The sequence below is a fragment of the Streptomyces sp. NPDC091387 genome (assembly GCF_044756945.1).
In the GTDB taxonomy this organism is placed as follows: Bacteria; Actinomycetota; Actinomycetes; order Streptomycetales; family Streptomycetaceae; genus Streptomyces.
Map to the genome: position 1 here is coordinate 1 of NZ_JBIVTZ010000030.1, position 57,435 is coordinate 57,435.

43 protein-coding genes and 6 pseudogenes (1 of these 49 only partly in view) are annotated in these 57,435 nt (G+C 69.7%); 12 read left to right on the forward strand and 37 right to left on the reverse strand.

Going from position 1 to position 57,435, the window contains the following annotated elements; genetic code table 11:
- Positions 1 to 130: 130 nt before the first annotated feature.
- Complete coding sequence (locus ACIQM0_RS36940; protein ID WP_401295175.1) at positions 131 to 1,642, reverse strand: alpha/beta hydrolase; 1,512 nt, start codon at positions 1,640 to 1,642, stop codon at positions 131 to 133.
- A gap of 166 nt (positions 1,643 to 1,808) precedes the next feature.
- On the opposite strand from ACIQM0_RS36940, the gene ACIQM0_RS36945 reads away from it, so the two are divergent.
- Positions 1,809 to 2,561, forward strand: a complete 753-nt coding sequence (locus ACIQM0_RS36945) for a MerR family transcriptional regulator (RefSeq protein ID WP_401295177.1) — start codon at positions 1,809 to 1,811, stop codon at positions 2,559 to 2,561.
- Positions 2,562 to 2,737: 176 nt separating this feature from the next.
- Here ACIQM0_RS36945 and ACIQM0_RS36950 read toward each other — a convergent pair whose 3' ends face one another.
- The gene (locus ACIQM0_RS36950; RefSeq protein ID WP_401295179.1) at positions 2,738 to 3,502 is read right to left on the reverse strand and encodes a MerR family transcriptional regulator; all 765 of its coding nucleotides are present in this window, start codon (positions 3,500 to 3,502) and stop codon (positions 2,738 to 2,740) included.
- Positions 3,503 to 4,331: 829 nt separating this feature from the next.
- Positions 4,332 to 5,090, reverse strand: coding sequence for an SDR family NAD(P)-dependent oxidoreductase (locus ACIQM0_RS36955; protein ID WP_401295181.1), 759 nt, complete (start codon positions 5,088 to 5,090; stop codon positions 4,332 to 4,334).
- A gap of 151 nt (positions 5,091 to 5,241) precedes the next feature.
- Between ACIQM0_RS36955 and ACIQM0_RS36960 the strand changes: the two genes are divergently transcribed.
- Positions 5,242 to 5,886 (forward strand): TetR/AcrR family transcriptional regulator, encoded by a 645-nt coding sequence (locus ACIQM0_RS36960; protein WP_401295183.1) that lies wholly within the window; start codon positions 5,242 to 5,244, stop codon positions 5,884 to 5,886.
- A 179-nt stretch (positions 5,887 to 6,065) separates the two neighbouring features.
- Here ACIQM0_RS36960 and ACIQM0_RS36965 read toward each other — a convergent pair whose 3' ends face one another.
- Positions 6,066 to 6,545, reverse strand: a complete 480-nt coding sequence (locus tag ACIQM0_RS36965; protein ID WP_401295185.1) for a CGNR zinc finger domain-containing protein — start codon at positions 6,543 to 6,545, stop codon at positions 6,066 to 6,068.
- A 107-nt stretch (positions 6,546 to 6,652) separates the two neighbouring features.
- Between ACIQM0_RS36965 and ACIQM0_RS36970 the strand changes: the two genes are divergently transcribed.
- Together ACIQM0_RS36970 and ACIQM0_RS36975 are read left to right on the forward strand one after the other, a co-directional pair.
- A complete protein-coding gene (locus ACIQM0_RS36970; RefSeq protein WP_401295187.1) occupies positions 6,653 to 7,519 on the forward strand; it encodes an alpha/beta fold hydrolase in 867 nt (288 codons plus the stop codon).
- A gap of 97 nt (positions 7,520 to 7,616) precedes the next feature.
- A pseudogene (locus ACIQM0_RS36975) lies at positions 7,617 to 8,186 on the forward strand (HD domain-containing protein).
- Here the strand turns inward: ACIQM0_RS36975 and ACIQM0_RS36980 are convergent.
- From ACIQM0_RS36980 to ACIQM0_RS36990, 3 genes and pseudogenes are all read right to left on the reverse strand, one after another.
- Positions 8,174 to 8,350 (reverse strand): annotated as a pseudogene (locus tag ACIQM0_RS36980) (NUDIX hydrolase); the annotation flags it as partial. The pseudogenes ACIQM0_RS36975 and ACIQM0_RS36980 sit on opposite strands and share 13 nt — an antisense overlap.
- A 254-nt stretch (positions 8,351 to 8,604) precedes the next feature.
- Positions 8,605 to 8,793, reverse strand: coding sequence for a tyrosine-type recombinase/integrase (locus ACIQM0_RS36985; protein WP_401295270.1), 189 nt, complete (start codon positions 8,791 to 8,793; stop codon positions 8,605 to 8,607).
- Entirely contained in the window at positions 8,793 to 9,050 is a 258-nt protein-coding gene (locus tag ACIQM0_RS36990; RefSeq protein ID WP_401295189.1) for a hypothetical protein, read from the reverse strand. The genes ACIQM0_RS36985 and ACIQM0_RS36990 overlap by 1 nt, the downstream gene beginning before the upstream one ends.
- A gap of 102 nt (positions 9,051 to 9,152) precedes the next feature.
- Here ACIQM0_RS36990 and ACIQM0_RS36995 point away from each other — a divergent pair, with 102 nt between their 5' ends.
- On the forward strand, positions 9,153 to 9,323 hold the full coding sequence (locus tag ACIQM0_RS36995; protein WP_401295191.1) for a helix-turn-helix transcriptional regulator: 171 nt from the start codon (positions 9,153 to 9,155) through the stop codon (positions 9,321 to 9,323).
- A gap of 142 nt (positions 9,324 to 9,465) precedes the next feature.
- On the opposite strand, the gene ACIQM0_RS37000 is transcribed toward ACIQM0_RS36995, so the two are convergent.
- From ACIQM0_RS37000 to ACIQM0_RS37075, 16 genes are all read right to left on the reverse strand, one after another.
- Complete coding sequence (locus ACIQM0_RS37000) at positions 9,466 to 11,046, reverse strand: hypothetical protein (RefSeq protein WP_401295193.1); 1,581 nt, start codon at positions 11,044 to 11,046, stop codon at positions 9,466 to 9,468.
- Between the two features lie 6 nt (positions 11,047 to 11,052).
- A complete protein-coding gene (locus ACIQM0_RS37005; RefSeq protein ID WP_401295195.1) occupies positions 11,053 to 13,587 on the reverse strand; it encodes a GTPase-associated protein 1-related protein in 2,535 nt (844 codons plus the stop codon).
- Complete coding sequence (locus ACIQM0_RS37010; RefSeq protein WP_401295197.1) at positions 13,584 to 14,774, reverse strand: hypothetical protein; 1,191 nt, start codon at positions 14,772 to 14,774, stop codon at positions 13,584 to 13,586. Before ACIQM0_RS37010 ends, ACIQM0_RS37005 begins: the two co-directional genes overlap by 4 nt.
- Positions 14,774 to 16,822, reverse strand: a complete 2,049-nt coding sequence (locus ACIQM0_RS37015; RefSeq protein WP_401295199.1) for an Hsp70 family protein — start codon at positions 16,820 to 16,822, stop codon at positions 14,774 to 14,776. Before ACIQM0_RS37015 ends, ACIQM0_RS37010 begins: the two co-directional genes overlap by 1 nt.
- Positions 16,819 to 18,921 (reverse strand): AAA family ATPase, encoded by a 2,103-nt coding sequence (locus tag ACIQM0_RS37020; RefSeq protein ID WP_401295272.1) that lies wholly within the window; start codon positions 18,919 to 18,921, stop codon positions 16,819 to 16,821. Before ACIQM0_RS37020 ends, ACIQM0_RS37015 begins: the two co-directional genes overlap by 4 nt.
- Positions 18,922 to 18,926: 5 nt before the next feature.
- The gene (locus tag ACIQM0_RS37025; protein ID WP_401295201.1) at positions 18,927 to 20,363 is read right to left on the reverse strand and encodes a hypothetical protein; all 1,437 of its coding nucleotides are present in this window, start codon (positions 20,361 to 20,363) and stop codon (positions 18,927 to 18,929) included.
- Positions 20,360 to 21,010, reverse strand: a complete 651-nt coding sequence (locus ACIQM0_RS37030) for a 4Fe-4S single cluster domain-containing protein (protein ID WP_401295203.1) — start codon at positions 21,008 to 21,010, stop codon at positions 20,360 to 20,362. The genes ACIQM0_RS37025 and ACIQM0_RS37030 overlap by 4 nt, the downstream gene beginning before the upstream one ends.
- Positions 21,007 to 22,131, reverse strand: a complete 1,125-nt coding sequence (locus ACIQM0_RS37035; protein WP_401295205.1) for a hypothetical protein — start codon at positions 22,129 to 22,131, stop codon at positions 21,007 to 21,009. The genes ACIQM0_RS37030 and ACIQM0_RS37035 overlap by 4 nt, the downstream gene beginning before the upstream one ends.
- Positions 22,128 to 22,946, reverse strand: a complete 819-nt coding sequence (locus ACIQM0_RS37040) for a protein phosphatase 2C domain-containing protein (RefSeq protein ID WP_401295207.1) — start codon at positions 22,944 to 22,946, stop codon at positions 22,128 to 22,130. Before ACIQM0_RS37040 ends, ACIQM0_RS37035 begins: the two co-directional genes overlap by 4 nt.
- A complete protein-coding gene (locus ACIQM0_RS37045) occupies positions 22,943 to 23,713 on the reverse strand; it encodes a hypothetical protein (RefSeq protein ID WP_401295208.1) in 771 nt (256 codons plus the stop codon). The genes ACIQM0_RS37040 and ACIQM0_RS37045 overlap by 4 nt, the downstream gene beginning before the upstream one ends.
- Positions 23,706 to 23,942 (reverse strand): hypothetical protein, encoded by a 237-nt coding sequence (locus ACIQM0_RS37050; RefSeq protein WP_401295210.1) that lies wholly within the window; start codon positions 23,940 to 23,942, stop codon positions 23,706 to 23,708. The genes ACIQM0_RS37045 and ACIQM0_RS37050 overlap by 8 nt, the downstream gene beginning before the upstream one ends.
- Positions 23,943 to 24,167: 225 nt before the next feature.
- The gene (locus ACIQM0_RS37055) at positions 24,168 to 25,280 is read right to left on the reverse strand and encodes a macro domain-containing protein (protein WP_401295212.1); all 1,113 of its coding nucleotides are present in this window, start codon (positions 25,278 to 25,280) and stop codon (positions 24,168 to 24,170) included.
- Between the two features lie 73 nt (positions 25,281 to 25,353).
- A complete protein-coding gene (locus ACIQM0_RS37060) occupies positions 25,354 to 26,037 on the reverse strand; it encodes an RES family NAD+ phosphorylase (RefSeq protein ID WP_401295214.1) in 684 nt (227 codons plus the stop codon).
- A gap of 2 nt (positions 26,038 to 26,039) precedes the next feature.
- Positions 26,040 to 26,786, reverse strand: a complete 747-nt coding sequence (locus tag ACIQM0_RS37065; RefSeq protein ID WP_401295216.1) for a hypothetical protein — start codon at positions 26,784 to 26,786, stop codon at positions 26,040 to 26,042.
- The gene (locus ACIQM0_RS37070) at positions 26,783 to 30,061 is read right to left on the reverse strand and encodes a CHAT domain-containing protein (protein WP_401295218.1); all 3,279 of its coding nucleotides are present in this window, start codon (positions 30,059 to 30,061) and stop codon (positions 26,783 to 26,785) included. The genes ACIQM0_RS37065 and ACIQM0_RS37070 overlap by 4 nt, the downstream gene beginning before the upstream one ends.
- A 183-nt stretch (positions 30,062 to 30,244) precedes the next feature.
- Positions 30,245 to 30,847, reverse strand: a complete 603-nt coding sequence (locus ACIQM0_RS37075; protein WP_401295220.1) for a hypothetical protein — start codon at positions 30,845 to 30,847, stop codon at positions 30,245 to 30,247.
- Positions 30,848 to 31,122: 275 nt separating this feature from the next.
- Here ACIQM0_RS37075 and ACIQM0_RS37080 point away from each other — a divergent pair, with 275 nt between their 5' ends.
- From ACIQM0_RS37080 to ACIQM0_RS37090, 3 genes and pseudogenes are all read left to right on the forward strand, one after another.
- Positions 31,123 to 34,425, forward strand: coding sequence for a CHAT domain-containing protein (locus ACIQM0_RS37080; RefSeq protein ID WP_401295222.1), 3,303 nt, complete (start codon positions 31,123 to 31,125; stop codon positions 34,423 to 34,425).
- Between the two features lie 66 nt (positions 34,426 to 34,491).
- Positions 34,492 to 34,850, forward strand: a pseudogene (locus ACIQM0_RS37085) (transposase); the annotation flags it as partial.
- Positions 34,851 to 35,147: 297 nt separating this feature from the next.
- Complete coding sequence (locus ACIQM0_RS37090; RefSeq protein ID WP_401295224.1) at positions 35,148 to 35,321, forward strand: hypothetical protein; 174 nt, start codon at positions 35,148 to 35,150, stop codon at positions 35,319 to 35,321.
- A gap of 8 nt (positions 35,322 to 35,329) precedes the next feature.
- Here the strand turns inward: ACIQM0_RS37090 and ACIQM0_RS37095 are convergent, their stop codons facing one another.
- From ACIQM0_RS37095 to ACIQM0_RS37125, 7 genes and pseudogenes are all read right to left on the reverse strand, one after another.
- Positions 35,330 to 35,728 (reverse strand): hypothetical protein, encoded by a 399-nt coding sequence (locus ACIQM0_RS37095; RefSeq protein ID WP_401295226.1) that lies wholly within the window; start codon positions 35,726 to 35,728, stop codon positions 35,330 to 35,332.
- Positions 35,725 to 36,572, reverse strand: a pseudogene (locus ACIQM0_RS37100) (IS5 family transposase). The gene ACIQM0_RS37095 and the pseudogene ACIQM0_RS37100 overlap by 4 nt, the downstream one beginning before the upstream one ends.
- 275 nt (positions 36,573 to 36,847) lie before the next feature.
- A complete protein-coding gene (locus ACIQM0_RS37105) occupies positions 36,848 to 38,293 on the reverse strand; it encodes a PIN-like domain-containing protein (RefSeq protein ID WP_401295228.1) in 1,446 nt (481 codons plus the stop codon).
- 140 nt (positions 38,294 to 38,433) lie between these two features.
- A complete protein-coding gene (locus tag ACIQM0_RS37110; protein WP_401295230.1) occupies positions 38,434 to 44,022 on the reverse strand; it encodes a DEAD/DEAH box helicase in 5,589 nt (1,862 codons plus the stop codon).
- A complete protein-coding gene (locus ACIQM0_RS37115) occupies positions 44,015 to 44,962 on the reverse strand; it encodes a hypothetical protein (RefSeq protein WP_401295232.1) in 948 nt (315 codons plus the stop codon). The genes ACIQM0_RS37110 and ACIQM0_RS37115 overlap by 8 nt, the downstream gene beginning before the upstream one ends.
- Positions 44,962 to 47,061, reverse strand: coding sequence for a hypothetical protein (locus tag ACIQM0_RS37120; RefSeq protein ID WP_401295234.1), 2,100 nt, complete (start codon positions 47,059 to 47,061; stop codon positions 44,962 to 44,964). Before ACIQM0_RS37120 ends, ACIQM0_RS37115 begins: the two co-directional genes overlap by 1 nt.
- A gap of 901 nt (positions 47,062 to 47,962) precedes the next feature.
- Positions 47,963 to 49,492: a UDP-N-acetylglucosamine 1-carboxyvinyltransferase gene (locus ACIQM0_RS37125; RefSeq protein ID WP_362962800.1), complete on the reverse strand. Its 1,530-nt coding sequence runs from the start codon at positions 49,490 to 49,492 to the stop codon at positions 47,963 to 47,965.
- Positions 49,493 to 49,754: 262 nt separating this feature from the next.
- Between ACIQM0_RS37125 and ACIQM0_RS37130 the strand changes: the two genes are divergently transcribed.
- Complete coding sequence (locus ACIQM0_RS37130) at positions 49,755 to 50,405, forward strand: MOSC domain-containing protein (protein WP_401295236.1); 651 nt, start codon at positions 49,755 to 49,757, stop codon at positions 50,403 to 50,405.
- Positions 50,406 to 50,506: 101 nt separating this feature from the next.
- On the opposite strand, the gene ACIQM0_RS37135 is transcribed toward ACIQM0_RS37130, so the two are convergent.
- From ACIQM0_RS37135 to ACIQM0_RS37160, 6 genes and pseudogenes are all read right to left on the reverse strand, one after another.
- Positions 50,507 to 50,734: a hypothetical protein gene (locus tag ACIQM0_RS37135; protein WP_401295238.1), complete on the reverse strand. Its 228-nt coding sequence runs from the start codon at positions 50,732 to 50,734 to the stop codon at positions 50,507 to 50,509.
- Positions 50,722 to 51,285: pseudogene (locus tag ACIQM0_RS37140) on the reverse strand (RNA polymerase sigma factor); the annotation flags it as partial. The pseudogene ACIQM0_RS37140 and the gene ACIQM0_RS37135, both read right to left, overlap by 13 nt.
- A 216-nt stretch (positions 51,286 to 51,501) precedes the next feature.
- A complete protein-coding gene (locus tag ACIQM0_RS37145; protein ID WP_401295240.1) occupies positions 51,502 to 51,966 on the reverse strand; it encodes a helix-turn-helix transcriptional regulator in 465 nt (154 codons plus the stop codon).
- A gap of 69 nt (positions 51,967 to 52,035) precedes the next feature.
- Entirely contained in the window at positions 52,036 to 52,446 is a 411-nt protein-coding gene (locus ACIQM0_RS37150) for a VOC family protein (protein ID WP_401295242.1), read from the reverse strand.
- Between the two features lie 85 nt (positions 52,447 to 52,531).
- Positions 52,532 to 53,335, reverse strand: coding sequence for a class I SAM-dependent methyltransferase (locus ACIQM0_RS37155; protein WP_401295244.1), 804 nt, complete (start codon positions 53,333 to 53,335; stop codon positions 52,532 to 52,534).
- Between the two features lie 214 nt (positions 53,336 to 53,549).
- Positions 53,550 to 54,761: pseudogene (locus ACIQM0_RS37160) on the reverse strand (MMPL family transporter); the annotation flags it as partial.
- 34 nt (positions 54,762 to 54,795) lie between these two features.
- Between ACIQM0_RS37160 and ACIQM0_RS37165 the strand changes: the two are divergent.
- Positions 54,796 to 55,230, forward strand: coding sequence for a VOC family protein (locus ACIQM0_RS37165; RefSeq protein WP_401295246.1), 435 nt, complete (start codon positions 54,796 to 54,798; stop codon positions 55,228 to 55,230).
- A 146-nt stretch (positions 55,231 to 55,376) separates the two neighbouring features.
- The gene (locus tag ACIQM0_RS37170; protein WP_401295248.1) at positions 55,377 to 56,189 is read left to right on the forward strand and encodes a phytanoyl-CoA dioxygenase family protein; all 813 of its coding nucleotides are present in this window, start codon (positions 55,377 to 55,379) and stop codon (positions 56,187 to 56,189) included.
- Here ACIQM0_RS37170 and ACIQM0_RS37175 read toward each other — a convergent pair.
- Positions 56,103 to 57,083 carry an alpha/beta fold hydrolase gene (locus ACIQM0_RS37175; RefSeq protein ID WP_401295250.1) on the reverse strand — a complete coding sequence of 327 codons (981 nt, stop codon included), beginning with the start codon at positions 57,081 to 57,083 and terminating at the stop codon, positions 56,103 to 56,105. The two genes, ACIQM0_RS37170 and ACIQM0_RS37175, sit on opposite strands and share 87 nt — an antisense overlap.
- A gap of 98 nt (positions 57,084 to 57,181) precedes the next feature.
- Between ACIQM0_RS37175 and ACIQM0_RS37180 the strand changes: the two genes are divergently transcribed.
- Positions 57,182 to 57,435, forward strand: partial view of a winged helix-turn-helix transcriptional regulator gene (locus ACIQM0_RS37180; protein WP_401295252.1) — the 5' portion only. The gene runs 154 nt beyond the window's last position; the window shows 254 of its 408 coding nt (coding positions 1-254); its start codon is at positions 57,182 to 57,184; its stop codon lies off the right edge, out of view.

The window sequence follows — 57,435 nt, forward strand, 5'->3', positions numbered from 1 at the left end:
ACGGCCGCCTTACCGCCGGACGAGTGTAGGCCGACCAGCCCACCGAAAAACCTGTAGGCCAAACAGACGAACCACACCTGATTCCTGATAGACCCGCGGCGGACGGGGGCGGGCGGCGCGGGTCAGGTTGTCAATCCGCGGGGCAGGACGTGTCCTTCGTGGGCATCTTGCCCTCGACGAGGTAGCGGGTGGTGGTGTTCAGCGCGCAGGAGTTCTTACCCAGTACGTAGACGCCGTGCCCGCTGTCGTCGACGCTGACCAGCCGGGCGCGGTCGCCGAACTTCTCGCGCAGCATCTTCCCGCCCAGGTGCGGGGTCGAGGCGTCCCTGCGGTTTTGCAGGAGCAGCAGGTTGCGCGGGCCTTCGGTGTCGATCTCCACGGGCGGTTCTGCGGGGGCGTACGGCCAGAAGGCGCAGGGGGTGATGTTGGCGGTGGCGGCGCCGTACAGCGGGTAGCGTTCGCGGTCCTCGGCGACGCCTTGCCGGTAGGTGTTGACGTCCTCGGGCCACTCGGCGTCGTTACAGGTGACGGCGAGGAACACGGTGAGGGCGTTGTCGGTCGGCGACAGCGAGCCGTCCGCCGTTTCCTCGGTGGCGGCCGTCAGACCGCGGGCCGCGGCCTCGTCGCCTTCCCGCAGCATCTGCCAGGTCTGCGCCAGCTTGGGGTACTGCGTCTGCTTGAACAGGTGGCCGAATGTCAGGAGCCGGAAGAGGCTGCCGTCGATCCCCGCGACGGGGGCCTTGTCGAGTCTGCCGGCGATGGTGAGGTAGGACGCCCGGACCTGGCTGGGTGTGCGGCCCAGGCCGTAGCTGTCGTGGCGGCTGGCGGCCCACTTCGCGAAGCCCGGCAGGGTCTGCTCCATGCCGAGCGCGTAGCGGCGCATGCCGTCGCGGTCGAGGTGGGTGTCTCCGATGTTGCTGTCGAGCACGATGCGGTCGGAACGCTCGGGGAACATCGACGCGTAGGCGGCGCCGAGGGCCGTGCCGTAGGAGTAGCCCAGGTAGCTGGTTTTCTCCTCGCCGAGCGCGGCCCGGGTCCGGTCCAGGTCGCGGGCGGTGTTCGCGGTGGTGAGGTGACGCAGTAGGCCGTCGTCGTCGTTGTCCGCGCACTGCTCGGCTGCCTTCTCGGCGACCTTGGCCTGTGCGGTGACCGCGGCGTCGTTGACCGCGTAGGGCGGGATGTTGGAGTAGTAGGGGCTGTCTGTGGTGAAGCCGCAGCTGACCGGTGTGGAATGACCGATCCCGCGGGTGTCCATGCCGATCAGGTCGTAGCGGTCGGTGACGCTGCTGGGCAGGCCCTGGGCCACCAGCAGCGCGGACAGCGCGAGCCCGGATCCGCCGGGGCCGCCCGGGTTGAGCATGAGAATGCCGCGCCGCTTGTCCGGGTCGGTGGCGGCCAGCCGGGAGACGGTGAGGTCGATCTGCTCGCCGTCCGGGTGGGCGTAGTCCAGCGGTACGGGCACGGTGGCGCACTGCAGTACGGTCGGAGCGGCTTCCGCCCCGACGTCGTCGGGGCACTGGCCCCACTTCATCTGAGGCGTTTTCGTCTCCTCGGCAATGGCGGGCGCAGTGATCAGTGACGCGCCGAGGCCGATGACCGCCAGGAGGGCCAGGTTTCGGCCGACGCTGCTTTGTCGTTTCATGTCCAGTCTCCGCATATCGGTGCGTGGGGCGTGGTCGCGGCCATCCCACTCCCTGCCCCTGGGGCACGGTCAACTGATGACGGGCCGGAACCGACCGGAGTTGACCGTGCCCCAGGGGCAGGGTTTTCAATGGCCGCCGGGCACGATGCTGGAGAGGGGGCTCCTGGTGGCGTGGAGTACCCGTCGGCTGGCGGAACTCGCGGGGACGACGGCCAAGGCCGTCCGGCACTACCACGAGATCGGCCTGCTGGACGAGCCGGAACGGGCGTCCAACGGCTACAAGCGCTATGGCGTCGGCCATCTGGTGCGCCTGCTGCGTATCCGTAGACTGACCGACCTCGGCGTGGCCCTCGCAGATGTCCCCTCGGTCGAGAGCGGTGATGAGAGGGCACGGCAGATCCTCCGGGACCTGGACGCCGAACTCGCGGCGGACATCGAACGCCGGCAGCGGATGCGGCGAGAACTGGCTGCCATCATGGACAACCGGGCCGCGCTCGACATGCCCCCGGACTTCAAGACGCTCGCCGACGACCTGCCCGAAACCCAGCGGTCCCTGCTGGTGGCCTACTCCAGCATCCTCACACCCGAAGCGATGGCCGCCCTCCAAGAACAGCTTTCGGGACCTCGCGGCGACCTCGAAGCGGAGTTCGCGGCGCTCGACGAGGACGCTCCCGACGACACACGGCAGCGGCTGGCCGAGCGAATGGCACCCGAAGTCCGTCGGCAGCACCGGGCCCACCCTGCTCTGGCCGACCTCGGGCTGGCCTCGCACCGAGAAAGGGCCGTTGCGGACTCGGTCGCCGTGCACGCACTGGTCGAGTTCTACAACCGCGCCCACCTCGACGTGCTGCGACGCGTCCACAGCATCCTTGTCGAGAACGACACCGCGGGGAGCGAGAGCGACGACGCCCAGCAGTGAGGGCAGCGCCAGGCAAGCGCACACCGCATCTGTCCCGTCCGCGCAGCGTCGAGGCGCGTGCGGCAGTGGACCACACCGACTACGGTTCGCTGATGTCCAGGGGGTAGTGGCAGTGACGACGACTCTCCCGTTCACTCGTCACACCATCAGGCGCGCACTGGGCCGCACTCACCGAGTCACGAAGCGGCGCTTTGAGAGCGGTCACCGTGGGCATCCACCCCGGACAGGAGCCCGTCGAGCCGCTTCATGACGTCCACCTGGGCTGGGTTGTAGAGATCGCTGATGGCTTTGCCGATGGTGCGGGCGGTGTGCTGTCGGCCGCGCGGGGCGTCTGAAGCGAGATCGCTGAGCCCGGGATGGCGGACCCGGAGGCCTCGAACGTATGGCACGAGACGCTCGGCGAGATTCTGGCGGGTCACCTCGTCGGCATCGGCCGGAAGCTCGTTGAGTTCCAGTGCCACCGGCTGCGGCTCCTGCTGGAGCAAGTCGGCATAGGCGTCCATCCCACTGGGCCCGAGGACCGTACCGAGGACGGTGACGAAAGAGCGGTCCGGGGCAGGAAGCTCGGCGGTCTTGTCCACGGAGACGAAGCGGAGGGGCAGATCGCTCGCGGCTCGTCCGCGCAGGAGGGCGCCCACCTCCGCGCGGGCGTGTTGCAGGCGTTCGATGGTGGCGGCCAGCTCCGTGTCGAGAGCCCGCAGATCACGCGGATCGGGACCCGAATCCGGATCGTCGTCCATGCCCGCGATCTGGGGCAGGGAGAAGCCCAGAGCGGTGAGGCGCTTGATCCGGAGGAGCCGGACAAGATGACTGACGCCGTACTGCTTGTAGCCGTTGGAGCGACGCTCCGGCTCCTCGATCAGGCCGATGTGGTGGTAATGCCGTACGGCCCTGAGGCTGACGCCGGCCAGCTCCGCCATCTCCCGAGTGCTCCACGCCATGATCGAAATCTCCCCCACCGTCCGGTGCTTCGACGCGGTCACGTCGCGAGCCCCGTTGAAAACCATGACGCAACGGCAGGCTGGGGCAGCTCAGAGCGTACGAGGGTGCTGTCCGCACCCTCTTGGCGATGTGCGGAGACCACCGAGGTTCAGAGGAAGACCGGTGGCTGCGGGTACCTGAAGGGAACACGACGCCCGCTGGAGCCCACCCCCGGATCGACGGTCAGCCGCACGAACCGGTACGGCGGAAGTAGTGGTCTTCGCCCCCGGTCGGCAGGAACTTCATGGTCCGCCAGCCCAGCATTCATCGCCGAGGTCCTCGTCGTGCTGATAGCCGCGCTGGTCATTGCGTCGTCGAGGGCTCGGCGGCTGTCGACACTCATCGGTCCGGTCCGATCCGCACAAGGGCATACCCCACTCTGCTCTCGTACCCCCACTCATCGGGGGAGCCGGTGCAGAGGAGTGGTTGGTTCGGTTCACGGCCGAGTCCGGCCCCGGGCCTGGTAAGCCCGCATGTTGAAGTGTCGTGTATTCCTCGACGAGGCGGGACGAACGTCACCGTGTGTGGTCGCCCGGAGGGAACCGGCCGGGCGGGGATCCGACCCCGGCCCACCAGGAACGCCTCGCTCATAGATCTGGCCGCCGAGCTTCCCGCGCTCGTTTTCAGTGGTCTGCTCGGCCTCTGCGAACAGACCACCGCGTACTGGATGGCGAGAGCGGCGACGACGAAGCCCGCTATGCCGCCCGCCGGGCCCGCGGGGCGGACCACGTCTGATACATCTCCCGGTTCCGCCAGGTAAGGGACGGGGCACACGCGTGGGCGGGGGCCCTACAACAGGGCGCCGCCGGACACCTCGAGTCGCTGGGCGGTGACCCAGCGCAGGTCATCGGAGGCGAGCGCGGCAATGGCGTCGCCGATCTCCTGCGGTTCGCCGACGCGGCCGAGCGCGGTCTGCGCGCCCAGGCCCTCTCGCATCTGCGCGTCGTCCCGCATGGCGCCGCCGTTGAAGTCGGTGGCTGTCGGCCCCGGCGCGATGGCGTTGACGCGGATCTTGCGCGCCCCCAGCTCCACGGCCAAGGTTCGGCTGAGGACCTCGACCGCAGCCTTGGAGGCCGAGTAGACCGAGGTGCCGGCACTGGTGTGGCGGCTGAGGGAGGAGGAGACGTTGATGATCCGCCCCCCGTCGGCCAGCACGGGCGCAAGCGCCTGGGTGAGGAAGAACGTGCCGCGCACGTTGGTGTCCATCACCGCGTCGAAGTCGTCGACCGTGACCGCTTCCAACGGTCCGAACAGCCCGATCCCGGCATTGTTGACCAGGACATCCAGCCGGGTCGCGTCCCAGCGCTCCAGTTGCGTAGCCAGGTGGGAGACGAAAACAGGAAGGGAGGCCACATCGCTGATGTCCAGCCGCAGCGCGGCAGCCACGGCGCCGGTTTCCTGGATGTTCCTGACCGTCTCCTCGGCCTCCTGTGCGTCGCCGCGGTAGGTGACCATGACGCGCAGCCCGTGCCGGGCCAGCGCCTGGGCCGTGGCCCGGCCCAGCCCGCGATTGCCGCCGGTCACCAATGCGATCTTGCCTGATTCCATGAGTGCTTCTCCCTGCGGGAACGGAACGACGCCGACGGGGGAGTGCTCCCGCCGGCCGAATGCGAGTCGTGCGACTCGCCTCCCTGGGCACGTAACCATCCGCACGGTGGCGAGTCAAGTGACTCGCCTCGTGATGAGGCATACTGGCCACATGACCGCAGGACTCTCCGCGCACCATCAACGACTCGCTCGGCGCAAGCGCGAGGCGATCACCGCCGCGGCCACGAAGCTGTTCCTGGAGCGGGGCTATGACGGGACCTCGCTGGCGAAGATCGCGCAGGAAGCGGTCGTCTCGAAGTCCACGCTGTTCAAGCAGTTCCCCACCAAGGCGGCGCTCTTCGAGGCCATCGTCACCGAGTACTGGAAGGACGGGCCGGACCCGGCGGCGCCCGCGACGCAGCCCGGTGACCTGCGCGTCGGCCTGAGCGCGATCGGCCGCCAGTACGCCGACCTGATCGGCCGGCCCGCGATGGCGGCCCTCTTCCGCATCGTCATCGCCGAACTGCCGCGCTTCCCGGAACTGGGACGGGCCCAGTTCGAGCTGGGCAAGCTGCCCTACTTCATCTCCGTCCAGGACTACCTGGAGGCCCAGCACGCCGCGGGCACTGCGGTGGTACCGGACGCGGAGAGCGCCACCAACCAGTTCCTCGGGATGATCGCCAACTACGTCCTGTGGCCGCGGATGCTGCTCGCCGACTGGAGTCCCGCACCTGCCGACGTCGGCCACGCCGTCGACGAGGCGGTCACGACGATGCTCGCCCGCTACGGCCCTGGACCCCAACTCGACTCCGTGTAACCCGCCGCCGCGCCGCCAGGGGCCTCGCGCGACCCCACAAGCCGGCCTGGTGTCGCCTTCAGCTGCCGGGCTCCGGCCGCTACCGGGGCCGCCCGCCGAGAAGGACATCGCTCCTCGCCACCCGCCCTGCTGCTCGGCGGGTTCCCGTCAGGCTCCCGCCGGGCCCCTCGGGTGCGGATTCACCGGGTGCGTTCGTAGTGGCGACGCACTTTCTCGCGGTTGCCGCAGACGGCCATCGAGCACCAGCGGGCGCGGTTGGCGCGGCTGCGGTCGAGCAGGAACAACCGGCACTCGGTATTGGCGCAGGGGCGCAGCCGGCCGGGCATCCGTTCCTCCGCGCCGGCCCAGGCGAGGACCGCCTCGACGGCGAGCCGGGCGTGCGGGGGAAACCTGACCGCCCACTGGAGGCCGTCCGAAGTAACCTCCGGGATCCGGTGGACCCCTTCCAGTAGCGGGCCCAACGCGGCGGGCGAACAGTTTCCGCGCACCACATCCTGCAGGACGTCCCGTGCCTCGCGCAGCAGCGTCAGTTCCGCGAGGCTGCCGTCGCCGCCGTGTTCCCGTGCCCAGCGCCTGCCTGCGGCCGGGTCACCGAGCGCGTCCTGCTCCTCGCCGTTGATCAGCGGCCTGCTGTTGAGCAGGTCCAGTAGCGCGTCCATCGGGGGATCACCGTCTTTCTAACCGGATCGAATCGTTTGACAGGTTAGTCCATCCCGTGCTTGCGTAGCGAACAGCTAACCAGATCGAATGTGCAAAGGGGTTAGATGTGAGCTCGGTGCGCCACCGGACCGCCACCGTCGACGGTCATGAGATCTACTACCGCGAGGCCGGCCCCGCCGATGCCCCCGCGATCGTGCTGCTGCACGGCTACCCGACCAGTTCGTTCATGTTCCGGGAACTCATCCCGCTGCTGGCCGACGACTACCACGTCATCGCGCCGGACCACCTCGGCTTCGGCCACTCCGACGCCCCGCCCACAACGGAGTTCGACTACTCCTTCGACGCCCTCGCCGAACTCGCCTCCGGGTTGCTCGACCAGCTGGGCCTGGACCGCTACGCCCTCTACGTCCAGGACTACGGCGCCCCCATCGGATGGCGCCTCGCGCTGAAGGACCCCGAGCGGATCTCCGCCCTCGTCACCCAGAACGGCAACGGATACGAGGACGGTTTCGTCGAGTCGTTCTGGGCCGACGTCTGGGCCTACGGGGCGAATCCCGGCCCGGACACCGAACCCGCCGTCCGCGCCGCGCTGAGTCTCGAGGCCATCCGCTGGCAGTACGTGCACGGCGTGCCCGATCCGGGCGTGGTCAGTCCGGACACCTGGGAGCACGACGTCGCGCTCGTCTCCCGCGAGGGTAACGACGAGGTCCAGCTGGCACTGTTCCGGGACTACCAGAACAACCGCCCGCTCTACCCGCTGCTGCACGAATACCTGCGTACCAGCGAGGTCCCTGTGCTCGCCGTCTGGGGCCGCAATGACGAGATCTTCGGCCCGGCGGGCGCACGTGCCTTCGCCCGTGACGCGACGGACGCGGAGGTGCACCTGATCAACGGCGGCCACTTCCTGCTGGAGAGCCACCTGAACGTGGTCGCGGGCTACCTTCGCGGCTTCCTCGGGCGGGTGCTGGGGTAGACAGGGCCGGGGGCTGGGAAAGGGGCCTTCGCAGGCGACCGCGCCAGTCCCCAACCCGTCCCGGCTCGGTCGTACGGCGCTCCGGTCCCGGGCGCGGCTGGGGAGAGTGACGGCGCCCGCCCGGCGCTGGCGGGCGGGCCGCGCTCCCTGCCGGGCCCCGCACGCCCCGCTGAAGTACGGGGTCGTCAAGCGGGCACGTTCCTTCAGCCCGATCCTCGGTCGTGACGCCGAGTTGCTGGAAGCTGCCGCCGTTCTGCACGACGTCGGCTACTCCCCGTCTGTCGCCGCCACCGGCTTCACCCGCTCGACGGGGCCCGGTTCCTCCGCGACCAGGAGGGCGCCGACGAGCGGGTCGTCCGGCTCGTCGGCGCATCACTCCTGTTCACTCCTGGAGGCTGAGGAGCGGGGACTGCGGCAGGAGCTGGAGACCGAGTTTGAGTGGGAACGGCCTGAGCTGGTCGATGCACTCATCGTGTCGGAGAGGACCACCACCCCGGACGGCGGGCACACGACGCCGGCGGCCCGACTGGAAGAGATCGTGCAACGGTACGGGCCAGACACGATCGTTGGTCGCTTCATCCAGCGAGCGGCACCGGAGATCTACGCCGCCACGGAGAGAGTAAAAGGCCGAATGGCCCTTGTCTCGGCCGGCACTCAGCCGATGTAGGGCTCATTGCGTGACTCGTCCAGGGCGTGCTGGATCCGCAGGCGCACGGATGGGTGGATGATGAGTTCAGCGAGGTCCGCCGGGTCCACCCAGCGGACCTCTTTGGATTCACTGCTCGTGCGGAGGTCTCCGCCTACCGGGTGCGCTCGGAAGCAGATAGAGATCTTCGCGTAGCCGCGGCCGGTCGGCAGAGCCTGTGGAGCGCGGTTCGTAGCCCAGTGCGGGCCCAAAGTCCCAGAGGAGTCCCAGAGATGCCGCCGCACCCCACCCTGACCCGATAAATGGCAGGTCAGACGGGGTGCAGCGGCATCCGTATATCAAATGTCCCGGAACTCCTCTACGGCGTCTCTGACCTGCGCAAACGAACCCCCGAAAGATCATCTTGCACGGTCGTTGCACAAGCCGAACAGTGCAGGAGTCACGCGGCCCTGGTGTAGGCGCTCCGGACCGCGATGCGGACCTTGGAACCGGCTCCCACGACCCGGTGCACGTATTTACGCAGGGTGAACGCGGGATCGGCGTGTCCGAGGCGGTCCGCGAGCGTGTACACGTCTACCCCGCCGTTGATCATCATCGGCGCGTACAGGTGTCGGAGCGCGTGCATCATCACGTCGCGGGACTTCTCCCAGCGTCGCCCCTTCGCATCGGGCTCAAGGGCTTGATGAGGCCGGCCGCTGCCAGAGTAGGTTTCCAGCGATAGGAGTTGAACCAGTTCGACTGAATGGCGGTCTTCTCCCGGGTGTAGAAGATCAGCCGCACCGTGACCGGGTCGCCGCCTTTGCTGCCCCATGGTCGGGTCACCTCGACCGGCGGGTACTTCTGCATGTGCTCGCGCAGGCACCGCCGCAGCAGACTGCCGCTCACGTGGTTCTTCCTGCCTGTTCCGAGCCGTTCCGGAGTACCCATGCGTCGAACCACTGCCCATGCTGCAGAAGCCGCCAGTGGCGCGGGGGCCGTCGTCCGTTGATGAGTGCTGAGGAACTGGCCGACTTCCTGGGCGTACCGGTGAACACGGTCTACATATGGAATCACCGACACCACGGTCCGCGAGCCCACAAGGTCGGCCGCTATTTGCGCTACCGCTGGCCGGAGGTGGAGGTATGGCTGGAAGCTCAGGCGGTGGATCGCACGATTTGAGTGGCCGAGTGCGACTGGTGCATTTGTGCCAGCAGGGCGACAGCCGTCCCCGGCGTACAGCCCGATTCGTCTGCCGCCACCAGCGGTTTTGCCCGGCGGTGCGGACGCCGCGGAGCCCGGCCGGTCTGCGGCTTGCGCCCCCTCACCGTTGCCGTACAGCGCGTGACCTGCCGCCAGCCCCTCGCAGGCACCAGTCGGACAACCGCGCGACGCTGCCGTCCACATGTGCGTTCTCGTCTGTCACGGCGGCTGTGCGGAAGAAGCGGACTTCACGGAAGTTCAGTTCCATGGCCCGCACGAGGCTGTGCAGGCCGAGCCCTTCGACCAGCCACGTCCGGGCGTCGTCGCTGTCGGGCCCGGCCGGTACCAGGCCGTGCTCGGCGAGTAGGTCCATCTTGCTGATGGACACCGCCAGTCGGGAGCGCCGCAGTGGGGCGCCCATCGCGGCCACGGCCTGGACCGACCGGGCGAAGACCTCCTCGGGATCGACCGTGGAGCCCAGGGTGCGGTCCAGAAGGGGGCCGGGCGAAGGGTCCAGCCGGGTCCAGAACGACTTGACCGCCATCGGGTCGAGGACGAAGACAAAGGTGCGCGCGGCCTGCGCGTAGCGCAGCGCGTCGGTTTCGTCGCGGTCGACGAACCGCTCGCCGGCCGTGTCGAAGAGGTGGACCAGCCGCTGGGAACGGCCGCCGCCGAGGACGAACGAGTGCGCCCTCGGCAGCGTCTTCTGGGTGGCGCGAGTGTGTCCGCGTATCCACAACACTTCCCGCAGCACCGCGTAGTTGGCGTCCGACTCGTCGTCCGCGAGGGTGATCGCCGGTCCGCCGTTCGCCGCCGCGCGCTCCAGGGACAGCAGCATGGCCGCCATCAGCCGTGTCTTGCCCGCCGCCTGTCCGCCGATCAGCGGTATCACTACCTCGGGCATGTGGCCGCCGGCCACGTTCATCGGCTTCCCGCAGTGCGGGTGGCCGCAGTACCCCTGAAGCCGCGCTTTCCGGTCCATCAGCATCAGCAGGGTCGGCATGCGCCGGCCGCACTCGCAGCGGCGCCGGAAGAGGCCGTACGTCCCGGGGCGGATGTCCGCGTGTCGTCGACGGCAGGTGGGGCTCGGGCAGTCGTACGCCGGGTACCGCACGCGTTCGAAACAATGCGGGCAGATCATTCCCGAGCCGAGCCGCTTCGTCCACAACGCCACCCGGTCGGTGGCCCGCAGAGCGGCCGCGAGGAGCCGGGTCCCGCCCGTCAGTAGAGCCAGGAGGAGGGCGTGCAGCACAAGCGCCAGGCCGAGCAGCGGAAGGGCCGCCACCAGGCCCGCGCAGAGTCCCAGGTACAACGTCAGACCGTACGGCACGGTGAAGGCCCGGTGCCGCGCCGGCGCGACGAACTGGCGCGAGGTCACGGCACCGAAGGAGTCCCCGACCGTTCTGGCGTACGACCGTCCCTCCAGGGTGATGAGCTGGCGCAGGTCGCGGAGGGCCGGACCGTAGAAGTAGTTGCGGTACGCCTTGACCGCCTCGTCCTGGGGCCGGTACGGCGGAAGGGTCCGGAACTCGGGGGTGCGCCGGTGCACGACGCCGACCAGTGTGCGCCCGTATCCGGAGAGTACCTGCATCATCAGTGCGAGGCCCCGCAGAGCGGCGATGAACGGAACGAAGGGCAGAAACAGCCCGATCCCGAAAAGGAAGAGCACTGGGACGAGAACGAAGGCAACGATCTCAGTCACGGCGTATTACCGGTCCTTCTTCTTAGGGAAGTTGTCGGGTGCGGTCGTGCCTGTTTTCAGCGTCTCGGGTCTCTGCCGACGGGGAAGATCCTCCGCTGCGGCTGCGGCTGCGGCTGCGGCTGCGGCCCGACGGCCGAAGAGCGGAAACCTGCGCGGCGCGTCACGCGCCGCGCGCTGCCGCCGGACCCCGGCCCTCTCGGCGTATCGGTCGGCGAGGTCGGCGCAGTGGGGACGCACTGCCTCCTCCAGCCTGCTCAAATCGGCCGCGCTCCAGTGCCGGTACGGGTGGGAGCGGATCGTGATCACCATCTCCTCCTGGGCCTGGGAGACCGGGACTCCGCCGTGCAGAGTGGCGACGGCGGCGACATGCCCGAGCAGAACGTCGTCGATCCGCTCGCCGCTCCCCACCCTGCGGTCCACGTCCGCGAGGTACAGGCTGAGGTCGCGGTGGCCCAGCTTCCCCAGCAGTCCGCGCAGTCGCCCGGTGTCGGCGGGCAGGCCCGGCAGGGCGGGGACCATGCGGAGGCGCTTGAGCGCCCTCGGTGCCGCCCAGGTGCCGGCCTCCGGAATCGCGAACGCGTCGACGAGATCGCCGGCCTCCCGGGCATCGCGGAGGGAGTCCAGGAGGCCGAGCGTGATCCGTACTCGGTCCCGGGCGCTCGGGGAGAGCCAGCCGGAGCGGCCCGGGGCGGCGAGCAGCCCGCATAGGTGGAGGCAGTTCTCCAGCGCCTCCTCGTCCTCGACCTCCTGGTTCAGCGCGCGGTCGAACCACTCGCCCACCGCCGCGTCCACCGGCGTCGAGACCCGCAGCTCACGGGCGATCCAGGCCGCTTCCCGGTGGGTCCAGGTCCGTGAGGGCTGTCGCCACAGACCGCGGAGCAGTTCCTCGTCCGGCGACGCGCGCTGCCGGATCCTCAAGATCTTGATCATGATGGGCACCGTGTTCGCAGGGTCGCGCTCGGCCCTTGCCCGCAGATGGTGTTCCAGAAGCAGGGGGCGGCCCGTCAGGTCGCTTTCGCGCAGGAGGTCGGCGGGGAACTGCGAGAGCAGTTGTTCCTGGCCGACGCGATCCCGGAGTGCCTCCTCGACCACCGAGGCCAGGGAATCCCTCATACGCGGCAGCTCGCGCAGGAGTTCGGCCACCTCGTGCCGGAACCCGGGGGCGGGCGCGGCGGAGCCGAGCAGCGTGCGGGCCAGGACGAGTGTCTCGCGCACCATGACCTCCGGTGGCACCGGGAGCCGGGCGCCGAGGGCCCACAGCAGCAGACGTGTCCGCTCGCGGGCGGTCCGTACCTCCGTCAGAAGCCGTTCCCACAGGACGGTGGCCCGCTCGCGTGCCGGCGGGTCGGTGATCGGCTCGGGTTCGAGGGCGTCGGCGTTGGCGTCGATGTAGGCCCGCATACGCGACCCCTGCAGTTTCCCCTCGATCTCCTGGTGGACCGCCTCATCACCGCCGGCCTTCGCGGCCGCGCTGAGCACGATCAGCCGGCGGTCGTCCAGGTCTCGATGCTCGCGGTGGATGTCCGCCGCCACGGCTGCCCGGCGTGCCCCCAGGTGGTCGGCCCCGGCCAGCCAGTCGATCACCGCATCGGCGTCGGCCGTTGTGAGCGCCATGCCGCCCGAGGCGGCCGCCGCGGCGACCGGCGCGTGCCACTCCTCCGGCGCCTTCTCCCCGCCCCGGGCGTAGTCCGCCGTCCAGGACCAGACGGGGCGGATGGAACCCGCGCCGATACGGGTGAGGAGATGGACCGCGGCGCTGACGGGCACCTCGGGGAAGACACCGCGCGCGAAGTCGAAGACGGTGTAGGCCGCCTCGTCATCCGGCCCGAAGGCGAGTTGCGCCTCCGGTACGGTGCCGATCAGGTGCAACCGGCTGCGGGCGGGGCGCAGCACGTAGGTGGCGAAGGAGAGCCCACGGGCGAGCGGGGGCGGCAGCAGGTACGAGACCGCCGCGAACCAGTGCGCGATCCGCTCGGTCGTACGCTCGATCACCACCACCGAGCCGTGTTCGCCGAGCGCGGCGAACACTGCGGACAGCAGGTCCGGCAGCCGGGCCGCGTGGGGGTGGCCACGCAGGAACTCGCTCACCGCGCGGGCGTCGAGCGGGCCGGGCGCGGGCGCCGTCAGCTCCAGGATGTCCGTGCTCGGTGACACCGTGCTGGTCCACACCGGAGAGTTCCATAGTTCGATCCCGAGCATCCCGCCCCCGGCCGCGGGGAAGTCCTCGCTGTGCAGTGCGTGGGCGAAGTAGTTGCCGAAGCGACGAGCCGAGTCCCGGCCCACGTACCGTACGCACAGTGCGGTGGCGCTGCGCCCCTGCGGGTCGTAGGGCCGGTAGCAGAGGTTGACCGGGCACCGCTCCAGCAGCTCCGGTGTGTCCGACTCCATCAGGGACCGCGGCGGCTCGTACCCGGCCAGGGCCTCGACGGCCTGTCGGGTCTCGACGGTGACGCCCGCACTGACGGCGTTGAACTGGAACCCCGAGAAGCGACTGAGCCCGTGCTCGCAGGAGGTGTAGTAGAGCTGCTGAAAGCCGGTCACCCGCGGCCCTCCTTGGGCACCGAACCGAATTCGCTCAGCAGCCACAGCAACGGGTCGGCCACCCGGTAGGGTTGGATACCGGTGGCGGCGACCCTGGCTTCGGGCGTGGGGTTGCGGCCGAGGGCCGACACGCCGAAGTACCGGTAGCGGGTGTAGTGGATGTCCAGGAGCTGGTCGATCGGCACGCCGTCCCAGTCCTTGAGGAGCCGGCGAACCTCCTCGTGGACGCTGAGGCTGTCGTTCACGTCGAAGCGACCCGTCAGGGGCGCGTGGTCGCGCAGGGGACTTCCGGGATCGAGATGGTGCCAGAAGGCGTCGATCTTCGAGAAGACGACGGCGATCGGGGTGTCGATCCGCCTCGCGGGCCGACTGGCACGGGCGGCCAGCAGCATCGTGGTCACCCGGGAAAGGACGTTGCCGGGCGGGTCCAGTGCTTCCGAGCCCGGCAACAGCGTGCCGGGCAGGGCGTTGCCGCGGGCGCCCGGCATCTGGAGGGGATCCAGCAGCAGCACTATGCCGTCGGCTCCGGCCAGGTAGCGGGTGTTCAGCTCGATGTTCTCCTGGGAGCTGAAGTCCTCGCCGGCGGTGTCGAAGAAGGACAGGACGGTGTGCTGCGGGCGTTCACCGAGCAGGGTGCGCCGACGCATGCCGAACCGGAAGACCAGCGGGTCCACCCGGTTGAGAGTGGTGGAGGCGGGCGAGGTGGGCGGGAACATCTGGTTGTCCTGGTAGAGACGTTCCTCGTAGTCGGAACTGAAGCGCTGCATCGTCGCGTCGTCCGAGCCCATCAGGGACGCCCCGAACGCCTCACCGACCCGGTGGCGGACCTCGTGGAGCAGCACCGTCATATAGACGGTCTTGCCGGACGCCTTCGGCCCGACCATGGCGATCAGGCGGTTGTCCACCATGCCGAACTGGACGGGCAACGCCGAGTGGCACAGCGGGCAGATCCGGTAGTTGGTTCCCCCATCGCAGTCCGCGCAGATCGCCGAGGACTTCCGGCCGTCTGCGGCGAAGACCGGGCCGAGGTCGTGGCTGCGGCGCGGTCCCTTCCGCTGGTCGAGCACCTGGTCGCGGCTGCGCGGGCACTGCTTGCCCGCTTTGCTGAGACGGGCGTTGCAGCGGAAGAGAATCTCTCTCGCGGTGAAGCTCTCGTAGCAGTAGGGGCAGATGAGCTGTTTGGCCATCAGGTGACTCGCAATCTGTGCAGCGCCGACGGGCGGATCTCGATGCCGGAGTCGGTGGCCGCGTCCGCGTCCGCTGGGAAGCAGACCAGCCAGGACGCACCGCGGGTGACGGGTAGAGGGAACTCCACGGTCACGGGGGTGCCGGCGGACAGCCGCTGCGCGGGCACTTCGTGCAGGACGGTGCCCTCGGCCGTGCTGGTGGGGCGGAAGCGTCCGAGACTGTGGACGATACGGAGCCCGGGCAGCCGACAGCCGGACTCGGAGGTGAACGTGACCGAAGCCACCCGGCCCTTGAGGCGGCGGCGCACGCTCGGCTCGTACACGACGACCATCGGGGCGGCCGGGACGAGCAGCGGGGACGTGTTCTCGGCGAACTCGCCGAGCTCGGGGACCAATGCCTCCACAGTGAGCAGGACAGCCCCGGGGCCGACGGCCAGTTCGAACCCTCCGTCGTGCTCGTACACCCGGCGGCGGCACACCACGTCCCCGTCACCGGTCGCGTCGGTGCTTCCCTCTCGGGACCAGCGCACCCGCGCGCTCAGGGCTCCGTCGGGCCACGCCCACAGCACGAGGAGGTGACTCCCGCGCCGGATGGCCTGGAGCTGGTCCACGGGAACCGCGAACCGGGGCCGCGGATCGACGAACGACGCCGCCGGAGCCTCCCCTGCGGCGTCGTGCGGATAGCTGACCGGAGTGGCCCGCGGCGTGAACGTGTCCTCGGCGCAGGGCATGGAGCATGTGCGGGCGGCGCTCGGCCGGGGTGTCTCCGGCGGCTGCGCGCGTCCTGGGACGGTGGCGTCAGCGTGTCCGGTGGGTGGGGGCTGGGTGGAATCGGGCTCCGCAGGGGCATCGGGCTCCGGGGGGAATCCGGGCCCGGGCGGCCCTGCCGATTCGGGGGGCGGCTCATGGGCCTCCTGTTGCCCGGCACGCCCGGCTCCCGGCGCATCCGGGACGGCCGTCGCGCCGCGTTGCCACGAGCGCGGGACGGGGTCCTCCGGCAGGGGGCGTCCGGCCCGGGGCTCCGGATCCTGCACGGCGTCGGCGGACACGGGGTCCTGGCGGGCGTCGAAGGCATCCGGGCCTACGGGGCGCGGGGCCGGCGTGCTGAGGTGCGGGGTCCGAGCGCGCGGGTACCCGGAGCCCGCGCCGGGGTACCATGCCTCCGCCCGCTCCGGCTCGGCGGTGGGCTGAGAGACCACGCGCAGCACACCGAAGTCGTCCAGCGCCAGCAGACCGAGCACGACAGCGAGTTCGGGGCGGTCGCGGCGCACCGTCAGGCCCCGCGCGGCCGGGAGGGCCTCGATCTCGCCCCGCAGTCCGGGCACGGCGCACATGCCGCCCGCCAGCAGCACGGTGTCCACGGCCAGTCGTGCGGAGGCGAGTTGCTCTGCGACGGCGGCGAGCGTGCGCTTCCGCAGCGGCGCGACTGCCCGCTCGAAGCCGGACCGGTCGAGGGTCAGAGAGTGCCGGCCGCCCGACGTGTCCACGACTTCAGTCACGTTGTCCCCGTCGCCGTACGCCCGCCTGAGGCCCTCCGCCGCCCGGAGCGGGTCCGCACCGTCCGGCAGGCGTCCGGCGAGACCGACGGCGACCGCAGCGTCCCAGTCACTGCCGCCGATGGGAAGGCTGCGTCCGCGGACCATGCGCACGGTGAGGTCGGGGGCGATGGACAGAACGCTCAGGTCCAGCGTCGTCGCCCCCTGGTCGCAGACCAGGACCGTATGGTCCACCCCCTCCGCGACGGCCCCGTAGTGCAGGGCCACGGCCACGGGGTCGGGCACCGCGCGCCCCACCCTGAGGCCGGCGCGCTCCACCGCGTACCTCAGCTCGTCCTTCTGCCCACCCGATGCCGGAAGTCCGATGAAGGCCGTGCCGTCCGGCTCCACCCCGTGGGCGTCCGTCGCCGCCCCGATCACCTGGGGCAGCGCCCGGCCTGGGTCAAGCACCCCGTCCACGCCGACGAGCCCGGTCGTGGTCACCTCCTGCACACCGTCGGGGCCGACCCTCGCGATGCGCCCGAAACGGTGACCCAGGTCGATGGCGATCATGCCTCCGCTCTCCTTTCGTCCTCGAACGGTGCCGAGCCGTCGACGGTTACCCACGCGGCGCCGTCGGCACCGACGCCGACCCGGATCCGGCTGCCGGGCTCAGGGCGGTGCGCTAGCAGATGACCGACGACGGCCGATCGCACCAGTTCCAGTTCATTGCGGATCTGCCGCCCGCCGTATGCCTGGTGCTCGGGGTCCGACATCCGCTTCGTGATCCACGGGTGCAGGGTGTCTGTGTCGGGCACCAACTCCACGCGGTGGCGTTCGTGGACGGACTCCGCCAACTGCCGCAGCAGCCGCTCGGCGATCCTGACGACGTGCTCGTCGCGCAGCATGTCGAAGACCACTACTCCGGGCTTGAGTCGGCCGTAGATCTCCGGTCTGCCGATCTCGCGGAACTTCTCCTCCACCGCCCGCGTGAAATGCGTCTCCAGCCGGGGATACAAAAGTTCTTCGTCGCTCTCCTCCAGAAGGTTCTGGACCTGCTCCGCGCCCGTGTTGGAGGTGAAAATGATCAAGCACTGGGAGAAGTAGGCCGTCTGGCCGCGCCCATCGGTGAGGCGGCCGTCCTCCAGGATCTGCAGGAACTTGTCCAGCACCTTGGGGTGGGCCTTCTCGATCTCGTCGAAGAGCAGCACGCTGAACGGCCGTTCCTGGACCCGGCGCGTCAGTTCGCCGCCCTGCTCGTGGCCGATGAAGCCCGGTGGCGCGCCGGCCAAGCGCTCGGCGGCGTGCTCCTGCTGGTACTCGCTCATGTCGAAGCGGGCGTAGGCGCTCTGGTCTCCGAACATCAACTCGGCCACTGCCTTAGCGAGTTCGGTCTTTCCTACGCCGGTGGGTCCGACGAAGAAGAAGGCGCCGCGCGGTCGGGCGGTACCCGAACTGCCGAAGTCGACGCCCACGAAGGCGGACTGGAGCGCCGAGGCGACGGCGTTTACCGCCGTGGACTGGCCGACCACCCGGGCGCCGAGAGCCCTGGCGGCACCCGCGACGGTGGCCCGGTCGAGCTGGGTCCACGGGTCGACGCTCACGTTGAGCCGGTGGACTTCCATCAGCTTTTCCGGTTTCTGCAGGGGAGCGTCGCGCAGCCAGGAGGTCCGGGCCAAGGCCTCGATGTCCCAGGCCGCCATGCCGTCGGTGGATCCCACGAGCGCCTCCAGATCGGCGTGTGTGGCGTCCTGCGCCCCCCTGAAGTGTCGCAGCAGCCAAGTGAGCCAGAGACGCCGCTCGTTGGGGTCGGGCGGGCTGATGTGCAGTGCGGCGATCCTCGGGTCCTCCAGGTGGAACCAACTGGGCAGCCGTCCGACGTCACCCACCGCGCACAGCACCGCGTTGCGCGCATGTGGGGCCGGGCCGACGGCGCTCCTCGGGGTCACGGCGTCCGTCATCGCGGCGCGTAGCCTCAGATAGCCCAGATGCGATTCGGGCTGTCCCGGCGGCAGGTGGTGGTCGACGTCCTCGAAGACGAAGGCGGTGGCCGCGTCGGGCGAGGACACCAGGCGGTGCACGGTGGCGACGACGTCCTCGAAGGCGCGGGGTGTGCCCGCCCGCCTCGGCGCCAGCAGGCGCTCCCGGCTCCTCTCCTGCTCCCGGATCCTTTCCCGCCCACCGCCGCGTGCCGTGCCGGCGTCCACGTCCGGCGAACCGTCGGGCTGCGCTGGTAAGCGCCCGTCGTCCTGCGGCGCGTGCGGCCCCGCACCGTCCGTCTCGGTACCGGCTGCCGCGGACGTTCCGGCCGGCCCGGACGGGCGCGCCTCGCGCAGCTCTTCGAAGCGCCGTCCGTCACCCGGCAGCGGAAAGGTGAGCCCGCCCACCGGGTCCCACCAGCCGACGACCTCCGCTCCGCGCATCCGCAGCAGTCCGGCGATCACCTCGCGGAAGGTGGCGGGCCGGTCGGCCAGCCACCACCGGTCCCTGATCTGCCCGTTCAGGATCACCTGGCGACCCCGTCCGAGCTCCCAGCCGAGGGACACCGCCCACAGCGGCATCATGGCGTCCGCGGTGGCCGGACTCCCGCCGCCGTCGGGTGCGCCTCCGCGGTCCCGGTACGGGGGGCGGCCCGGTCCGGCGCCGCCGTTCTCCCGCTTCGCCCAGTCCATCGTGGTCACCGGGTCCACCTCCAGTCCTGAGCGGCCTGGGGCCGTCCGTCCGGCCGACGCGGCTTGCCCTGCCAGGTGATCTGTCCGGGTACGAACCCGTGCCCTTCGACGATCGCCTCGTGCACCCGCTCCAAGAGGTCCTCCGTGCGGTCGCACCGAGCGCCCTCGGGATCCGGCCGGAAGGTGATATCGGGTTCGCCGTCGATCTGGTAGACGAGGACGGGGGCGCCCCCGTCCTCCGTGGTGATCGTGGTCCGGTAGGTCGATCCGCTCGGACGCTCGAAGCTGAGCAGCAGATCTCCGGCCCGCTGCTCTCCGCCTGTGAAGGCGAAGCCCTCGCCGATCATGGCGTCCTGCAGGGCCTGCGCCAGGTCCATGCGGCGCTTGTCCGCCACATGCATCTCGTCCAGCAGCACTTCGGTGCCGGCGAGCAGGTCCTCCAGCGCCGCGACCGCCGTCAGCGCCTCTGCCGCCGCCCCCGCCGCGAGCGGGGTGGTGACGGCGCTGAGCGCTGCCTCCATCCGCTCGGCGAGTTCGGGGCCGTCGAGCGCTCTCGCCTCGGCCGCTGCTTCCCTCACCGCTCCCGCCACCACGCCGAGCCGGTCCCTCGCCTCGGTGAGCTCTGCGGCCAGGAGCTCCTGTCCGACTTCCAGTGCCGCCTGTCGCGCAGCCTCCTGCTCCGCGGCGCGTTCCTCCTCCAGCCGCCGGACCTCCCGTACCCGCTCCGCCTCGCGCCGCCTCTCGGCGGCCCGGTCCTCGGCGGTCGCGGCGAACCGTACGAGTGCGTGCTCCGCGGTTCCGAGCAGCGCCTGGAACCTGGTCTCCGCACCCGGTCCGGCCGAGGCACGCAGCTCGTCGAGGAGGTCGCGGCAGCGCCGGTGCCCCTGCGGATCCTGTTCCCCGGCTTCCTGTCCGAGCCGGGCAAGCCGTTCCTCCAGGCCGGCCAGAACCGCTCCGTGGCCGGCGCTGCGGACGGTGGAGTCCCACTCATGGCCGAGCAGGACCACCCGGCCGCGCAGCTCCTCGATCGCCCCGCCGAGATCCTCGGTCATGCCGGCGCGGCTCAGCAGAAGGTCCAGCCGATGCCGCAGTTCCCGGACCTCGGAGTCCTCCGCGCGGACCCGGTCGAGCAGTTCGCGTACCCCGGTCAACCCACGCACGTCGGCGTCGGCCTGATCCTGACGCAACTTGGCAGCGTGGGAACGCTGTTGCTCCTCCCGCTGATGGTCCAGCCGCGCTCTCCTGCGCTCGGCGCCCGCCCTGGCCAGCTCCCGGCGCGCTGCCACTTCCCGGGCCTGCTCGGCAGCTCGCCGGGCCCGTTCCTCGGCGCGCTCCGCCTCCCGCCGCCGACGCGCCGCCTCGCGGGCTCGGCGCCGCTCCGCTTCGATCCGCGCGTAGGCCGGGGCGACGGTGACAGCGCTGTACTTCGGTGATCCGCTCATGCTTTCCTCCGTACCTCGGCGCGCAGGACGAAGCCCCGTGCCGCCAGTCGTTCCTCGAATGCCTCCCGGAAGCCGGGGGTCGGCGGCACCCCCGCCCAGGACAGTGATCCGTCAGCCGCCACGGACAGTTCGACGCCCGCGCTGGTGTCCGGCACGGTATCCAGGTGGTCGTGGCGTCCGGTGAGCGCGATGACGCGCTGGTTGGACGAGCCGCGCCAGCGTAGTCCGTGCCGCGCGGACGCCACGTACGGACCGTCGACGAGCAGGTCGAGGCGGCGCAGTAGCGCGCGTCGGTCCGGGTCGCCACGCAGCAGGGCCTCGTACCGGAATCCGGAGTATGCCATCGCGCTGAAATCCGGACGCCGTTCCCGGACGGCGTCGATCAGCGAGGCCAGTGGCCCCGCCTGGGCGAAGGGCTCGCCGCCGGAGAGGGTCACTCCCTTGACGTCGGTCAACCCACAGAGCCAGTCTGCGAGTTGTTCCACGGTGTGTTCGTTGCCCCCTTCGAAGGGCAGTGTCTCCGCCGCCACGCAGCCCCGGCAGCGCAGCGGGCAGCCCTGCACCCAGATCACGGCTCTGACCCCCGGCCCCAGGACGGTGCAGCGGTCGAGCGTCCGCGCCAGCGAGAGCCGTCTCATCTCCGTCATGCGGTGTCGTCCTCCGTGTCCTTCCCGTCGCTCGCGTCCGTGAGGTTCGGCGTCGCGCCGTCGGTACGCCGCGGCGGGTCCGGAGCGGCGAGCGGCGTACAGTTGTCCGCCCCGCGCTCGGCGAGGTCGCACCAGGGGCACCAGGGGCGCTCCGCCGTATGTACGTGTAAGACGTCCTTTCGGCAGGTCCGCAGCCGGGCCGGGTCCGACTCCGTGGCCAGTGCCTCGGCCCAGACCGACGCGGCGGGCCGGACCCCGCCGAACGCGGCCCGGAAGAGGGCGGTGAGGCGCCTCGGGAGCAAGTCGACGGGTGGCGCGGAACGAGGCAGGACCACCGAGGTGCGGTCGAGCAGGCGGCACCTGCTGTGCAGGACGTTGTCGTCGTACGAGAGGTAGTCGCCGCCCGTCCCGGGGTGCCCGGCGAACGGGTGGAGCCCGCACATCAGCAACTGGTGGACCAGGACCGCGAGGACGAAGTCGTCGGACGCCCGGTCGGGCGCGGTGCCGGCGGGGGCCTCGATCCGCTCCGGTGCCGTGTGGCCCGGGCTGCTCATCCGTCCGGGGAAGAGCTCGCCCCCGTCGGTGAACTGCCAAGAGTCCACGTCGGCGATGCCCACCCTGCCGCGCGCGTCGACCCAGAGATTGTCCGGTTTCAGGTCACCCACCACGTAGCCCTCGGCGTGCAGATCCGCGAGGAGACGTGCGAGCGAAAGGGAGGCCGCGAGCGCGGTGGCCCACGTCGATCCCGGGAAGAAGGTGCGGCGGGCCTGCGGGGTCAGCAGACGTGTGAACGGCTGGTGGGTGTGGCGCATGTCGGTCATCAAATAGCCGTCCATTCCGTCGCGGCCAGGGCCGCCGGCCCGGACTGGGGCCATCGGCCAGGCGACCCGGGTGGGTGTCGCGGAAAGGACCCGGACGGCGCGCGGTAGGCGGCGGCGGCGCACCAGCCGGACGACGCGGCGCCGGTAGGCGGCGGGGTCGGGCGGGTCGAGGGCGAGCTTGACCACCAGCGGCCGGGCGTCGTCCACCAGGTAGACGACCCCCTCCGAGCCGCTGCCGACCTGCTGTGTGAGGTGCCATGTGCGTCCGCTGTCGGAAACCGCCGTGAGGGCCACCGTCACCCGCCGTCCGTCAGGGCGCACAGCACGGTCAGGTCGTCGCCGGACCGTGCCGCCTCCGGCCTGGATAGCAGGGCGTGCAGGGGTGCGGCGTCACCGCCGTTGGCGCGCAGCGTCGCCGCCAGCCCGCAGAAGAACCGTTCGGAGGGCAAGGGCCCTGCCTCGGACGGGAGTTGGCGTACGGAGGGATGGTCGAGGGTCAGGGGGGCGCAGCCGTCGGTGGCGAGCACGACACCGCTCAGCTGCGGTTCCCAGACCACGAACGACCGGATCCGTAGAGCAGCCCCGGGCGAAGAGAGGAAGACCGTCTCCGCCGCGCCGGGAGGGGGCGGAGGCAGGACCAGGTGGCACCGTTCACGTGCCTCGCGAGCCGGAGCGGAGCCGACGGGCTCGTGGGTCAGTAACGTCCCGAAGCAGTCGCCCACCGCAAGGAAGGCCACCCAGGGTGGCCGTACGACCGCCGCGGCCAGCGTGGCGGCGAGGGCGCGGGCCTCCTCCGGCACGCATGGTTCGTCCGTCGACAACATGCCTTCAACGGCTCGCTGGTAGTCCCTCACCACCCTTGCGCCGGCCTGGGCCGTCCACTCCATCCAGGCCTCCGGACCGTCCCCCGCGTCCGGTATGTCCTCTGCCAGGGCGCGGCAGGCCGCGTCCACGGCGATGTGCGCGCCGAGCGCGCTGCGCTTCTGGCCGCCGGCGCCGTCCGCGACCGCCAGCACCGCCGACGTGCCCAGGTCGACCGCCCTGAAGGCGTCCTGGCAGCCCTGGCCGCGGGCCAGGTGCGCGGTCCCCTGGACGACGGCCCCGGCCACGATCACCGGTGCCTGTCCTCAAGCTGCCGCAGGCGTCGTTGCCACTGCACGAGCTGGTCCGTCTGGCTCTGGATCTCGTCGACGGCCTGGAGCGGGCCGGACACGTCGGAGCTCCTGAAGAGTATGTCGAGGATCTGCTCGAAACTCATGTCCTCGAGCATGTACGTCCCCCTGGGGGCCAGGACCTCCAGCAGCTCCAGATCAGCACCGTGTACCCCGATCGCCTGGAGCACGCACTCGCCCCGCTCCCCGCCCCGGCGCACCCTCTCCGCCGTACCGGCCAGGGCGGCCGGCGCCATCGGCTCCCCGGCGCCGTCGCTCGGCGCCCCGTCCGTCAGTACCCACAGGAACGGCCTGCGCACCTGGACGTGCCGTGCCTGGAGCGTCCTGTAGCGCTCCTGGGCCAGGTCGAGCCCGGTCTCGACGGCCTCCGTCATCCGGGTGAGCCCGAACGCCTCCAGCCGGGGTGGGCGCACCTCGTCCACCGGCACGAACAGCCGGTCCGGCGGGGCTTCGCCGACCGGGACCAGTCGCTTCCGGTCCGGGTCGTAGACCCGCACCCGTGAGTCGAAGGTGATCAGGCACACTTCCACCCGCGCTCTCAGCCTCGGCTCCGTCCGTACTCCTTCGAACCAGCCGGCCAGTGCCTCGCTGAGCTCGCGTATCCGGGGGTTGTCGGCCGGGCTTCCCATGGAGGCCGAGGTATCGAGGAGCAGGACCACGGGCTGCCGCTCGTCGTAGCCCTCCGCCAGTCCGAAGCCGGGCTCACTCATCGCCGCACGCCCCGCCCCGGTCCAGGCGGGCCGCCTCCGACGCGTGGGCGAGGAGCTGGTTCCGCGCGGCGTCGTGGCGCACGACGACCTCCGTGCCCGGCACCATCCCCGGTGCGTCCATCGACATCCGCAGCAGCACCCCTTCGACCAAGACGTACGCGTCGGGTGCCGGCCAGGTGACGACCCGGCCAGCGGCCCCGTGGCCCCACTTCTCCATTCCGCGGCTCATGCGCCCACACCGGTGCCGCGACAGCCGAGGTTTGCCCCGTCGCGACGCCCTTCACGCACTCTCGCCGCAACCGCAACCGCAACCGCAACCGCAACCGCAACCGCAACCGCAACCGCAACCGCAACCGCAACCGCTTCGGCTGGGATTACCCCCATCAAGATCTCCCCGTACTCCCTGAGCATCGCCCGTGCCCGTCGGGCACCGGCGTACTTCCATTGCACCGGGTCAACCGGTCGGTCTTCGGTCGTACACCGGGCGGATTCCGGCGGGGATGCCCTCGACCAGAGCCGCCGCTTCGGGCGTGCGCACCACGAAGTGCACGTCCCAGTCCGCCCCGCGCGCCAACTCCGCCTCCACCGCGGCCCAGATGGCTCCCAGACTGCCCTCGTACGACAGTCCGCCGCGGCCCGAGCCGAGCAGCGGGAAACACACCGACCGCAACGGCGGCGTATGGCTCCGGTGTTCGTCGTCGAGCATCCGCATGGCCCGGGACACGGCCCGGGTGACGTCGGCCGCCAGCACGTCGTAGTCGTTGGTACCGGCCCGGGGCACGGCGATCGCCGCGTGGTAGATGCGCCGCACTCCCTGCTCGGCCAACGCCCCCGCCCCGGTGGCCACCACGGTGCCCGGCCGCACAGCACGTCCCGAAGTGCCGTGCTGCTGCGCCCACGTGCGCAGCTCCGTCGGCAGTGGGTCGGCCAGGATCTCCCCCGTCACTCCGTGCTGGGCGGCCGCCCTGCGCAGTGACGCGGCGACGGACGACTTGTACTCCTCGGGCAGCGCCAAGTAGACGTTGGACGGGGAGACGACCACGTCCACGTCACGCAGCAGGTCCACGGGATGGACGTGCACCGTGAGAACGATCCGTCGACCGCCCGTCCGGACCTCCACGGACCGATGGGTGCCCGCGGCGCCTGAGTCCCCCGCGGTGACGGAGGACTCGGCTCCCGCCCGGTCGGCTACCAACAGCAGGATGTGCTCGGCGACCTGGCCGAGAACCATCACCTCCTGATCCTTGCGGAACCGTTCGACGCTCAATCCGTAGACCGAGGCCGCCCTGGCCCGGCGGGAGGAGGCCGGCCAGTCCCGGGTGCCCTGGGCCAGACCCAGGGTGTACTCGGCCGCAGTGCGCAGTGTCCCCGCGTCCAGGCGGGCCACCGCGCTCCGCAGCAGCACCTCCATGGGTGCGCTCGTCGCCCGCGCGGCGTCGGAGGAGACCGCCTCCGCAGCCGCGTCGAGCACAGGCAACGCGCGCCCTCTCAGCCGGGTCAGACCCGCGAGCCTGACATCCTTCAACTCGGCGAGGAGCGTGGCGTAATCGGGAAGAGGTGATGCCATGCGCTCACGTTGGCACCACCTTCCCGGGCTGACAAGCCGTGGCCGGGCGCCCGGTCCGATGTCCGGCCACGCCTCACCAACCCTCGGGCTGCGACACTTCCGCCCACAACGGGTCGAGGATCCGGTTCACCTCCTTGAGGCCTGCCGGGGAGCCGAGGTCCGCGATGCCCTGTCCCTCCAGCCCCTCCAGGGCCTTGCAGTGGCAGTCGTCGAAGCGGTCGTGGAAGAGCACGATGGCGTCCTCGGGCCGGTTGCGCCGGGATTGCCACACCAGCCCCATGGCGTCGGGCGCCTGAGCGCGGATCTCGCTCGACCAGCGCCTCGCCTTCGCGTAACTCCTCTCGTCGTCCAGGAGGTCGGCGGTCCGGTGAACGGCGGCCAGGTCCACCTCCTTGACCAGCGAGACCACTCGCAGCTCGCACGTGGTGCGCAGCACGCTCAGCGACCTGCCGTGAACGGTGACGTAGGGGATCAGCCGCCTCTCCCCGGTCCAGGGGACGGAGCGCAGCACGCTCTCCGCGAGCGCCGTCAGGGCGTTGTCGGCCACGTACAGGCTGTGGTACGGGTCCAGCAGGGTGCCTTCGAAGCGGCCTCCCCCGAAGTGCAGGTCCGCAAGAGTCGGGTTGAACTGACCGGCGCCGTACTTGGACTTGTGCACCCGCCACAGCTCCGTGCCTGCCGGGATCACCTTGAAGTTGGGGTGCAGTTCCTCCTCGGTCATGGGGAAGAACCTGATCAGGGGCGCGGAAGAGGCCATCGTCACTCTCCCTCCACGAGGGCGACGGCCGCACTCACGAGCTCTTGGTCGGGCAGCCGTCCCAGCAGAGATGCGGGCGATCCGCCGAGCCACGTGTTACTGCCCAGCCACCACGACGCGGCGCCGCGGGGATCGATGTCGGCCAGAAGCAGCCGGTTGACCCTGAGTACGACATCGTGGGGGGTGCCGCAGCCCCGGGGGAACTGGAACTCCGGGTAGCAGTCGCCATTCGGCGGGTCCAGTAGTCTGATCAGTTCGGGTGGCGGCGTACCGCCGCAACGGGCCCTCGCCTCGGCCGGCGAGAGGGCCGGTTCCCCGAGCAGTGGATCGGGTGCGTGATCCTCGGCGAAGGCCGAGCCGGGTGCTGAGCCGGGTGCCGGACGCGGTAGCGGACCGGGTGCTGGCGCTGGTGCCGGGTCCGGGTCGGGCTCCGGGTTCGCGAGCAGGTTGACCAGCCGCAGCGCCTTCGACACGGTCTCCGGCCCGGGAGGCGCGGCGACCAGCCGCACCCTGTCCAGTGCGGCGCGCAACGGGTGCGTGAACGGCAGTGGACGCAGAGCCAGTTCGACGCCGCGGATCCCTCTGCGGACCGCCATGGTCTCTTCCGGTGGTGCCTCGGCGAGCTCGCCGAGGCGGGCGAGCAACAGGGCGTACTGGGTGTCGTCGAGCGCCTCGCGGATGGACTCCCGGTGATCGCCGATCAGGGCGAGCAGCGGTTCCGCGGATGGCCCGCGGCCGTCCTCGTTCATACGGTTCCCTCTCCTCTGTTCGCCGTGTCCGGGCCTGGATGCCCCTGATGGATGAAGGTGGCCCAGAGCGCGGTCCGCTCCAGTCCCGGCTGTTCCATCTCCCGGAGCAGATCGCCCCGGAGGGATCCCGGATTCTCGCGGCGGGGGTCGAGCATCCACAACTGGGCCGCTCTCAAAGCGTCGACGGGGCTGAGCCCGTCAACGGCCAGGTGGTGGTGGAAAACGGCCATCAGGAGCGCGGACGCGCTGTCCTGGGCCAGCCAGCGCGATCCCACGACGTCCCGTGCGCCCGCGGCGAGGAACGCCGTGGTGAGAGTCAGCGCCTCGTCGTGATCTCGCGCGCTCAGGTCGGTCTGACAAGCGCTCAGTACGACCAACGGCCCATCGGAGTCGTCCTGTCGCCTCTCGTGGTCGAGCAGTCGGGTCACCGTCAACGAGGCCGGCGTGCGCTTGTCCTCGGCTACGAGGTCCAGGGCCGAGACCGTGGGACGGGTGCCCGCCGCACCGTGCGAGACGACGTGCAGCAGCGATGTGCCGTCGCGGAGGAACCCCAGGACCGCGTCAGGCGCTCCCGGCGGCAGCTCCTCGTCGTAGAGCGCGCCGCACAGCCGGGCATCCGGATAGAAGGCGTCCCGCAGGGTGGTGACCTCGGTATCGGCGTACGACAGAGTCATCGTCGGATCGGCCAGCAGAACGGGGGCGGCGGCCGGATCCCGCATCGCGCGGCGCGCCGCCCGCAGGAACTGGCTGGCGGATGCCGCGTAGCTGATGACCGCCGCCTGGCAGAGCCGGTCGTGAGCCGCCTCCTCCGGGAGCCTCGCGGCGTGCCACGGGACGATCCCCAGGCGCCCGCAGGGCACCAGTACGACGCGGAGCGGCCGGCCCTCCCGCTCTCCGCCCGTCTTCGCCAGACGCTCCTCGATGCCGTTCAGGACCGGACTCAGCTCTTGCGCCGCCCAGTCGCACAACTCCTCCAGCGCCGCCTCCCACGCCTCCGCGGTGGACCCGTAGGCCGGACTGCGGTCGTGTGCTGCCGCCGCCTCGACGTACCGGGCAAGGGGACCGCCCTCGACGTCAATGAGGTCGTGAAGGGCTCCCGCTCCGACTCCGGCTTCCGGTCCCACCAGAATCACCAGGCCCGGGCCCTCGTTGTCACCGGCCACCAGATAGAGGAGTACGTCCGCACCCGCGTCGGCGAGCCCGTTCGCGAGCTCGCTCAACGTGGGCGTGTTCAGGAGGCCTCCCCGGCGGTAGCCCAGGGCATCGAGAGCTTCACGCCGCAGCGTGCTCGACAGCAGCCCGGGTACCTCTCCCTCGTCGTCGGTGCCGCTGCCCCGGTCGGCCGCCCGCCATGCTTCGGCGAGGTCGTGGCGGGCGGCGGCCTCCAGTAGGTCGGGCACGGCCGACGCGGTGGAGGCCGACTGCAGCACCAGGGCCCTGCCCATTTCCAGGGAGGCCACCGCCTCGTGCAGCCTGCCGTACGAGGCCGCCATCCGGGCCGCCCTGAGGCCTCTTCTCGCACCGGTACGGGCGGCCAGCAGCCCGTGTTCGGCCCCCGTCTGGAGAAGTACGTCGGCCGCGAGCGAGGCCAGCGCCGCCTCGGCGGCTTCCAACGTGCGGGTCTCCGCCGCCGGGTCGGGCACGTCCTTCGTGCGAAGGCGGCGCAGATGGTACATCTCGGCCAGGTGCCACAGCGCGTCGGCGGCGAACCGCGGTCCCATGCCGTCCCGGATGCCAACTCGAAGCCGTTCGAACTCCTCGATACAGGCGTCCAGTACCGCCGGGTCGCCGTCGTGGTCGAACCGTATGCCCAGGGAGAGCGCGTATCTGTACCGCTCCTCCATCGAGGCGTCCGGCAGAGGAGGAGGGAGATGGGGAACCGGAACGTCCCGGTCGCCGCTGAGAGCCGCACGGAGCATCTCGATGCTCTGCATCGATGGCACGGGCACGGCACCGGCGAACGGCGCGTCGCTCTCCTTGAGGCGGACGGCCCCCAGCTCAACGTGGTGCAGGGCCCGCAGCAGCGTCTCCCCGTCCAGGGTCACGACACCTAGCGCCCCGAGGACCCCGCCGAGCGCACCGTCGACCGCGAACCGGAGCGGGTCGTCCTCGGGAACGGCCGCTGCCAGGGCCTCGGCCTCCTTCAGGAGCTTGTGGAGTTCCGGGACGTCCTCGGTCTCCCTCGCCTCCATCGCGCTGGAACCGATCCGCAGCGCCGCGGCCAGAACAGCTGGGTCGCCCAAGCCCGGTGGCAGCGATCCGCCAAAGCCCTCCAGGTGCCGGACGACCTTGTCCATATGGGCACGGCCCGCCGACTGGTCCTGGTGGGTGCCGCCCACGGCCGGACTCAGCCCGAGGAGGAGTGCCCTGATGGATTCCAGACCCGGGGTCGTGTCCCACGTGTCCGGCACGGGCAGGTCCTGCGCCGAATGGAGCCTGTTGAGGAAGGCGTTGAGCTCCTTGGGCTTTCCGCTTTGCAGGACCGAATCAAGCTCTTTGGTCACTCCGTGGACGGCGTCCAGGACGGCGATCGAGTTCCGGAACTCCTCGGGGGTGAACTCGATCCGGGGGAGCGGCCGGTGCCCGGACTCCGGCTGCGAGGCCGGGTCCGGGTCCGGACCCACAGCCGGTGCGGGCCGCGATGCCACCGGCTCCGGCCGCATCTCCGGCGGCCTGCCAGGGTCTGACTGCGGTTGCGGCCGCGAGGACGCGGCTGGGCCTTGGCCCGCGGTCGCCATTGCGCCGAACATCCGCTCCATCATCTGGTGCAACTGGGCCTCGAACGGGGAACCTTCCGTCCCCGGAGGCATCATGCCCTTCATCAGATCGGAGAGCCCCTGTGCCGAGGGGGACGTGAAGAGCGCCTGCGCCTGGCGCATGGAGCCGATCATCTTCGGCGGCAGGGGCAGTTCCGCCACTTCGGTCATCAGCGCGCCGATCTCCGTGGCCGTGCCGATCATTCCGGCGGGTCCCGCCCGACCGACCCAGTCTAGATATCCGGAGAGGTCGGGCGCCGAACCGAACTCCCCGGCCTGCGGCTTGATCGGCGTGAGACAACTCATCAGGAACAGCGCCGCCCACCTCCGGTCCTCCTCGCCCACGGCCGCTCCCAGCGGCGTCGTACGGTCCCTGACCTCTCTCAACAGCCTCTCGGCCCGGTCTCCGTCGCCGTCCGCGTGCCGCAGGGTCAGCGCACCCGCCAGCCAGACATTCACCGCGCCACGCAGGCTGTCGTCGTGGTCCAGCAGCCCCGCGAGCTGCTCGAGTTCGGCCACCACGGCATCGTGGGTCCGGGGCGGCAGCGCCCCGCTCCCCATGCCGGGGAGCAGGCGTTTCACCCGCTCGGCGGCGTCAAAGGCCCAGGCACGCAGGCCCCGAACACCTCCACTCTCCTCCCGGCTCACCGGCATCCCGCCTCTCCGGGCCCCAGCGGCCCTCCACAGCCCAGCGGACGTGGGTCACTCCTCACTATGCCGATCACTCGCGGGTGACACTTCGGATTCCTCGGCTTCTCCCCGCCAACGACCGCATTCCGACCGGGAGGCGGCCAGATCGGCCCTCATCTGCCTGCGCATCTCCCGCAGTCGGTCCCACAACGCACGGATCTCCTCGTGCGCCGCGCTCGGGGAGTCCCCCGTTTCCGGCGTGCCGTCGTCAAGCCGTCGGACCATGCCGTAGACCGCGCCCAGCCCGTGACTTACGGCCTCCGCGTGGTCGAGAACCCGGTCCGGGAGGATCAGCTGGGCCTCCGCGTAAGCCTCCCTGTGGTCGTCACGCACGTCGGTGAGCCGTTGGCGCACGTTCGGCAGCTCTGCATCGTGGCCGAGTGCGTACAACTGGTCTGTGAGAGCGGCCAGATAGTGACGGCCGGAGATGTTGAGCGCCACATAGCACGCCCACAGCTCTCGCGCCTCGATGCGCCGGTTCCGCGCCCCGTCCTCGCGTTCCTGTTCGCGCTGCTGGCTCCGGTCGGCGGCCCGTTGGGTCAGCAGCGCGGACATCAAAGTGCCGACGACACCCACGACCGCCACGAGCGGAGCGGTTATCACATCGATGTCCACGCTGCCTCCTCCCCCTGGGTTCCCCCCGCACGAACAGCGAAGCACTGCAGGGCGCGCCGCGTGAAGGCCACACCCCGACCTCGCCCGCCCTTCGCCCCATTGCCGCCCACCCACGTGGGGACATCGGCCCCGAGGAGAACCGGGGGCGAAACCGGGCCGAATATCGGTCGGTTGGTGGGAGTCGGGGACGATGGACTGCGCGGCGAGCCACACTGCGTCCATGTGGCCGCGAGATCGGCTGGATGGATTCATCGTGACGGACGGGGCGTCGGGACATGACGGGCAACGAGGAGAGCGGCGGGGTCCAGGGGCTTCGGGCCTGGGCCATGGAAGCAACCGGACACGCCGCCCGGCTGATCGGGCGCAACAACAAGAACGAGCCGGTCACCGCAGAGGAGTTCGAGAGCTCCGTGGCGGAGCTCCTGCGGCTGCGGCACCTTCTGGATCACGACCGGTTCCTGCTCGGTAAGGTCACCCTGGTCCTCGGCAGTCTGCTCGCCGTGCGCCACGCCTCCGGGCGCGGCACGGCGGACGACCCGGAGCGGGCCCGGCTCCTGCTGGAAGAGGTGCGGGATCCGGCGACGCCCGTGGGGGAGCGGATGGCGGACGACGACAGACAGTGGGCGGCGATGTTCCTGCTGATGGTCTCTCCTCATGTGCAGCCGGGCGCCACGGCCCCGTCCCCTCCGGACCTGTGGTCCCTCCTCGACCTTTCCGCGGCATCGGTCCCCGGGCAGCCCGCCGTCGAGGCGGCCCGGATCGCGGCCCTGGCCGCCGAAGTCGGGCGGATACCGACGCTGCCACCGGAGGTGCACCAGGGGCTGGACCAGGTGCAGGACGTCCTCTCGCACCTGGTGCAGGGTGATTTGACCGACCCCGAAGCGCTGTTGTCGATGTTGCCCCTCGGCTTCCCTCTGAGCGATGAGCTACGGTCGATGCTAGACACGCTGTCCCCGATTCTCTGCGAATCAGCCCCACCGGCGCCGGAGCCCGCCGCCCAGGATCCGGCAGCGGAGCCGATGGACCGGACGGATGCCATGGTCGCCAACGCGTGGCTCACCGCCATGGTCGGCCTGCCCGAGGCACGGCGCACGGGCGACCCCCTGACCCTGGACAAGGTTCTCGAACGACTCGGCGGGCAGCTCGACCGACTGCCGGCGGACCACGCCGGGACCTCCGAGGTCCAGACGCTGATGCGCATGGTGCTGCAGACGGCCGGACCTCTCGGCGGCAGCAGGGTCGACAGTGCGGAGGCACTCAGGCAAACGGGTCCAGTCATCGAGCATTTCGCGCAGTGGGCGGCCGACGATCCACGCGCGGCCCATGTCGCCGTGATGGCACGGGCGGTCGAGCTCTTCACCAGGATGCGGTCCGAGGAGGGGGAGCGCGTCGATGAGTTCCGTCGGCTGATGGGCGAATTCGACGCGCTCGAAGCTTCCATGACTGCCGCAGACCCGGCCCGGTTCGCAGTGGAGCTCATGCACGGCTCCGCACTAGTCTTGTTCGGCGAACGTACCAGCGACGGCGAGGCGATCTCCCGCGGTCTGGCCCAGCAGGAGGCCGCCCTCGCGTCCAGGCCCGACGGGGGGACCGGGGTCCCCGACGCGGAACTCGACGCCCTCCTCGACGGGATCCGCGCCTCGCGGGCCGTGGCGGACCACCTGCCCGACCTCATGCCCGGATCCGTCCCGTCCTCCGCGGACTCGTCGGCGGGTACCCAGTACCTCCGCGCCATGACGGCCGCAGTCCGTCACTTCACCAGCGAGGATCCCGCCGATCTCGCGGCCGCCATCACCGGACTGGAACACGTGCGCGAGGAGGTACGTCAGGGCCGGATGCAGCACGTGGCCTTCCCTGCCCTGTGGCAGCTCGCTGAGTGCTATCGGTCGCGCCTCCGGAGCACTCAGGACCCGGCCGACCGGGACGCGGCAACGGCCGCCGCGATGGAGTCGTTGCGGGCTCTCGCCGCTGACGTCGTCCTGCAGTCGGGCTCCCACGACGCTCTGCTGACCGCCCGGTCCGGAGCCGAGAACGGGGTGCGGGTCGCCGTCTGGGCCGCCTCCCAGGGCCGGGTCGAGGAGGCGGTGGCCGCACTGGAACTGGGCCGCGCGATGGTGCTGCAAGCGGCGTCCACCTCACGGGCCGTATCCGATCTCCTGGAGGCCGGCGACCACCAGGACCTCGCCCGGGAATGGCGAGCGGTGCAGCAGGGGCCGGGCGGGGCGGCCGAGGCGCTCCCCCGGAAGCTTCCCAGCTCCCTGCGGCGCCGCGCCCTGTGGGCCCTGGGCCATCACGAGCGGGACGGAGCCCTGTTCCGCACTCCGACGGTCGACGAGCTCAAGGCCGGAGTGGCCGAGGGCGACGCGGACGCGCTCGTCTATCTGCTCGCAGGTGAGGGCACCTCGCCGGGCATGGCGGTCGTGCTGGGTCCGGACATCGGCACCGGCGTACGGGCGATGCCCCTGTTGTCCGGCGAGAACAGCGCACCCCTGGAGCGGTACCTCGACGCCGCGGCGGCGTACCAGCAGCAGCCCCATGCCCCCGAGGCGTTCCGGAAGTGGGAGGACGCGCTGTCCGAGCTCTGCGACTGGGCGACGGACGCAGTCATCCTCCCGGTGCTGACCGGCGTCGCGGAACGGCTCGCCGCGAACGAGAGCCGACGCAGGGACCGCCCCGGACCGCCGAGGATCGTACTGGTGCCCTGCGGGCGCCTCGGCATCGTGCCCTGGCACGCGGCACGCCTGCCGGCCGAGGCACGCCGGGACTGGGTGTGCCAGATCATGATCATCAGTTACGCGGCGTCCGGGCGCCAGTTCCTGAACACGGTCCGGCGCGCCCGGCGCGCTCCGGCCTCCGCCCCCGTCATGGTGGCGGATCCCACCATGAGCCTGCCGTTCGCGGAACTGGAAGTGACAGGGCTCCAGCAGACCCTGTATCCACGGGCGCGCTTGTACGGGGCGTTCTACACGCCTCCCGCCGAATTCGTGGCGACCGGCACCCCGGACGACATCCTCGGCGCCCTCGCCGAGGGCCCGTCACTGCTCCACGTGGCGTGTCACGGGTCGGCTGGCACCAACCCGACCGCCTCGGCCCTGCGACTGGCTCCCGGCCCGGGCAAGGAGGGCCAGTCACCCACCGACCTGCTGACCGTGTCGCGGATGCTCGACCGCGGGGCCGACGAACAGGACTGCCCGGACGGCCCCTTGGTTGTCCTCAGTGCCTGCGAGACGGACCTGAGTAGGCGTGACCACGACGAGGCACTCACGCTGACCACCGCCTTCGTGGCAAGCGGGGCGCGGGACGTGGTGGGCTCCCGGTGGGCGACCCGGGATTCGTCGGCGGCTCTGATGATGGCGGTGTTCCACCACTACCTGACCGTCGAGGGGCTGAGCCCCGTGGACGCGCTCCACGGGGCCCAGATGTGGATGCTCGATCCGGAACGTGAGAACCCCGGTTCCCTCAGCGACGACCTCCTGAGGGAACTGGCCGGCGCGCCGGAACTGGACCGCCCGGCAGCTTGGGCCGCGTTCATCCACCAGGGTCACCCGGGCCCCGCGTCGACGCCCCGGAGAGGATGACAGGGATGGGCCTTCCCCCGTGTTGGTGGGCACGCGGATATTGATCACGCGGCACGTGTGAGTTAAGCGGCGCGAAAGGCCGGCCGCCGCAGACTCGTCGAGCTCATCCGGCCCAGAGCCCCGCGCATGGCCGCCCGGCTGATCGACGAGGTCTTCGAAGCCTTGGACGAACAGACCGTGATCGTGCCGGGGACCGGCACCCTCGACACCGTCTTTCCCTCCCTGGCTCGCTCCCTCAGCGCTGTCCACGAACAGCGCCGGGCCCTGGAAGCCCAGATCAACACCCTGCTGGAGGCGCACCCTCTTTCCCAGGTCCTGACCTCAATGCCGGGAGTCGGCGTCAGGACCGCCGCCGTGCTGCTGACCACCGTCGGCGACGGCACCAGCTTTCCGACCGCCGCCCACCAAATCGGCCTGTGGACTGGTTGGAGCGAGCTCGAGCTGCGGAGCAACTTCAGGATTGGGACGCAGCGATCGCGCTGGTAAGCGCCCATGCCGAGTGCTTCTCCGATGATCCGGACAGGCACTGCCGGTTTCCTCCTCGGGGTGCGTCTTCGCCGTGGATCGAGGTTCCCGACGACTTCTAGTCGGGGCCAGCCGACAATCATCTGTGGCACATGGATCTGCTGGTCCGAGCGGAACGGATTCCAGAACTTACGGAGCTCGCCCTCAGGGATCGCCACGCACTTCGGAGACTCAACAGGTCGCTTCGGGAGCGTGGTATGGAGTCCGCGCTGCGCGAGCGCGCCGAAGACGGTGACCGTGACGCCCTGTACGACCTTGTCCGGCTGATGTGCGAGACGGAGCGGATGCATGAAGCCCTGAAGGTGAACCAAGACATCGCCCCGGAGAACAAGTACGCACACCAGATTGTGGCCAGTGATTGCTGGCCATAGGTGTCCGGCTATGGCCTCCTCGCGAAGATGCCGGTGTCGACCTCGGTGAGGATGTCGAGCTTGACCAGGCGTTTCAGCTTGGCGCGGGTGCCTTCGACGTTTTTCGGCAGCGGCTCGTGGCCGAGGGCTTGGCAGATGTCCCTGGCCCTTATCGGTCCGGTCGCGTGGTTGAAGGCGTCGAGGATGCGGGGGTAGTCCGGGTGCTCGGGCAGGTCTGGTGGGGCAGCGGGAAGCCGGTCGGCGAGGCTGGTGACGGTGGTGCGGGTGATCGCGAGATGCTCCAGGTGGGTCTCGGCCTCCCGCAGCCGGTTCTGCAGGCCGTCGATCTGTTCACGGAGGTTGTCGGCCAGGGCCCGGGTGGCTTGTTCCTGCAGTTCCAGGGCTTCGAGCAAGGGTTGGATGTTCATGCTGCGACCGTCTGTGCCTCGCGCCAGGTGGGGGTGTTCGTGCCGGTGAGCCGGCGGGTCATGACGTGGGTCATGGCCCAGTAGACGCGTGAGGTGGAGGAGGAGGGATGGTGCTCGTAGTCGCGGACCAGGCGCCGGTGCAGTATCAAGGTTCCGTAGGTCTGCTCGACCCTCCAACGCTTCGGCTGCGGCACGAATCCCTTGATCTGCGGGTCGCGGGCGACGATCTCGACGTCGATGCCCAGGCCGGCGCCGTGCGCGACGACCTGATTCTTGAAGCCCTGGTCGACGAGAGCTTTGCGGACTGTTCCGCCGGTCTGTTCGGCGACCTGGTCCAGCAGGACGATGCCCGCCGCGTTGTCGTTGGTGTTCGCGGCCAGGACGACGACCGCGATGACCAGTCCGAGGACATCCACCGCCAATCCCCGCTTGCGGCCGGGCACCCGCTTGGCCGGGTCGTGGCCGCTCGTGTCGGCGGGGACCCCGGCGGCCACATGGACACTCTGCGTGTCCAGAACCACCAGGGCCGGGTCCTCTAATCGCCGGGCGCGTTCGCGGACTTGGCACCGCAGGAGTTCGTGGATGACATGGTCGGTCCCGTCGTCCCGCCATGCGGCGAAGTAGTAGTAGGTCGCGCTCTTCTGCGGCAGGTCATGCGGTAGGTAGGCCCACTGGCAGCCGGTTCGTCCCTGGTACACGATCGCGTTCACGATCTCTCGCATGTCGTAGGCACCCTGATGCCCGCTGACCGACCGATGCCGGCCTTCCACGCGGTGATCACCGGCTCGATCAACGACCACTGCTCGTCCGATAAGTCACTCGGATACGGCTTACGTTCACTCACTTGGCCACATCACCAGATCAACGACCGTGGGTCGGCAGGTTCCGCCCCACCACCACACCATCAGGCGACAGCAAAACCCCTCAAAGACTAACGAACCGCCCACTCAGAGACCCTCGGAGCAGGAAAATCCAGGGACTTTTCAGGGACTTTCACGTCTGTCCCAGGGGGATTCCAGTGACCTTCCGCCGTGTAAGCAGCGAAGGCCCTGACAGCGCTGAAAGATGCGAACGCGCTGCTCAGGGCCCCACGTGCCTAGCACTCGATGAAGTTCACCGTCAGCCACGCGAGCGCCGGTTCTCCTGCGCCTGCTGCGCCGCGAGTCCGCGCAGTACGGCCCTGTCTATCTTCGGAGTGGCGTCCAGCAACTCCATGAACCACGGCGCGATCCACGACGAGTCCCGGTGCAGCCACTCGCCCGGCGGCAGGACCGTACCCGGCTTCCATAGCGGTGACGGTCGTTCGGAGCTCCTTGATGCCGCCGCGAAACCGACGCCGGGCTCCCTGTCGTCGGGCACCCTCCGCCCAAGCTGAGCGGTCACGCCGATGAGCCACCACTGGAACGTCCAATGGGACGGGGAGGATGAGTCGACAGCAGCTCGTACGGCCGGGGTCGTGAGGCCTACCGACTGCAGTGCGACGAGCGGCAGCCCCTCCGGTGGGGGAAGTCGGGGAGCCGTCTCCTCGGTTACAAGCTGCCCGTCGCTGTGGATCTTCGCATCGTAGGTCTCAGACACCCGAACGATCTCTGCATAAGTGTCCTCAGCGAGTTCGACGTTCAGGAACTCCCTGATCCCACTGTAGAAGTGCAGCTGGGTCTCGACCCTCAGCTCTGCCCCTGCCCTACGCTTCAGCTCGTCGACCAAGCTCGGCCACGGGCGCGAACTGCGAGTGCCGGAGCCAGACTCGTACCAGTCCTCTTTCGTGTCGTTCGATACAAACAGCACTCGGCGACTGGGCTCAGGCAGATGGCTGACGTACTCGACGACCTCTTCCCAGAGCAAGAAATCACCTGCGGACTTAAGAGGCGTGTCCTTGTCGGAGTCCGCGAACCCTGGAGGAATCTTGTTCGGGAATCGGAAGGCGGTTGCTTCCTCTAGGCGCTTGCGCAGCACGTCATCGTCGGGCTGCTGACCAACACCCTCTCCGTAGAGCTCCGCGACGCGCGGGAGGATCGGATCCTCCGCATCAGTCGCGTTCAGGGCCAAGCCGTGATCGGTTTTCAACATATCCAGGTGGCGCCTGAACTCGTCCCTGTAGACGGACAGGTGCTTGTCGACCTCTGCGTCTTTGACCAGAGCATCCAGGCTAGCTACCTCTTCCGGTGCCCGGGCGTACTTGTCGAGCTGGGTGCGCACGAGGTTCTTGGCCTCGATAATCGTCTTGCGCGCGGCCATGAGCTTCTTGTTCACATCTGACGCGGCGTCCGCGAGCGCTCTCTTCCGCGACTCAAGCGTGCTACGGCGGCCGCGGACGAACTCGAGGCCGACCTGGTACGGCATCCACAACCGTCCCGCGGTCTGCTCAAGCGCCGACAGCACCTCCTCCCGGGAGGTCTCCGTGTACTCGTACAGGCTGAGGAGCACGTTCGTGTCGAGCACGATGATCCCGTTCTGGAAGAACGCGCTGCGCTCAGCATCCACCGCTGACGGCTGCGGCTGGAGCCATGCCGCGAACCGCTGCAGGAGTACCGGGTCGCTCATGTCCGCCTCCGGTTCAACCATCCATTGCTTCCTCAGGTGATCATCCTGGCACAGGCCGTCGGCAGCTGCGGGAGCATGCACGGCTACCGGCGCCTGCCTCCCATCAAAGATCTCAACTTCCCTTGCAATTACGCCTCCCAGACAGCAGTGAGCGTCGCCTACTACATTGCGTCGAAGTTGGCGATCAGAGCTGTGATCCGCGCTGGCGCCTTGTCGAGGAGGAAATCGTCGACGAACACCACGTCGGTAGCGTCCCGACCGTTAGAGGCGGCAGCGTCGCGCACGACACTGATACGGGCGGACTGCAGCGACCCGTCGGCCGCCTCGAACGGGCTCTTGGCCGCGACCCAGACCCGGTCTTCGAAGAGGACGGCAGGTCCGGTACCTCCGAGGTCGTCCACGAACTGCGCGTCTTCGGGCGAGAAGTCCGAAGCCCAGTTCCGCAGCAGTCCTGCGGCGCGTCGGGCGCGCTGATCGCTTGCGGCCCCCCTGCCTTGGAGGATAGCGAGGAGGTCGCCGGCCAGACGCCAGTCGAGCAGGCTGTGATACGCCATGTTTGTGTAGTCGCGAAGGCACTGGTAGCACGAGCCTCGGCAGTCGCGACCATGCGCTCCTGTGGCCAAGGTGGCCAGCATTTTGTTCGCTGTAGCCATCAGTTGCTCGAAGACGTCGCGCTCAGCGAGGTGCGTGCAGTAGCCAGCACCGTTGTCCAGGGTGTCAGAGAGGAAGGCGAAAGTGCGCGCCTCGCGGCTGCCGGATCCTGCTCCGTGGATGCCGGACGCGAGCTCGTTGGGCTGCACTTGGAGGATTGCGCCTGCTGCGGATCGGAGGAGGGCGGCAAGCGAGTACCAGGCGGCCCGCCTGCCTGAGCGGTCGTCCGGGAAGCCGGTGCTCTGGGGCACGGACGTGAGGTTGAGACGCAGGCCGAGAGCGGGGATCTCGCCGGCCTGAGGTCCGAGGAGGAACAGGTCGGTGTGTTGGGTAGCGCCGATGGCTGTGGTGAGCGGTTCCTCGCCGGCTGCAATGTCTTTTGTGAGCCAGGGGAACAGCTCCGCCGCCCCAGTCTCCAGGTATGCGCCGGACCAGCGTGCGGTCGGGGTGAGCTTCGCGAAGCTGAAGAGCCGACCGCCGTTGTCGTTGACCGAGAAGCGCTGGCCCTTGCCCGCGTGGACGACCATTCCTGCGGTCGCAATCTTCTCTGGCGCGCCACGCTCGAGATCGGCAGCCGTGCGCGGTGCCAGCGACCTCGCACGCCAGGCGAAGTTGCCGTCGAAATCACGGGCCTTGCCACCGGAGTAGAAGCCGGCTGGTTCGCGGAGTTCGATCTCGCGATATGACCCGTCAGCAGCTCCGCAGGCGCGGCAGGGCTGTTGCGGCGCGTCGTCTTCCTGCACCGGAGACATTTGCACTTCGTCCGCAAGATGTCCGCAGGCGCGGCAGATGCCGATGGAGATGGACTGCCCAAGCGGCTGATCCACGGCTCGCGGGGCCCTGCCCGTTGGCTCGAACGCGACCACTCCGGTAGCGGTGTGGACCTGTCCGTCCTTCACGGTCTCCGCGCCGGGTGCGAACTGCGAGATGGCGATGTCCAGTGAGCGGTCGACTACTCCGCTCGGCGGCCACGGGTACGAGTCGTAGGGGCGCTTCGTGTACAAGTACCGGGCCGACGTGGGGAATCCGAACATCGGCAGTAGGCCCGACTCTGCGAGCCGCTGGCTGAGCTCGTGGTGGCCGCTTGCGCGGTCCGCGATCCGCGCAACGCGGTCGACAAGATCCGAGGCGACCCATTCCGCTGCCTCAGCCGGGGACCATACGCTCCGGGTCCAGTCGGCGAGGGCTTCAGCGAGCCTTCGGACCTCAGCCTCGTGCGACTTAATCCAAGCGTCGATGGCCTCGCTGACGACGTGCCAGTCGGCGCAGTTCCCGAACTGGCCGTGGACGTTGCGGGTCGGATCGATCCCTGCGTCGTCCCCGACTGTAACGTGCACTGCGTCAAAGGCCCGGCGCAGCACTTCCGCGGCGAGGACCCTCTGGTAGATGTCCTTCATGTCGGTAGACAGGTAGGGCCGCGGGGTCGCGTCGTTGGTGATGCGCTTCGGGTCTTGGAAGTAGTACTCGTCGTGGCTGCGGCCACGGCACACGGTCAGAGCGAGTGCGACCGGCGAGCTGCGGCGTCCCGCGCGTCCCACACGCTGCTGGTAGTTGAACCGGGTCGGGGGCATGTTGGCCATGAGGACTGCGGACAGCGGGCCGATGTCGACGCCGGCTTCCATCGTGGTGGTGACGGAGAGGACGTCGAGGGTGTCTGGGATCTCGTGTTCCTTGCCATCAAGGAAGATGCCCTGGAAGCGGGCTTGGCGGGCCTGAGCATCGAGGCGGTCCGTTTGGCCGGTGAGTTCAGCGGTGTTGAGCCGGAAGTGCCCGAACTGCTTGCGTGCCATCCAGGCGTAGTAGTCGGCGTCGATGCTTTCGAACTGCTCGGACTCTGCAGGCAGGGGCCGTCGGCATTTCGTGCAGATGCCGACGCCCGGGTGGAGGTGGCGGCGATTGCATGTGGAACAGGTCCAGGACACAGCACTGCCGTGGCGCAGCGCGACGTGCTCGGGTTGGATGACGTACTTGAGGACTGCAGTCCCCCAGATCAGCTCCACCGTGGCCTGGAGGTCGTCCGGGTCCTGACCGAGGTGATCTGCTGCACTGGCCCAGAAGTCCCGGAGCTTCTTGGGCGGGTTGTCTGCCGGCTTGCGCAGTCCGGCGAACCGGCGCATGTGGCCGAGGATCCGCAGGCTCGTCCGGGCAAGCGCAGCATCCGACGCCCGCTCGGCTTCGAGCGGCGCCTGGTCGGACGCGACGGTGAGCCAGCCCAGGCCGAGAGACTCGAAGTCACGCCCGGCACTGCCGAAGAGGCCGCTGAGCAGCTCAGTGCTGAGGGATTCGCGCATGTCCTGACGCAGTTGTTCCTGGCGCTCGCTCAGGACAAGGCTGGATTCATCACGTACTTCGCCGTTCCCCCCCTCCGGCCAGCGGTACAGCGAGGTCCAGGGCTGCGGCTGAGAACCCTTCTGGTAGGCCGTCTGCTGGAGGGACGCCTTCGGCCCACCGGGATTGGCGCCGAGCTGGACGAGGCGTTCAGCAACGGCGGCGGCGTGGCTGTCGAGACTGGGCACCCGGCTCAGAAGGCCGTAGAGCGCGGCTTCCTCAGCGGGGTCGGGGAGATCGTCGTCAAGGTCGTCGAGGCTCGCTGCAGCCTGGGGTTTCTGGAGCTTCTCCCACGCGTCGTACGTATCCCGCTCCCGGGCCCTGAGCCGGTCGCGCGCGGCCTTGGCCGTCTCCCGGTCCACAGGGTTGTCGGGCGACTTTCGGTAGAAGCCTGATACGGCGGCGAGGTCTGCCACCGGGTCGCCCTGATCCGCTACCTCCTCGGCGAGGAGCAGGCGCAGCAGGTCCTGGTAGTGGCGGAGGCCGAGGCCGGCTGAGAGCTTGGCCGCATCCTGCCGACTGTCAGAGAAGACGACGGCCTGCCGGTTCGGGAGGAGCGACAGGATCCCGGTGGTAAGGACCTGGTTGACCTTCTCGAAACCGGTGCGCATAGACCGCACCGGCGTGCGCATGCGGCGCGGGTCGCTCAGGCTGAGGTGCTCGCTTCCTGCCTGCCGTAGCTCCCAGTCGTCGCCGCAAGAAGGACACTGGGTCGGTGTCGCGGGAAGGTTGTCGGCCTTGAGCCGGGCGTTTCCCCTCTTCGACCGGGGAACGCTGACATGGAAGGACCAGCCGGTGTGGTTGCTCTGGTTCCGGAGCATGCCAGTGCGCGGGTCGTACTTGCTGCGCTTGAACTCGAAGCTGGCGCTCAGAACCCCCTTGTCTGATGTGGAGTCCCAGGCGAGTTTGTCCGTGGCCGGTTCGTCTTTGCGCGGCCAATAGACGATGTAATTGGCCGCGCTCGGCCCGAGAGCAGCAGCGTCAGGAAGCGAGTCGAGGTCGGGCAGGTCGGCGAGCAGGCCGGCTTCGAAGGGACGTTCCTTGGTGTTCCGGAATGCCGATTCGGGCGCGTATCCGCCGAGGAAGGCGTCTCCGCAGTTCTGGCAGTAGAGGAGTTCGAGAACGCGGGCGTCGCAGCTGCACCGAGGCGTGGGTCGGGAGTACAGCTTGCCGACGGTCCTCGCGGCGCCCTCTGAGCGCGGGGCATCAGGGCATGCGGGGTCTGAACAGGCCCACACTCCGGGGATGTTGCGGAAGAAGAGATGTCCGCGAAGTTTGGGCGTGTCAGCGTCGGCTGAGCTGCGTAGCGCGGCGAGGATTCCGCGGATGGCGTCCGTCTGGGTTGAAGCATCAGCGCCTGGGAAGAGTCGCGCGGCGACTTCCGTGTCGAAGTCCGCGATGAGCCGGTCGCCGTCACGCAGAGCATTGACGAATGCATCGGCGGCTCCTGTGTCAGCCAGGAGCCGTTCAACCTCAGCAGGTTCGGGGGCGGTGCCGAGAGCCGCGTACGCAGGGGCGTGCTCGGAGATGTCGGTGCGTGTGTGGGGCGGCAGTACGAGCTGGCCGCCGAGGACCTCGAACCGGTCGCGGTCAGCGCCGAAGAACTCCTGCAGGAAGTCCAGGTCGCGAGGCGCCTCGAGGGATGCGGAAGCCGCGAGGATCCGGAATTTCTCCGGCTTGTCGTCCAGGCCGAGCCTGTGGCGCAGGTTGCGCAGGAGGAAGGCGATCTCCGTGCCTGCGGTGCCCCGGTACATGTGGAGCTCGTCGACGACCAAGGTGAAGCGGGCGTCCGGGACTTCTTCGAGCCAGCGGCGCGTCTTGTCGAAAATGCCCGACTCGCGCGATCGCATCAGCATGACGTTGAGCATGCTGTAGTTCGTGATCATGATGTCTGGCGGAGCCTGGATCATGTCCCAGCGGGAGCGCATTTCCGCGCCGTCGAGCCTCGGGATGAAGAACCGGCCGTCTCCGGCAGCCTTCTGCGCTTGGCTCGAGCGCTTCTCCGTGGCGGCGAACTCCTTGCGGAGCGTCTTCACACCGGCGCTCGAACCGAAGTCGCCGGGGACCGGCGTCGCTCCGGTGTACCGGCCGAAGTAGAAGCGGTGGCCGGGTCGTGATCGCGCAAGCCACGCCCGGACCTCGTCGCTGTCGAGGGCCTTGCGCAGGCGCATCATCTGATCGTCGACGAGGGCGTTCATCGGGTAGAGGACCAGAGCGCGCACGGCAGCCTGCCGGCCGTTCTCCCCTGCCCGCTGCGGCTGGTACTCGCCGTCTGGGGACGCCCACCAGCGGTTGGACGGCAGTGTCCCCGTCGACCAGGCCTCGGATTCACGAACGAGGTCGGCCAGGATGGGCAGCATAAACGACTCCGTCTTGCCGGAGCCGGTGCCTGCCGTGACGACGACGTCACGTCCGTCGCGGACCGCAGCGGTGAGGGCTCGGTGTTGGTGCTCGTAGAGCGACGGAACACCCTGCAGCAGACCGAGCTGCACCAATTCCGCGAGGTCGGGGTGGGCACCCGCTGAGCGGACGGACTCCGCGATCCCCGCGTCCACAGTGCCGTATCGCGGGCGGACTTCCAGGAGGGGGCGCCGCCACGCCCCGCCGTCCACGTCGAAGAGGCCCTGCCGTTCCGCTTCCAGGTGCTGGTCAGCGAGGCCGAACGGCGTGTTGTAGTAGCGGAAGAGCGCTTCCTTCAGGTGCTCGAACGACCCCAGGATGTCGACGTCTCGGCCGCTGCTGCGGGGCTGTTCCGCGACGGAGTCACTCATCATTCTCTCCAAGGTGCTGTCCCAGCGAGTCTGCGATCTTGATTGCTACGGCCTTGGGCACGTTGTCGTACGCCAGGTTCTCGGCATGCGAATTGATTCGCGGCGCGAGGCCGGAGCACATGACGGCCACGCGCCGGTGCAGGTCGGGCAGAGGGTAGCCCCAGTCGACGTAAAGCGTCCCGAATCTCTCCCGCCCGCAGTCCTTTTCGGGCAGCCAGCGGAGCACATCGGCCTCCGGGTTCCGGGACTCCAGGACGGAGTAGACCCCTTCCTCGTGGCTGGTCTGGTACCACTCGCCATTGTGCCGAACTTGGCATACGCGCTTGCCTTCGCGCTGCTTGAGCCGGTAAAGGCCATCCCCCTGGGGGCGGACTGCAGGCTGGTATTCCCGGCGGTCCAGGCTGTACTGCTCCAGCGGTTGCCCGAACTCCGGTGCGGAAGTCCGCACTTCAAGTCCGAGAGGTGGAAGCAGAGCAGCGCCCTGGAGAGCGAAGCAGGATGTGTACTCGGCTCCAAGCTCGGTCGCCCACTGCGCCAGCCCAGCCTCGTCGTCGAACTGGACGATCAGCGAAACAGGCAGAGGGATGTCCCGAGGCGGACGCGCACTGGGCACCCGGAAGAGCTCTACCAAGCCATCTCTCACGGCCTGATCGAGGCGATGGTCGAAAGCAACCGTCCGGCTCCCGGCCAGCACGGCCAGCCCTCGGGCCTGCGGCAGCCGCGTCAGTACGGGCGGTGCCGCGGACCAGCGCCGGTTGCGCCAGTCGATGTCCATGTGGCCGAGGGATACAGCGTCGCGCAGCCAGCGGCCCGCTGCACCCGGCTCGATGTCCGGGCAATATGTGGATGCGAGCCACCACATGCCCTGCTTGACGTCGGAAAGCGTGCCCGCTCCCCGCTCGCTCACCCAGCGCAGCAGCAGGTCTCCTGGATCGGTCATCAGGCTCCCCGCTTTCCGGCGATTGCTTCTGCCGCTGCTACATACCCGAGCCAGACGGGAGCGTGCGAACGCTCGGCGGCGCTCATTACCGCATGCGCCCAGGCGTAGTCATCGTGGGACGGCGCAGGGTCGGGAATGTCCATTGCTGCGGCCAGTGCCCGGACGGACCACCGGGCAGCCGTCCGGTAGACCAGCCACACATATTCTTGCGGCACCTCGACCTCAAGGCAGGAGCCGCGGGCCTCTTCCGGCAGCCGTGACACCATCCACGCTGGGACTGACTGCTGCTTGACTCTGCGCGTACTGCCGCGGTGATCGATCAGCACTGCTTCCAGGACATCACTCCGCACAAGCTCGGTGCGCGGCAGCCTGATGCTGTCCGGTGCATAAGCACCTCGGATAGCTGCGTCGGAATCGCCGACCTCGCTCAGCTCGCGCTGGGCGCTGCCGCCGCAGTCGTACCCGAGCATCCCGGTCCCTGGCGGAAGCCTGTCGTGCAACCCGTCGTACAAGGTGAAGACCTGGCTGCTCTGCGCTGTGCCTACCTGGTGCTCCCCCTCGTCAAGAGGGACGAGGCGCAGCGGGAAAGGAATGCGGGGGTCGGCACGCAACTTCTCCGTGTAGCCGTCGAGCACGACCTCGACGCGGCCGTCTGGGGATTCACTCGCGGGCAGCAGCAGGTCCGGGCCGGCGCCGCGGAGGTAGTGGCCTGCAACTCCGGAACCCGCCCGGTACTCGGGCGCGATGCGGAGCCCGCCGGACAACTCGGCGCGCTGCCGGAGCTGGGGCTCAAGAACGTAGGCGTGCGCTCCACCTCGATCCAAAGTGCTAGCGAAGGCAGCTCCGTTGACGGCACGGACGCCTTTGAACAGCTTCCATCCCATGATCGGCGCCGACGTCTCGCGGACCGTCCGGCCGCCAAGAGCATTGACCATGGAGCGTACTTCATCGACGGCGGAGTCGGCGGCAAGTATCCAGTGCTGTTCGCCGGGCTCGAAGTATTCGGTGCTCACCCACTCGCCGAGGTAGGGGTGCATCCGCAGCAGCACGACCTCCTGCGGTACCCATTCAAGGACCAAGGCCTCCCCCTCGAGGCGTACGCCGTAAGCCAACTGCTGAGGGGATGGCCGGAGGGACTCCAAACCTCCGTAAACGTCGCCGTATTCCTTGCGGAGCGTGAAAGCGCGCCCGCCTGGCAGACAGACCTCGGTCTCGGGCGTCGCTTCGACAGCCTCGGCCAGCCAGTCCAGTCGCCTTCCGCGGTCGGCGACCATGAGCCGGAGCCCGAGAGCCCGGCGCCGGTGCCCGTGTTCCGGCTCGTGGAGGGTTCCGTCCCAGTCATCGGCGAGCCGCTTGAGGAGAGTGGAGACGAGCGTCTCGCCGGTGTCGGCAGCGTCTGCGAGCTCCTCCATGAGCCGGGGGGACAGGTGCCGGTCCCGACCCGCTGTCCAAACACTGAGCCGCCGCAGGAGTTCTCGACCGGAGACCTCGGTCCTATTGTGCGGCCTCAGGCGAGTAGTGGCGAAGAAACGGGTGAGGACGTGCCGGTCCGAACCGCGGACCAGAGCCTGCGAGATGGGGTAGCCGATTTTCCAGCGGGACACTTCGGTGCTCACCGTGCTGGTGCCGAAGAGACCGCCCGTATCCTCCAGCCAGTTGTCCAGCTGCTCCCACATCTCGGCGACGTCTTCGAAGGCCTTCTCCAGCTTGTTCGCGCGGTAGCCGGACAGCTGCTCGCCGAACACCTGGATCCAGCGCCCGTAGAAGTTGCTCCTCAGCATCCCGTCGGCTGACGCCATGCGGGTAGCAGCCAGCACGGACAGGGCGAGCACCGGAAGGCTAGGCGGCGGCACCTGTGTCCCGCCGTTCACCCATTGCGCGCACTCGCGCTGGACGCGGCTGAACAGGGATCTTTCGGGGTCGCCCCAGTTGAGTTCGTCGGCAACGGCCAGGGCTAGACTCGTTTCGATGCCGTAGAGCTCGGCGAGCTGCCGTTCACTCTCGTCATCGACGTACAGGACGGTGCTCCGCAGCGCGGGGTCCGCACCGAAGAACTCTGCAGAGAGCACTTCGTGCCATAGCGTGTACGCGGCTCTCATCAGCCTTCCCGCTCCCCCTCCGTATCCGCCTGCCCAGCCTGCGGCAGAGAGCGCGCACTCAACGGTCACTCACCGCCGGGAGGGAGATGACGCAGCCGTCTGTCCGCGAAACAGGGCAAGCGGAAGGAACGCACTTAGTGCTATGCAGGACAATTAGCCTACTGCGGAAGCTACTTGCCGGCACGCATATGCACAAGATCCGTCACCTGACGTAGCGCTACTGCCGCGGGGACACATGCCGGGCCGGTCGGCGTATACCTCGATGTGGCCCGATTCCTCCACCGCGATCAGGGCGTGACGGCCGTACGTGAGCCGGGCGGAGGTGGCCTTGGGGCGGATGCCGTACATGGCCGGGCCGACGGTTCAGGCGACGTCACGGCGGGCGGGGCGGCGGTCTGGGAGTCGGAGGCGGCGGACAGGGCACGGTGCGGTTCCTTCGTTCGGGACAGTCGGCGCGGTGCTCTCTGGCCGGGTGAGGTGCTCATGCGGTTGGTGCCTGCGTCACGCCCGGGGGCAGCTCGTACGTTCGGCCCTGGGGCGCGGCGGGCTGTGTGGCCGTTGGTCAGTGGCCGGGCGGCGCGGCTTGTGCCGCTGCCGCCCGGCGGGCTGGTCAGCTGAGGGAGTCGTACAGCTCCGGCGCGGCGGCGGCTGCGAACACCAGTGGCGGCGTCGTTGCGGGCATGGCGAGGCCCCTCTGGTGAGCACTCTCCGTAAAGGATGACGGGCAATCAAGCGTGTCTGACGCATCGTTACCCATTCAAGATCATCTTGCACACGCGTTGCACAAGGTGATGAAAGGTAGCGGTGATCAATGGAAGGTCGAGAAAGGGTATAACCGCAGGTCGTCAGGTATTTAGGGGTGTCGTGCCCCGTGCCCCCAAGGGGCACGACACCCCGCCGATCAGATGTCCCGGAAGATCTCGATCTGCGCACCCACCGAGTTCAACCGCTCCGCCAGCTCCTCGTAACCGCGGTTGATCACATAGACGTTGCGCAGTACGGAGGTGCCCTCGGCGGCCATCATCGCGAGCAGCACCACCACGGCCGGCCGGAGCGCGGGCGGGCACATCATCTCGGCCGCGCGCCACCGGGTCGGGCCCTCGACGAGCACTCGGTGCGGGTCCAGGAGCTGGAGCCGGCCGCCGAGGCGGTTGAGGTCGGTGAGGTAGATGGCGCGGTTGTCGTAGACCCAGTCGTGGATGAGGGTCTGGCCGTGGGCCGAGGCGGCGATGGCCGCGAAGAACGGCACGTTGTCGATGTTGAGGCCGGGGAACGGCATCGGGTGGATCTTGTCGATCGGCGCCTCCAGTTTGGAGGGCCTGACCGTCAGGTCGACCAGTCGGGTGCGTCCGTTGTCGGCCGCGTACTCCGACGTACGGTCGCAGTCGACGCCCATCTCCTCCAGCACCGCGAGCTCGATCTCCAGGAACTCGATCGGCACCCGGCGGATCGTCAGCTGGGACTCGGTCACCACGGCGGCGGCGAGCAGGCTCATCGCCTCGACCGGGTCCTCGGAGGGGGAGTAGTCGACATCCACGTCGATGGTCGGCACGCCGTGCACGGTCAGTGTGGTCGTGCCTACCCCGTCCACCCGTACGCCGAGCGCCTCCAGGAAGAAGCAGAGGTCCTGGACCATGTAGTTGGACGACGCGTTGCGGATGACGGTGGTGCCGTCGTGCCGGGCGGCGGCCAGCAGCGCGTTCTCGGTCACGGTGTCACCGCGCTCGGTCAGTACGATCGGGCGGCCGGGCGTGACGGCGTGGTCGACCTGGGCGTGGTAGATGCCCTCGGTGGCGGCGATCTCCAGGCCGAAGCGGCGCAGCGCGATCATGTGCGGCTCGATCGTCCGGGTGCCGAGGTCGCAGCCGCCCGCGTACGGCAGCTTGAACTGGTCCATCCGGTGCAGCAGCGGTCCCAGGAACATGATGATCGACCGGGTCCGGCGGGCGGCGTCCGCGTCGATGGCGTCCATGTCGAGCCGGGCGGGCGGGACGATCTCCAGATCGGTGCCGTCGTTGATCCACCGGGTGCGCACCCCGATGGAGTTCAGCACCTCCAGGAGGCGGTACACCTCCTCGATGCGGGCCACCCGGCGCAGCACCGTGCGGCCCTTGTTGAGCAGCGAGGCGCAGAGCAGCGCCACGCAGGCGTTCTTGCTGGTCTTGACGTCGATGGCGCCGGACAGCCGGCGCCCGCCGACCACCCGCAGGTGCATGGGCCCGGCGTAGCCGAGCGACACGATCTCACTGTCGAGTGCTTCACCGATACGCGCAATCATCTCAAGGCTGATGTTTTGATTGCCGCGCTCGATGCGGTTCACGGCGCTCTGGCTGGTGGCGAGCGCCTCGGCGAGCTGGCTCTGTGTCCAGCCCCGGTGCTGACGGGCGTCACGGATGAGCTTGCCGATACGTACGAGGTAGTCATCTGACATACCGAAAGGCTATCTCAGATATGAGATGAGGCTGTTGGTGGGGCGTGGTGTTCGAGTGACGGGTGGGTGCCGGCCCACAGTGCGGGGGCACGGTCGATCGCGGGCACTGCCGCCCGGTTCCATGGTCCCTCCGCCGTGCCGGTTCGGCACGTGGAACGCGTCCATCGGGTGCGTTCGCCGGTGCCGGGCCGCCGGGCCGTCCGTGCTGGGTGGCGGGATAAATGGGTCGACCCGGCGTCTGGATGATCGTATGGTCCCCGGAATGAAGCTGCTCTCCGTCAATACCGGCCACCCCCGTCCCAACCCCTGGAAGGGGCTGAGCTCGACCGGTATCGACAAGCGGCCCGTCGACGGACCGGTCGCCGTCACGGCTCCCGGCCCCAAGGGCACCGGTGCGGTCGGCCTCGCCGGTGACCGGGTCTACGACGTGAAGCACCACGGCGGATCCGACCAGGCCGTCTACGCCTACGCCCGCGAGGACCTCGACGGCTGGGCGGCCGAGCTGGACCGGCCGCTGGCCAACGGGGTCTTCGGGGAGAACCTCACGACCCTCGGGCTGGACGTCAACGGCGCCCTGATCGGCGAGCGTTGGCGGATCGGGCCGGATGTGGTCCTGGAGGTGTCCTGCGCGCGGATCCCGTGCGGCACGTTCCAGGGCTGGCTGGGGCGCGACGGCTGGCTCAAGCGGTTCACGCAGGCCGCGCTGCCCGGGGCGTACCTGCGCGTGATCGAGCCCGGCGACATCCGTGCGGATGACCCGGTCGAGGTCGTGCACCGGCCGGATCACGACGTGACCGTCGCGCTCGTCTTCCGGGCCATGACCCTGGAGGGTGACCTGCTGCCGCGGCTGCTGGCCGCCGACGCGCTGCCGGAGGAGGGCAAGGAGCTGGTCCGCCGGCGGACCTCCGCGTAGGAGGGGTGGGGGACGGAAGCGGGTGGCGGGGGAGCCGTGTGCGCACCCCTGCCACCCCGTCCCGTCCCTCAGCGCCCGTCCTGCCCCGCCGTCGGGTTCGTTCAGCCGATCTTGTCCGTGAAGCCCATCGACAGGACCGTGTGGTGGGTGACCTTGCCCTTGCCCGGTCCTGACGTCCACGTGAAGGTGTACTCCAGGATCGCGCTCGTCCTCGGGTCGACGGTCACCCGGCCGAGGCTCCTGGCCTCCTGGAACTCGAGGGCCGTCCCGCCGCGCCCGGCGCTGTCCTTGACGGACCCGACGAGCTTGACGCCCTTCAGCCCGGCCATCGCCCTGAACACCCCCCGCTCGCAGCTTCGGGCTCGCGGGGGCGTCGCCGAGCAGCGCGGTCGCCTGGTCGAAGGGGGCGATGTCCTGGGTCTTCGACGGTGTCTGCAGCAACCGGAGAGCAGTTTCGCCGGGTCGGTGGGCAACTGGTCCAGGCCCTTCCAGCCGACGCTCTTCGGCCCGAAGTCCCAGTCGGGCCGGCGACCCTTCTTGTAGGCCTTGCCTCGCGCAGCCGGCCCCGGGCCCGGGGCAGCCGCGAGCGGGCCGTGCCCGCCGGGATGCCCACAGCGGTGGCCGCCTCCGCCGGGGTGAGCTGCTCCGAGCCGACGAGGAGCAGCAACTCACGCTCTTCTACGGGCAGTTCGGCCAGTGCCTGGCGCAGGGCGGGTGCCAGTGCGGCCGCGTCGAGCCGCTGGTCCACCGCCTGCCAGGGGTCGGTGACCTCCGGCCCCGGTACGGCCTCTTGCCGCCCCGCCCGCCGCAGGTGCTGGGACAGCACGTTGCGGGCCACGCCGAACAGCCAGCCCCTCGCCGAGCCGCGTGCGAGGTCGAACGTGCGCCGTGCGGCAAACGCCGGCGGCGAACTCGACGTACAGGTGGCCGCTGGGAGACCGTGCGAGAGAGCGTGAACCCGCGGAAGCCGGCCGTCGTGCCTCGGAGGCCCGCAGGCGCAGCTGCGTGTCCAGTCCGGAGGCGGAGGTGTAGACGCGCTGGGCGACCGTGGGGTCGGCCACTCCGAGGGTGACGGATTCGATGGATGCCGTGTCCGTCACGCCAGTTGTGGCTCCGGGGCGGGTGCCTCTCGATTCCTGACCGGCCGGGTCACCGTTTTCGCCACGCAGGGAGGCATCCCCGCCGCGGCGCCCGTCGCACGGCGCCGGTAGGCGCTGGGCGGCATCCCGACCAGTTCCGTGAAGCGGGTACTGAAGGTGCCCAGCGACGAGCAGCCGACCGCGAAGCAGATCTCGGTGACGCTGAGGCTGTCACGGTGCAGCAGTGCCTTCGCGCGCTCGATACGACGCGTCATCAGGTACGCGTACGGCGACTCGCCGTACGCCAGCCGGAACTGACGGCTGAGGTGCCCTGCGGACATGTTCGCGCCGCGGGCGAGCGCCTCCACGTTCAGCGGCTGCGCGTACTCACGGTCGATCCGGTCGCGGACCCGGCGCAGCAGGGCCAGATCACGCAGTCGCTGCTCTGCGGCGCGGGCCCGCGCCCACGAGGGATGGCACAAGAGGGGACTCCTTCTCATGACGGTGTTCTCATGACGGTGGCTGCCGACGGGTGCCGAGGACGGGGCGGCTCAGCGCAGTTCCTGGATGCGGACCAGGTTGCCCGCGGGATCGCGGAAGGCGCAGTCGCGGATTCCGTACGGCTGCTCGGTCGGCTCCTGGACCACCTCGGTGTCGCCGGCCTGCACCTTCTCGAAGGTTCCGTCGAGGTCCCGGGTCGCCAGCAGGATCCACCCGTAGGTGCCCTTGGCCATCATCTCGGTGATGGTGCGGCGCTCGTCCTCGGTCACCCCGGGGTCGGCGGCCGGGGGCGCCAGGAGGATGGACGTGTCGGGCTGTCCTGCCGGGCCGACCGTGATCCAGCGCATCTTGCCCTGTCCGACATCACTGCGGACCTCGAAGCCGAGGGTGTCGCGGTAGAAGGCGAGGGACGCGTCCGGGTCGTCGTGCGGAAGGGCGCTCGTGTGAATGGTGATGTCCATGACGGTCAGGGTATGCGCGGTCCCGCGGCCCTCGCTTCTCGAATCCTGACCGATCCGGCCGTCCGTCACACCCGTCCGCCGCACCCTACGGGCGTCGGCCCCAGGCGGAGATCATCGGGGCCGTCGCCAGATCGAGGTCTCCAGTGGCGACGTTCGACAGATGGCGGTCGATGTCCTCGTCGGTCGCGATCCCCGCGGCCACGAGCCGGCCACGGATCTGCCGGACTGTCGCAGCCTCGAGAACGGTGCAGGCCGGCGAGGTGATCGGGAAGTAGGCGTCCGCCCGCACGCCGAGCAGACCGGCCTCGCGCAGCCGCCGTGGCAGCGTCCGGCCGTACGAGAGATCGGCGCCGCGCCCCGCCATGAGCTCCCGGAACCCGGACCGCAGACGGTTCGCCAGCCGCTGCTCGGGGCCCCACTCGTCCGGGCACAGCAGGGGCTGCAGCCCCGGATCGGCGTCCTCCAGGAGCAGCACACCTCCGGGACGCAGTGCCTGGACCATGCGGCGCAGGGCCTCGGCGCGGTCGACGACGTGCACCAGGACCAGCCGGGCGTGCACCAGGTCGAAACCACCCGGTGGCGGAGGATCGGCCGCGACGTCGTGGCGCAGGACTTCGACGACGTCGGAGGCGGCGTCCCGGGCCCAGGACACGTCGATGTCGGTGCAGACGACCTGCCCGGTGGCGCCGACCCGTTCGGCGAGACGCGCGGGAACGGAGGGGCCGCCGGCTCCGACTTCCCAGCACCGCATGCCCTCGGTGATGCCGATCCGGTCGATGTGCCGGAACGTCACCGGGTCGAACAGCTCGGCCAGCGCGCCGAACCGGATGCCCGCCTCCGACTGCTGGTTGTCCAGCAGATACCCGTGGTCCTTGCCGTGCTCGGTCATGCGCCGCCCCACTGTCTCTCTCCGCCTGCGCCACTCCGCCGCCGGACCTGAACCGTCTGCCGGACCCGATCCGTCCGCCGGACCCGAAGTCCACCATGCCCGGCACCACCGGCCCGACTCGGCCCGGCCCGGCCCGGATGCTGCGCGCATGTGCCCGCCTCTGGAGGGGAGGCGGGCACATGCGCGGGATGTGCCCGGATGTGACCCGATGTGGTCAGACCTGCGTCGAGTCCTTCGCGTACGGCGACTCGGTCACGTACTCCGGCGAGTCGGCGGCCGCGGCGGCTGCCGGTTCGGGCGCGGGGCCGCCCTCGCTGAGGCCGAACCGTGCGTGGAACGTGCGCAGGAAGCCGGGCGCGTACCAGGCTGAGCGGCCGAGCAGCCGCATCGCGGCGGGCACCAGGATGCCGCGTACCGCGACGGCGTCGATGAGGATGGCGAGGCCGCTGCCCAGGCCGAACATCTGCATGAAGCTGAGCTCGGCCGTCCCGAAGGCGAAGAAGCTCACCGCCAGCAGGCAGGCCGCCGCGCTGACGATGCGGCCCGTGTGCCCGAGGCCGTTGGTCACGGCGGACTCGTTGTCCTCGCCCAGGTCGTGGAGTTCCTTGATGCGGCTGGTGACGAAGACCTCGTAGTCCATGGAGAGGCCGAAGGCGATGCAGAACATCAGCACGGTCATGGACACCTCCATGGGCTGCGCGGTGAAGCCGAGCAGGAAGGAGAGGTGGCCGTCCTGGAAGATCCACGTCATGACGCCGAGCGTCGCTCCCAGGCTGATCACGTTGAGCACCAGCGCACGCAACGGCTGCACGATGCTGCCGGTGAACAGGAAGAGCAGAAGGAACGTGGTGAGGACGACCATGGCCACCGCGAGCGGGAGGCGATTGCCGATCGCGCCCTTGGCGTCGACCAGTACGGCGTCGGTTCCGCCGACCAGGGGGTGTGATCCGGCGGGCGGGGCGACCGCCCGCACCTCGTCGACCAGGCTCTGCGACGCGTCCGACTTCGGCGGCAGGTCGCTCACCACGTTGATCCGCTGTGCGTCGGGGCGGCCGAGGGCGGCGTTCCCGGGGCCGGCGGCCGTGGAGCGTCCGTCGGTGTAGGTGCCCGCACTTGTCTCGACGCGGGCGACACCGTCGAGACCGGACAGTTCGACTGCGTACGACGTCAGAGGGGCCTTGCTCACCGAGGTGTCGATGACGACGTGGAGGGCCGCGTCGTCGTTGCCGTTGAACTTCTTCTGCAGGACGGCCGATACCTGGCGGCTCTCGGCGTCCGAGGACAGCACGCGTTCGTCCGGCGTGCCGAAGGTGATGCCGAGGAGCGGGCTCGCCGCGACCAGCAGGACCGCGAGCACGGGCAGCGCGGTGAGCGCGGGCCGCCGCATGACGGTGCCGGCCAGCCGCCCCCACATCGGCGCCCGGGTGCTGGAGCGCCCCACGCGTCAATAGGCTGGCCCGATGACGTCGGTCAAGAAGATCCAGGTCACCTTCGACTGCGCGGAACCCGAGCGCGTCGCCCGCTTCTGGTGCGAGGTGTTGGGGTACGTCGTACCTCCGCCGCCGGAGGGGTTTGCCACGTGGGGCGATTTCGACCGCTCGCTGCCGCCCGAGCGTCAGGGTGCGGGTTTCGTCTGCCATGACCCCGCAGGTGTGGGCCCCCGGCTGTACTTCCAGCGCGTTCCCGAGGGCAAGGCCGTCAAGAACCGGGTGCATCTCGACGTCCGGGTCGCCGTCGGGCTCGTGGGCGAGGAGCGCGTCGCCGCGCTGGAGGCCGAGTGCGCACGGCTGGTCGCGTTCGGCGCGGTGCGCGTGCGACTCCTGCGTGCCGACGGCTACGACGAGTCGTGCCTCGTGATGCAGGACGTCGAGGGCAACGAGTTCTGTCTCGACTGACGGGCCGCGGTCACCGGACAGGTCCGGTGACCGCGGGGCGGTCGCTTCCGGCCCCGGAGGGACGGGAAGGTGCTCGGCGGACACCCGACAGAGCCGGTGCGGGGAATGTCGGGTGAGCGGGACCGGTGTCGCCGGACGATGGGTGCATGGATGACACGACCTTGGTATCCCGCTTCCTCCGCGACGGCTTCGTGAAACTGGAGGGCGCCGTCGCGCCGCGCGTGGCCGCGGACTGTGCCCGGCTGCTGTGGCGGGAGACGGGCTGCGACCCGGACGATCCGTCGACCTGGACGCAGCCCGTGCACCGGGTGCCCGGCATGGCGCAGGGGCCCTTCGCCGCCGCCCCCAACTCCCCTTTCCTGCAGCACGCGTACGACCTGCTCGTCGGCGCGGGACGCTGGGAGCCGCGCTACTCGCTGGGCACCTTCCCGCTGCGTTTCCCGCACGCGGAGGAGCCGCAGGACGCGGGCTGGCACATCGAGGGGAGCTACCTGCCCGAGGGCGAGAGCTGGTACTTCACAAATCTGCGCTCCCGGGGCCGGGCGCTGCTCATGCTGTTCCTGTTCAGCGAGGTCGGTGAGGAGGACGCCCCGACCCGGATCAGGGCCGGCTCACACCTCGACGTGCCGAAGGTGCTGGAGAAGTACGGGGAGGACGGAGCGAGCGGGCCGGCCCTCGCGCCCGACCTGGTGGCGGCGTCCGACCACCGCCCGCTCGCCCTCGCCACCGGGTCCCCGGGCGATGTCTACCTGTGCCACCCGTTCCTGGTGCACGCGGCGCAACCGCACCACGGGGCGCGGCCGCGCTTCATGGCCCAGCCGCCGCTGATGCCGGCCGTGCCGTACGAGCTGGAGCGGGCCGACGGAGCGTACTCACCCGTGGAGATCGCGATCCGCCGGGGCCTGGGGCAGGACACCCCCGGTCCGGACGGGGACGGCACCGACGGCGCCGCCGGGTAGTTCACACGTGGCGGCTGACCCCGCCGAGGCGAGGAACGGTTCCAGGAGGCCGAGCAGTTCCTCGGGGCGGTGCAGCGGGATGATGTGGCCGCAGTCCTCGACGAGGTGGCCGATGAGATCATCGGCGACCGGACGCAGCTGCTGTTCGAGGGCTCTGCCCACGGGGTGGGCGCCGATGGCCATGGTGGGCACGGTCAACCGGCCCGTACCGACGGCCTCCTGGATCTGCCAGGCGCTCTCTGGCAGCGCACGGTAGTAGGAGAAGGCGCAGCGCAGAGCCTCGGTCCCGGTGTACGCACGGGTGAAGGCTTCCCGGACAGCGGGATCCACCCCCTCCCCGAGCGAACCCGCGTCGAGGAACCAGTCGATGTACTGGGCTTCGTGCCCGGCGAGAACGGTTTCCGCGAGGCCGGGTACCGCGTGGAAGCCGAACCACCACGGTGCTCCGTGGGCGAGGAATTCCTCGGCGCCGGGCAGCCTGCCCAGAAGCGACTCCATGACGACGAGCTGCCGGACGAGGTCGGGGCGGCGCATGGCGAGAAGGAAGGCCGGCGGGGTGCCGGCGTCGATGCCGACCACGGCCGCCGAACTCTCCCCGAGAGCGTCGAGGAGGGCTTCGGCGTCGCTCGCGAGCGTGCCGGCGTCGTAGCCGTCCACGGCGCGTGTGCTCGCGCCCGCTCCCCGCAGGTCCGGCGCGATCACCCGGTATCGCCCGGCGAGCCCGGCCAGGACGTGGGTCCAGAGGCGCCAGGTGTGCGGGAAGCCGTGCAGCAGCAGCACGGCCGGGCCCTCGCCGGCGAGAGCCACGTTGAGGTCGATGCCATTGGCCGTGACGCGGCGGAGTTCTACGCCGGACGGGCGGCGGCCGGATATGCGGTGCGGTGCGGCAGGCACGTGGATCTCCAGGCGGTTACGAATAGTGACAACAAAACGATAGGTAACTAACGTGGGAGGGCCAAGACCGCACTTCTGCCTCAGGTGGTGAGCCCCAGGTGACCTCCCCGACGCCGCCTTCCCCTCACGGGGACCGTGGAGACCTGTTCGATCCGCAGTGTCCGACCCGCGGTCTGCTCGACCGGATCGGTACGAAGTGGACGTCCATGGCCATCAAGGTGCTGGCGGAGGCATCCCCGGGGGAGGTGCGCTTCGCGGAACTGCAGCGCCGGATGACCGGCGTCTCGCAGAAGATGCTCTCGGTCACCCTTCGAGGGCTGACCCGTGACGGCCTGGTCGGCCGCCGGGTGGA

What these genes read in the sequence shown, in the direction of transcription:
- ACIQM0_RS37095 (WP_401295226.1), bottom strand. Translation starts at nt 35,728, where the DNA reads ATGAACATCCAACCCTTGCTCGAAGCCCTGGAACTGCAGGAACAAGCC.
- ACIQM0_RS37170 (WP_401295248.1), top strand. Translation starts at nt 55,377, where the DNA reads ATGGATGACACGACCTTGGTATCCCGCTTCCTCCGCGACGGCTTCGTG.
- ACIQM0_RS37010 (WP_401295197.1), bottom strand. Translation starts at nt 14,774, where the DNA reads ATGGCCAAACAGCTCATCTGCCCCTACTGCTACGAGAGCTTCACCGCG.
- ACIQM0_RS37080 (WP_401295222.1), top strand. Translation starts at nt 31,123, where the DNA reads ATGACGGGCAACGAGGAGAGCGGCGGGGTCCAGGGGCTTCGGGCCTGG.
- ACIQM0_RS37115 (WP_401295232.1), bottom strand. Translation starts at nt 44,962, where the DNA reads ATGACCGATCCAGGAGACCTGCTGCTGCGCTGGGTGAGCGAGCGGGGA.
- ACIQM0_RS36995 (WP_401295191.1), top strand. Translation starts at nt 9,153, where the DNA reads ATGAGTGCTGAGGAACTGGCCGACTTCCTGGGCGTACCGGTGAACACG.
- ACIQM0_RS37090 (WP_401295224.1), top strand. Translation starts at nt 35,148, where the DNA reads ATGGAGTCCGCGCTGCGCGAGCGCGCCGAAGACGGTGACCGTGACGCC.
- ACIQM0_RS37130 (WP_401295236.1), top strand. Translation starts at nt 49,755, where the DNA reads ATGAAGCTGCTCTCCGTCAATACCGGCCACCCCCGTCCCAACCCCTGG.
- ACIQM0_RS37025 (WP_401295201.1), bottom strand. Translation starts at nt 20,363, where the DNA reads ATGAGCGGATCACCGAAGTACAGCGCTGTCACCGTCGCCCCGGCCTAC.
- ACIQM0_RS37020 (WP_401295272.1), bottom strand. Translation starts at nt 18,921, where the DNA reads ATGGACTGGGCGAAGCGGGAGAACGGCGGCGCCGGACCGGGCCGCCCC.
- ACIQM0_RS37120 (WP_401295234.1), bottom strand. Translation starts at nt 47,061, where the DNA reads ATGAGAGCCGCGTACACGCTATGGCACGAAGTGCTCTCTGCAGAGTTC.
- ACIQM0_RS37030 (WP_401295203.1), bottom strand. Translation starts at nt 21,010, where the DNA reads ATGACGGAGATGAGACGGCTCTCGCTGGCGCGGACGCTCGACCGCTGC.
- ACIQM0_RS36950 (WP_401295179.1), bottom strand. Translation starts at nt 3,502, where the DNA reads ATGGCGTGGAGCACTCGGGAGATGGCGGAGCTGGCCGGCGTCAGCCTC.
- ACIQM0_RS37165 (WP_401295246.1), top strand. Translation starts at nt 54,796, where the DNA reads ATGACGTCGGTCAAGAAGATCCAGGTCACCTTCGACTGCGCGGAACCC.
- ACIQM0_RS36960 (WP_401295183.1), top strand. Translation starts at nt 5,242, where the DNA reads ATGACCGCAGGACTCTCCGCGCACCATCAACGACTCGCTCGGCGCAAG.
- ACIQM0_RS37135 (WP_401295238.1), bottom strand. Translation starts at nt 50,734, where the DNA reads ATGGCCGGGCTGAAGGGCGTCAAGCTCGTCGGGTCCGTCAAGGACAGC.
- ACIQM0_RS37045 (WP_401295208.1), bottom strand. Translation starts at nt 23,713, where the DNA reads ATGAGTGAGCCCGGCTTCGGACTGGCGGAGGGCTACGACGAGCGGCAG.
- ACIQM0_RS37110 (WP_401295230.1), bottom strand. Translation starts at nt 44,022, where the DNA reads ATGAGTGACTCCGTCGCGGAACAGCCCCGCAGCAGCGGCCGAGACGTC.
- ACIQM0_RS37015 (WP_401295199.1), bottom strand. Translation starts at nt 16,822, where the DNA reads ATGATCGCCATCGACCTGGGTCACCGTTTCGGGCGCATCGCGAGGGTC.
- ACIQM0_RS37060 (WP_401295214.1), bottom strand. Translation starts at nt 26,037, where the DNA reads ATGGCCTCTTCCGCGCCCCTGATCAGGTTCTTCCCCATGACCGAGGAG.
- ACIQM0_RS37155 (WP_401295244.1), bottom strand. Translation starts at nt 53,335, where the DNA reads ATGACCGAGCACGGCAAGGACCACGGGTATCTGCTGGACAACCAGCAG.
- ACIQM0_RS37150 (WP_401295242.1), bottom strand. Translation starts at nt 52,446, where the DNA reads ATGGACATCACCATTCACACGAGCGCCCTTCCGCACGACGACCCGGAC.
- ACIQM0_RS36965 (WP_401295185.1), bottom strand. Translation starts at nt 6,545, where the DNA reads ATGGACGCGCTACTGGACCTGCTCAACAGCAGGCCGCTGATCAACGGC.
- ACIQM0_RS36955 (WP_401295181.1), bottom strand. Translation starts at nt 5,090, where the DNA reads ATGGAATCAGGCAAGATCGCATTGGTGACCGGCGGCAATCGCGGGCTG.
- ACIQM0_RS37065 (WP_401295216.1), bottom strand. Translation starts at nt 26,786, where the DNA reads ATGAACGAGGACGGCCGCGGGCCATCCGCGGAACCGCTGCTCGCCCTG.
- ACIQM0_RS37125 (WP_362962800.1), bottom strand. Translation starts at nt 49,492, where the DNA reads ATGTCAGATGACTACCTCGTACGTATCGGCAAGCTCATCCGTGACGCC.
- ACIQM0_RS37055 (WP_401295212.1), bottom strand. Translation starts at nt 25,280, where the DNA reads ATGGCATCACCTCTTCCCGATTACGCCACGCTCCTCGCCGAGTTGAAG.
- ACIQM0_RS36940 (WP_401295175.1), bottom strand. Translation starts at nt 1,642, where the DNA reads ATGAAACGACAAAGCAGCGTCGGCCGAAACCTGGCCCTCCTGGCGGTC.
- ACIQM0_RS36985 (WP_401295270.1), bottom strand. Translation starts at nt 8,793, where the DNA reads ATGATGCACGCGCTCCGACACCTGTACGCGCCGATGATGATCAACGGC.
- ACIQM0_RS37050 (WP_401295210.1), bottom strand. Translation starts at nt 23,942, where the DNA reads ATGAGCCGCGGAATGGAGAAGTGGGGCCACGGGGCCGCTGGCCGGGTC.
- ACIQM0_RS37105 (WP_401295228.1), bottom strand. Translation starts at nt 38,293, where the DNA reads ATGGTTGAACCGGAGGCGGACATGAGCGACCCGGTACTCCTGCAGCGG.